Source organism: Micromonospora sp. NPDC049204, assembly GCF_040647935.1.
Classification (GTDB): Bacteria; Actinomycetota; Actinomycetes; order Mycobacteriales; family Micromonosporaceae; genus Micromonospora.
On the sequence record NZ_JBEZDC010000009.1, the window covers coordinates 1 to 55700 of the forward strand.

51 protein-coding genes, 2 pseudogenes and 1 riboswitch (1 of these 54 running past the window's edge) are annotated in these 55700 nt (G+C 72.2%); of the genes and pseudogenes, 28 read left to right on the forward strand and 25 right to left on the reverse strand.

What is annotated here, in order from left to right:
* Positions 1-152 precede the first annotated feature (152 nt).
* Both AB0A90_RS18285 and AB0A90_RS18290 read right to left on the reverse strand, forming a co-directional pair.
* The gene (locus tag AB0A90_RS18285) at positions 153-1112 is read right to left on the reverse strand and encodes a TIGR03557 family F420-dependent LLM class oxidoreductase (protein WP_357248822.1); all 960 of its coding nucleotides are present in this window, start codon (positions 1110-1112) and stop codon (positions 153-155) included.
* A 90-nt stretch (positions 1113-1202) separates the two neighbouring features.
* Positions 1203-2105: an NAD(P)-binding domain-containing protein gene (locus AB0A90_RS18290; RefSeq protein ID WP_357248825.1), complete on the reverse strand. Its 903-nt coding sequence runs from the start codon at positions 2103-2105 to the stop codon at positions 1203-1205.
* A gap of 96 nt (positions 2106-2201) precedes the next feature.
* Here AB0A90_RS18290 and AB0A90_RS18295 point away from each other — a divergent pair, with 96 nt between their 5' ends.
* On the forward strand, positions 2202-2567 hold the full coding sequence (locus AB0A90_RS18295; RefSeq protein WP_357248828.1) for a helix-turn-helix domain-containing protein: 366 nt from the start codon (positions 2202-2204) through the stop codon (positions 2565-2567).
* Between the two features lie 69 nt (positions 2568-2636).
* Here the strand turns inward: AB0A90_RS18295 and AB0A90_RS18300 are convergent, their stop codons facing one another.
* A complete protein-coding gene (locus AB0A90_RS18300; RefSeq protein ID WP_306271566.1) occupies positions 2637-2843 on the reverse strand; it encodes a hypothetical protein in 207 nt (68 codons plus the stop codon).
* A 253-nt stretch (positions 2844-3096) separates the two neighbouring features.
* Between AB0A90_RS18300 and AB0A90_RS18305 the strand changes: the two genes are divergently transcribed.
* Positions 3097-3924: a hypothetical protein gene (locus AB0A90_RS18305; RefSeq protein ID WP_357248831.1), complete on the forward strand. Its 828-nt coding sequence runs from the start codon at positions 3097-3099 to the stop codon at positions 3922-3924.
* Positions 3921-4670, forward strand: a complete 750-nt coding sequence (locus tag AB0A90_RS18310; protein WP_357248833.1) for an Asp/Glu racemase — start codon at positions 3921-3923, stop codon at positions 4668-4670. Before AB0A90_RS18305 ends, AB0A90_RS18310 begins: the two co-directional genes overlap by 4 nt.
* A gap of 19 nt (positions 4671-4689) precedes the next feature.
* On the opposite strand, the gene AB0A90_RS18315 is transcribed toward AB0A90_RS18310, so the two are convergent.
* From AB0A90_RS18315 to AB0A90_RS18335, 5 genes and pseudogenes are all read right to left on the reverse strand, one after another.
* A complete protein-coding gene (locus AB0A90_RS18315) occupies positions 4690-5847 on the reverse strand; it encodes a low temperature requirement protein A (protein ID WP_357248836.1) in 1158 nt (385 codons plus the stop codon).
* A gap of 334 nt (positions 5848-6181) precedes the next feature.
* A pseudogene (locus tag AB0A90_RS18320) lies at positions 6182-6463 on the reverse strand (hypothetical protein); the annotation flags it as partial.
* Positions 6464-7686: 1223 nt separating this feature from the next.
* Positions 7687-9036, reverse strand: a complete 1350-nt coding sequence (locus AB0A90_RS18325; RefSeq protein WP_357248839.1) for an NAD(P)/FAD-dependent oxidoreductase — start codon at positions 9034-9036, stop codon at positions 7687-7689.
* Between the two features lie 151 nt (positions 9037-9187).
* Positions 9188-9505, reverse strand: a pseudogene (locus AB0A90_RS18330) (TcmI family type II polyketide cyclase); the annotation flags it as partial.
* Between the two features lie 90 nt (positions 9506-9595).
* Positions 9596-10393: a BTAD domain-containing putative transcriptional regulator gene (locus AB0A90_RS18335; RefSeq protein WP_357248842.1), complete on the reverse strand. Its 798-nt coding sequence runs from the start codon at positions 10391-10393 to the stop codon at positions 9596-9598.
* A 444-nt stretch (positions 10394-10837) separates the two neighbouring features.
* On the opposite strand from AB0A90_RS18335, the gene AB0A90_RS18340 reads away from it, so the two are divergent.
* From AB0A90_RS18340 to AB0A90_RS18385, 10 genes are all read left to right on the forward strand, one after another.
* Positions 10838-11176 (forward strand): TcmI family type II polyketide cyclase, encoded by a 339-nt coding sequence (locus tag AB0A90_RS18340; RefSeq protein WP_357248845.1) that lies wholly within the window; start codon positions 10838-10840, stop codon positions 11174-11176.
* Entirely contained in the window at positions 11173-12891 is a 1719-nt protein-coding gene (locus tag AB0A90_RS18345; protein ID WP_357248848.1) for an acetyl-CoA carboxylase carboxyltransferase subunit alpha, read from the forward strand. Before AB0A90_RS18340 ends, AB0A90_RS18345 begins: the two co-directional genes overlap by 4 nt.
* Entirely contained in the window at positions 12888-13400 is a 513-nt protein-coding gene (gene accB, locus AB0A90_RS18350; RefSeq protein WP_357248851.1) for an acetyl-CoA carboxylase biotin carboxyl carrier protein, read from the forward strand. The genes AB0A90_RS18345 and accB overlap by 4 nt, the downstream gene beginning before the upstream one ends.
* Before the next feature lie 19 nt (positions 13401-13419).
* Complete coding sequence (locus AB0A90_RS18355) at positions 13420-14862, forward strand: acetyl-CoA carboxylase biotin carboxylase subunit (protein WP_357248854.1); 1443 nt, start codon at positions 13420-13422, stop codon at positions 14860-14862.
* Positions 14859-15614, forward strand: a complete 756-nt coding sequence (locus tag AB0A90_RS18360) for an SRPBCC family protein (protein ID WP_357248857.1) — start codon at positions 14859-14861, stop codon at positions 15612-15614. Before AB0A90_RS18355 ends, AB0A90_RS18360 begins: the two co-directional genes overlap by 4 nt.
* Complete coding sequence (locus tag AB0A90_RS18365) at positions 15607-16011, forward strand: cupin domain-containing protein (RefSeq protein ID WP_272611493.1); 405 nt, start codon at positions 15607-15609, stop codon at positions 16009-16011. Before AB0A90_RS18360 ends, AB0A90_RS18365 begins: the two co-directional genes overlap by 8 nt.
* 55 nt (positions 16012-16066) lie before the next feature.
* Positions 16067-17341 (forward strand): beta-ketoacyl-[acyl-carrier-protein] synthase family protein, encoded by a 1275-nt coding sequence (locus AB0A90_RS18370; protein WP_357248860.1) that lies wholly within the window; start codon positions 16067-16069, stop codon positions 17339-17341.
* A gap of 23 nt (positions 17342-17364) precedes the next feature.
* Positions 17365-18615 carry a beta-ketoacyl synthase N-terminal-like domain-containing protein gene (locus AB0A90_RS18375; protein WP_357249636.1) on the forward strand — a complete coding sequence of 417 codons (1251 nt, stop codon included), beginning with the start codon at positions 17365-17367 and terminating at the stop codon, positions 18613-18615.
* On the forward strand, positions 18612-18929 hold the full coding sequence (locus AB0A90_RS18380; RefSeq protein ID WP_357248863.1) for an antibiotic biosynthesis monooxygenase family protein: 318 nt from the start codon (positions 18612-18614) through the stop codon (positions 18927-18929). The genes AB0A90_RS18375 and AB0A90_RS18380 overlap by 4 nt, the downstream gene beginning before the upstream one ends.
* 169 nt (positions 18930-19098) lie before the next feature.
* Positions 19099-19350: a hypothetical protein gene (locus AB0A90_RS18385; RefSeq protein ID WP_357248866.1), complete on the forward strand. Its 252-nt coding sequence runs from the start codon at positions 19099-19101 to the stop codon at positions 19348-19350.
* A gap of 120 nt (positions 19351-19470) precedes the next feature.
* On the opposite strand, the gene AB0A90_RS18390 is transcribed toward AB0A90_RS18385, so the two are convergent.
* Positions 19471-20907 (reverse strand): glycine hydroxymethyltransferase, encoded by a 1437-nt coding sequence (locus tag AB0A90_RS18390; protein ID WP_357248869.1) that lies wholly within the window; start codon positions 20905-20907, stop codon positions 19471-19473.
* Between the two features lie 19 nt (positions 20908-20926).
* A riboswitch (ZMP/ZTP riboswitch) is annotated at positions 20927-21016 on the reverse strand.
* Positions 21017-21162: 146 nt separating this feature from the next.
* On the opposite strand from AB0A90_RS18390, the gene AB0A90_RS18395 reads away from it, so the two are divergent.
* Positions 21163-21969 (forward strand): SDR family NAD(P)-dependent oxidoreductase, encoded by an 807-nt coding sequence (locus AB0A90_RS18395; RefSeq protein ID WP_357248872.1) that lies wholly within the window; start codon positions 21163-21165, stop codon positions 21967-21969.
* 65 nt (positions 21970-22034) lie between these two features.
* Here the strand turns inward: AB0A90_RS18395 and AB0A90_RS18400 are convergent, their stop codons facing one another.
* Genes AB0A90_RS18400 through AB0A90_RS18410 form a run of 3 tightly spaced genes read right to left on the reverse strand, consistent with a single transcriptional unit; the run spans position 22035 to position 25222 of the window.
* Positions 22035-22904, reverse strand: coding sequence for an NAD(P)H-hydrate dehydratase (locus AB0A90_RS18400; RefSeq protein WP_357248875.1), 870 nt, complete (start codon positions 22902-22904; stop codon positions 22035-22037).
* Positions 22888-23619, reverse strand: a complete 732-nt coding sequence (locus AB0A90_RS18405) for a histidine phosphatase family protein (RefSeq protein WP_357248878.1) — start codon at positions 23617-23619, stop codon at positions 22888-22890. The genes AB0A90_RS18400 and AB0A90_RS18405 overlap by 17 nt, the downstream gene beginning before the upstream one ends.
* A 43-nt stretch (positions 23620-23662) precedes the next feature.
* Complete coding sequence (locus AB0A90_RS18410; protein WP_357248881.1) at positions 23663-25222, reverse strand: glycosyltransferase family 39 protein; 1560 nt, start codon at positions 25220-25222, stop codon at positions 23663-23665.
* 194 nt (positions 25223-25416) lie between these two features.
* On the opposite strand from AB0A90_RS18410, the gene AB0A90_RS18415 reads away from it, so the two are divergent.
* Genes AB0A90_RS18415 through AB0A90_RS18430 form a run of 4 tightly spaced genes read left to right on the forward strand, consistent with a single transcriptional unit; the run spans position 25417 to position 29627 of the window.
* Entirely contained in the window at positions 25417-26307 is an 891-nt protein-coding gene (locus AB0A90_RS18415) for a glycosyltransferase (RefSeq protein ID WP_357248884.1), read from the forward strand.
* A gap of 23 nt (positions 26308-26330) precedes the next feature.
* A complete protein-coding gene (locus AB0A90_RS18420) occupies positions 26331-27305 on the forward strand; it encodes an NAD(P)-dependent oxidoreductase (protein WP_357248887.1) in 975 nt (324 codons plus the stop codon).
* 21 nt (positions 27306-27326) lie between these two features.
* Positions 27327-28619, forward strand: a complete 1293-nt coding sequence (locus AB0A90_RS18425) for an acyltransferase (RefSeq protein WP_357248890.1) — start codon at positions 27327-27329, stop codon at positions 28617-28619.
* Positions 28620-28655: 36 nt separating this feature from the next.
* Positions 28656-29627 carry a DNA primase small subunit domain-containing protein gene (locus AB0A90_RS18430; protein ID WP_357248892.1) on the forward strand — a complete coding sequence of 324 codons (972 nt, stop codon included), beginning with the start codon at positions 28656-28658 and terminating at the stop codon, positions 29625-29627.
* A gap of 19 nt (positions 29628-29646) precedes the next feature.
* On the opposite strand, the gene AB0A90_RS18435 is transcribed toward AB0A90_RS18430, so the two are convergent.
* Positions 29647-31815, reverse strand: a complete 2169-nt coding sequence (locus tag AB0A90_RS18435; protein WP_357248895.1) for an acyltransferase family protein — start codon at positions 31813-31815, stop codon at positions 29647-29649.
* 74 nt (positions 31816-31889) lie between these two features.
* Positions 31890-32363 carry an Lrp/AsnC family transcriptional regulator gene (locus tag AB0A90_RS18440; protein WP_357249639.1) on the reverse strand — a complete coding sequence of 158 codons (474 nt, stop codon included), beginning with the start codon at positions 32361-32363 and terminating at the stop codon, positions 31890-31892.
* A 106-nt stretch (positions 32364-32469) separates the two neighbouring features.
* On the opposite strand from AB0A90_RS18440, the gene pdhA reads away from it, so the two are divergent.
* From pdhA to AB0A90_RS18460, 4 genes are all read left to right on the forward strand, one after another.
* Positions 32470-33669 (forward strand): pyruvate dehydrogenase (acetyl-transferring) E1 component subunit alpha, encoded by a 1200-nt coding sequence (gene pdhA, locus AB0A90_RS18445; RefSeq protein WP_357249642.1) that lies wholly within the window; start codon positions 32470-32472, stop codon positions 33667-33669.
* The gene (locus AB0A90_RS18450; protein ID WP_357249645.1) at positions 33666-34670 is read left to right on the forward strand and encodes an alpha-ketoacid dehydrogenase subunit beta; all 1005 of its coding nucleotides are present in this window, start codon (positions 33666-33668) and stop codon (positions 34668-34670) included. The genes pdhA and AB0A90_RS18450 overlap by 4 nt, the downstream gene beginning before the upstream one ends.
* On the forward strand, positions 34655-36094 hold the full coding sequence (locus AB0A90_RS18455; protein WP_357249648.1) for a dihydrolipoamide acetyltransferase family protein: 1440 nt from the start codon (positions 34655-34657) through the stop codon (positions 36092-36094). The genes AB0A90_RS18450 and AB0A90_RS18455 overlap by 16 nt, the downstream gene beginning before the upstream one ends.
* Positions 36095-36230: 136 nt before the next feature.
* Positions 36231-37910, forward strand: a complete 1680-nt coding sequence (locus AB0A90_RS18460; protein WP_357249651.1) for a right-handed parallel beta-helix repeat-containing protein — start codon at positions 36231-36233, stop codon at positions 37908-37910.
* A gap of 96 nt (positions 37911-38006) precedes the next feature.
* Here AB0A90_RS18460 and AB0A90_RS18465 read toward each other — a convergent pair whose 3' ends face one another.
* Together AB0A90_RS18465 and AB0A90_RS18470 are read right to left on the reverse strand one after the other, a co-directional pair.
* Positions 38007-40094, reverse strand: a complete 2088-nt coding sequence (locus AB0A90_RS18465; RefSeq protein ID WP_357248898.1) for a PQQ-dependent sugar dehydrogenase — start codon at positions 40092-40094, stop codon at positions 38007-38009.
* A gap of 20 nt (positions 40095-40114) precedes the next feature.
* Positions 40115-41068: a sugar phosphate isomerase/epimerase gene (locus AB0A90_RS18470; protein WP_357248901.1), complete on the reverse strand. Its 954-nt coding sequence runs from the start codon at positions 41066-41068 to the stop codon at positions 40115-40117.
* Positions 41069-41737: 669 nt separating this feature from the next.
* On the opposite strand from AB0A90_RS18470, the gene AB0A90_RS18475 reads away from it, so the two are divergent.
* Complete coding sequence (locus tag AB0A90_RS18475) at positions 41738-43006, forward strand: Ig-like domain-containing protein (protein ID WP_357248904.1); 1269 nt, start codon at positions 41738-41740, stop codon at positions 43004-43006.
* Between the two features lie 57 nt (positions 43007-43063).
* Here the strand turns inward: AB0A90_RS18475 and AB0A90_RS18480 are convergent, their stop codons facing one another.
* Positions 43064-44080 (reverse strand): SMP-30/gluconolactonase/LRE family protein, encoded by a 1017-nt coding sequence (locus AB0A90_RS18480; RefSeq protein WP_357248907.1) that lies wholly within the window; start codon positions 44078-44080, stop codon positions 43064-43066.
* A 155-nt stretch (positions 44081-44235) separates the two neighbouring features.
* Between AB0A90_RS18480 and AB0A90_RS18485 the strand changes: the two genes are divergently transcribed.
* Positions 44236-44622: an STAS domain-containing protein gene (locus AB0A90_RS18485; protein ID WP_357248910.1), complete on the forward strand. Its 387-nt coding sequence runs from the start codon at positions 44236-44238 to the stop codon at positions 44620-44622.
* A 124-nt stretch (positions 44623-44746) separates the two neighbouring features.
* Here AB0A90_RS18485 and AB0A90_RS18490 read toward each other — a convergent pair whose 3' ends face one another.
* A complete protein-coding gene (locus AB0A90_RS18490; protein ID WP_357248913.1) occupies positions 44747-45139 on the reverse strand; it encodes an FKBP-type peptidyl-prolyl cis-trans isomerase in 393 nt (130 codons plus the stop codon).
* A gap of 317 nt (positions 45140-45456) precedes the next feature.
* Here AB0A90_RS18490 and AB0A90_RS18495 point away from each other — a divergent pair, with 317 nt between their 5' ends.
* Positions 45457-46380: a TerC/Alx family metal homeostasis membrane protein gene (locus AB0A90_RS18495; RefSeq protein WP_357249654.1), complete on the forward strand. Its 924-nt coding sequence runs from the start codon at positions 45457-45459 to the stop codon at positions 46378-46380.
* A gap of 106 nt (positions 46381-46486) precedes the next feature.
* Here the strand turns inward: AB0A90_RS18495 and AB0A90_RS18500 are convergent, their stop codons facing one another.
* The 5 genes from AB0A90_RS18500 to AB0A90_RS18520 all read right to left on the reverse strand — a co-directional run bounded on the left by AB0A90_RS18500 (position 46487) and on the right by AB0A90_RS18520 (position 49419).
* Entirely contained in the window at positions 46487-47590 is a 1104-nt protein-coding gene (locus AB0A90_RS18500) for a DUF4037 domain-containing protein (protein ID WP_357248916.1), read from the reverse strand.
* 246 nt (positions 47591-47836) lie between these two features.
* Complete coding sequence (locus tag AB0A90_RS18505) at positions 47837-48397, reverse strand: hypothetical protein (protein ID WP_357248919.1); 561 nt, start codon at positions 48395-48397, stop codon at positions 47837-47839.
* Positions 48394-48915: a DUF6286 domain-containing protein gene (locus AB0A90_RS18510; protein WP_357248922.1), complete on the reverse strand. Its 522-nt coding sequence runs from the start codon at positions 48913-48915 to the stop codon at positions 48394-48396. The genes AB0A90_RS18505 and AB0A90_RS18510 overlap by 4 nt, the downstream gene beginning before the upstream one ends.
* 1 nt (position 48916) lies before the next feature.
* Positions 48917-49231 carry an Asp23/Gls24 family envelope stress response protein gene (locus tag AB0A90_RS18515; RefSeq protein ID WP_357248925.1) on the reverse strand — a complete coding sequence of 105 codons (315 nt, stop codon included), beginning with the start codon at positions 49229-49231 and terminating at the stop codon, positions 48917-48919.
* A complete protein-coding gene (locus tag AB0A90_RS18520; RefSeq protein ID WP_357248928.1) occupies positions 49228-49419 on the reverse strand; it encodes a hypothetical protein in 192 nt (63 codons plus the stop codon). The genes AB0A90_RS18515 and AB0A90_RS18520 overlap by 4 nt, the downstream gene beginning before the upstream one ends.
* A gap of 162 nt (positions 49420-49581) precedes the next feature.
* Here AB0A90_RS18520 and AB0A90_RS18525 point away from each other — a divergent pair, with 162 nt between their 5' ends.
* Together AB0A90_RS18525 and AB0A90_RS18530 are read left to right on the forward strand one after the other, a co-directional pair.
* Positions 49582-50463, forward strand: a complete 882-nt coding sequence (locus AB0A90_RS18525; RefSeq protein ID WP_357248931.1) for a hypothetical protein — start codon at positions 49582-49584, stop codon at positions 50461-50463.
* A 284-nt stretch (positions 50464-50747) separates the two neighbouring features.
* A complete protein-coding gene (locus AB0A90_RS18530; RefSeq protein WP_357248934.1) occupies positions 50748-52007 on the forward strand; it encodes a hypothetical protein in 1260 nt (419 codons plus the stop codon).
* Positions 52008-52134: 127 nt separating this feature from the next.
* Here AB0A90_RS18530 and AB0A90_RS18535 read toward each other — a convergent pair whose 3' ends face one another.
* Positions 52135-52482, reverse strand: a complete 348-nt coding sequence (locus tag AB0A90_RS18535) for an Lsr2 family protein (protein WP_357248937.1) — start codon at positions 52480-52482, stop codon at positions 52135-52137.
* 141 nt (positions 52483-52623) lie between these two features.
* Positions 52624-53229 carry a response regulator transcription factor gene (locus AB0A90_RS18540; RefSeq protein ID WP_357248940.1) on the reverse strand — a complete coding sequence of 202 codons (606 nt, stop codon included), beginning with the start codon at positions 53227-53229 and terminating at the stop codon, positions 52624-52626.
* A 196-nt stretch (positions 53230-53425) separates the two neighbouring features.
* On the opposite strand from AB0A90_RS18540, the gene lon reads away from it, so the two are divergent.
* On the forward strand, positions 53426-55700 hold the 5' portion of the coding sequence (gene lon / locus AB0A90_RS18545; RefSeq protein WP_357248943.1) for an endopeptidase La. It continues 56 nt past the right edge of the window; only the first 2275 of its 2331 coding nucleotides appear in the window; its start codon is at positions 53426-53428; its stop codon lies beyond the right edge, outside the window.

Genomic DNA, 55700 nt, shown 5'->3' on the forward strand with positions numbered 1-55700 from the left:
TACCTGTCGCGCGCTGCTCCCGCGGCGCCCACCCGCGCACCCTCCCGGCGCCCCCCCCCGCCCGCCCGTACTACGGTGGTTAACGTCCGGGCGGCCGTCCGCTGTTTCGCCGTACCGCTGCGATCGTGCGGGCGGTGGCCGTGCCGGCGGCGTCAGGACATGGCACGCAGCCGGTCGGAGAGGGTGCCGGCGAAGAAGTCGAGGAAACCGTCCGGGTCGGGGCCGGCGTTCTGCAGGACGACGTGGTCGAAGCCGGCCTGAACGTACGACCGGACCTTCGCCACGTGCGGTTCCGGGTCGGGGCCGATGGCGAAGAGCTGGCGGATGTGTTTCTCCTCCACGTGCGCGCTGGCCGCGTCGAAGTTGACCGGGTTCGGCAGTTCGCTCATCACCTTCCAGCCGGTGACCATCCATCTGCTGGTCTGCAACACCGCCTGCACCGCCTGGTCCTCATCACTGGCCCAGGCCAGCGGAACCTCGGCGTAGCGCGGGCCGGAGCCGCGGGCCCGACGGTAGTGATCGACGATCGAGGCGTCCGGCTCGGTGGCGAACAACCCGTCGCCCAACTCGGCGGCGAGCCGGGCCGACGCCTCGCCGCTGGCCGCCACCGCGATCACCGGCGGGGTGTCCGGCAGGTCGAAGATCCGGGCGTCCTCCAGGTGCAGGTGCCGGCCCTCGTAGGACTGGTAGCCGCCCTGCCAGAGCAGCCGGATGATCTCCAGCGCCTCGCGGAGCCGCTCGTGCCGGCCCCGGACGCTGGGGAAGCCCTGCCCGACCACGTGCTCGTTGAGTCGTTCGCCGGCCCCCACTCCGAGGGTGAACCGTCCGTCGGAGACCAGCGCCATGGTCGCCGCGGCCTGCGCGATGATCGCCGGGTGGTAGCGGACGGTCGGGCAGGTGACGCCGGTGGCCAGACGCAGGGTGCTGGTCTTGGCGGCGATGGCGCCGAGCACGCTCCAGGTGAACGACGAGTGGCCCTGCGCGTCCAGCCAGGGGTGGAAGTGGTCGCTCATCTCGACGAAGTCGAATCCAGCCTGTTCGGCCAGGACGGCCTGCCGGATGATCTCCTGGGGGCCGTAGCCCTCCGCGGCCAGCTTGTAGCCGATCTGCATGCCACGCTCCCGGTCTCGTCCGCCGACTGACGCGGGTCGGTTCCCGACCTCCGGGTCGGCAAACACCGACGACACCCACAGGCCAGCCTCCTAGGACGCCCTAGAGGGTGTGCGGCGCGTCAGCAGATCGACCAGGCCGGCCAGATCCTCCTCCCCGGCGCCCTCGGCCAGGCGACGGCGCATCAGCGCGAAGTAGGGACTGAGCAGTTCCGCGCTGACACCCTGCTGCTCGGCGGTGCGCAGGAAGGTCGGTGCGCCGGCCACCTGCATGCCGAGAGTGGAGACGACATCCGTGGTGTAGTCGCCGCTGCGCAGGCGGTCGGCGGTCCGGTGCGCGGTCGGGGCCATGGCGACGAGCCAGTCCGCGAGCAGTGCGGCGAACGCCGCGGGATCGATGTCCTCCTCGCGGATCAGGGCGAAGGCGTGGGTGATCCCGGCGAACATGCCGTACATGGCGCTGAGCAGGGCCACGTCGTGCAGGGCGGCGAAACCCGGGTCCTCGCCCACGAAGGTGGTGCCGGCCGGGACGCCGAGCGTCTCCCGGTGCCGGTCGAACAGTTCCCGCGAGCCGCTGTAGAAGACAAAGCCGCCCGCATCCGGTACGCCGATCATCGGCGGGACAGCCATGATCCCGCCGTCGAGGTAGCGGGCACCCCGCTCGTGTGCCCACGCGGCGCGGGCGCGGGCCTGGGCGGGGGTGCCGGTGGTCAGGTTGACCAGGTCCCGGCCGGTCAGATCCACGCCGGCCATCGCCTCGTCGACCGAGGTGTCGTGCAACAGGCAGACGACGACAAGGGTGTTCGCCGCGACCGCCTCGGCGGCGCTGGCCGCGACCCGAGCGCCCTCGCCGGCGAGGACGGTGGCGCGGGTCGGGGTGCGGTTCCAGACGGTGACCCGGTGACCGGCGACGAGCCAGGCGCGGGCCAGCGCGGAGCCCATCGCGCCGAGCCCCAGCATCGTGACGGAGGTCTGCTCAACAGCGTTCGGTGTCATGCCGACTAGGCTGGCCAGAAGTCCTCCGGTGCTCAAGTACGCACTTCGGAGTGGGCGCTTACCCCCAAGTGAGCGAGGACGTCGGAAGGGGTGGTCATGACGACGCTGAACCGGCCGGGCGCACCAGACGGACACGTCTGCGGGATCGACGCCGCGATGGAGGTGATCGGCGGCAGGTGGAAGGTGCTGATCCTCTGGGCGCTGCACGAACACCCGTACCGCCGCTTCGGCGAACTGCGCCGACTGCTCCCGGGGATCTCCGAGAAGGTGCTGGCCTCGCACCTACGGGAGATGGAAGGGGACGGTGTCGTGCACCGCGTCTCCTACGACGAGGTGCCGCCCCGCGTCGAGTACTCGCTGACCGTGGACGGCACGCGACTCAACGAGGCGCTCGAGCCGCTGGCCGCCTGGGGGAGCGAGAGGCGCGTCGGCGCGTCAGCGAGCACCGTCTCCGACGGCTGAGCTGCCCCCGCGCGGACACCGGCCCCGCGCCCCGGGGGTCGGGGGGCGCGGGGCCGGTGCAGATCTGTCCTACTTGGAGGGCTCGGGCAGCTTGCAGTCGACCTTGGGGTTGGCGCCGATGTAGTTCAACGGCCCGGCCACGATGGTGACCAGGATGGTGCCGGCTTCGGCGCAGTTGGTGTCGTCGCCGCTGTAGTAGCCACGCTGGCCGGCGGCGACCGCGCCGATCACCAGCCAGATCACGACGATGACTCCGAGTATCGAGGTGCCGCGCATCGCTGCCTCCTGAAGGAAATGTGGTGGATCTGAGGTGCAGTCGTTGTACCCAATCGGGTCGTGCCGCTAACGGAGACCGGGACGAGGCCGCGCCGGATCCCCCATCCGGCCGAGGCCGATCGCCGTTGCGTACCGCCCGGGATCGGCCGCTCGCACGGGGTAACGCGAGTCGGCTATCGGATCGACGACCGATCCGGCACCCGTGCCGCTCGGCGGACGTAGAACTGCCTCACGGCCCCGCCGAGGAGGACTCATGGACGCCCCGACACCACCCCTGTACATCGACCGTCCCGAGGACGTCGCGGTCGCGGCCCGCGCGCTGGCTCGCGGCGCGGTCGTCGCGGCGGCGTTCGCCAACTTCTACGTCATCGTCACGCGTCCCGACGCGGCCACCGTCCGCCGGGTCAACCTGGCCAAGGGCCGACCCGCCGAGCAGGTCGGCAGCATCACCACCGCGATCGGCCGGATCCCCGGGATGTTCGACTGGACGCGGATCTCGCCGCGGCTGCCGGTCGGCCGGGTGCGGGCACTGATGGACAGCCTGTACGGCGCCGGGCCGTTCGGCTTCCGGGGGCCGGCGGCGGAGCGGCTGCCCGAGCACCTCACCCAGGTCGACCAGGGGCTGCGCACCACCCAGGTGATCGCGCCGGGCCTGACCTGCCCGTCCAACGTCTTCTTCGAGCGGGCGCTCGCCGAGACCGGATCGGACCACCTCTACATCACCTCGGCGAACCGCTCCCGGCATCTCACCGGCGCGGCCGAGGAACCGGCGCACTGGAAGGCCGCGGCTCTCGCCGCCGACTTCGCCCACCTCGACGACCTGGTGGTGCTCGCCCACCGGGACGAGTCGGCGGCCCGCGCCGCGTACCCGGGCTACCTCACCACCTCCGTCACCCTGCTCTCCTTCCACGCGTCGGACGGCGAACTCGAGGAGCCGCCGGTGCTCACCGTGGACCGGCACGGATCGCTGCACCTGGATGACGTCCGCCGCGCCGCCGCGCCGCTCGGGTTGCAGGTGCGCCTGGGTGGCACCGCCGCGCGGCGACTGCAGGTCCGCGCGTACGCCGGGGCGCTGGTGTGAGCGGTTACCGCGTCGGCCTGGTGGTGCCCAGTTCGAACACCACCATGGAGACCGAGATCCCCGCCATGCTGCGCCGCCGCGAGACCGTCGACCCGACGGTCCGATTCACCACGCACGCCAGCCGGGTACGCCTGCGTCAGGTGACCCCCGACGAGTTGGCCCGGATGAACCGCTCCGCTCTCCGCTGCGCCGCCGAGCTGGCCGACGCCCGCTGCGACGTCCTCGCGTACGCCTGCCTGGTGGCGGTGATGTGCGAGGGGCCCGGCGCGCACGAACGGGCCGAGCGGCGGCTGGGCCGGGCGGCCGGTCGCGCCGGGCACGACATGCCGGTGGTGAGCAGCGCGGGGGCGCTGGTCGCCGGGCTGCACGCGTTGGGTGCCCGTCGGGTGGCCCTGATCGCGCCGTACCTGCCGCCGTTGACCGCGACCGTCGTCGCCTACCTGGCCTCGCACGGCGTGCAGGTGACCGAGGCGGTGAGCCTGAGCGAGCCGGACAACGTCGCGGTGGGGCGCGTCCCCACCGCTCACCTGGTCGAGCTGGCGGAGCGGCTGGATGTGACCGACGTGGACGCGGTGGTCCTGTCCGCCTGCGTACAGCTGCCGTCGTTGGCGGCGGTGCCGCGGGTGGAGGCCCGACTCGGCCGTCCGGTGCTCACCGCGGCCACCGCCACCGTGCACCAACTGCTCACCAGGCTGGGTGTCGAACCGTACGTGCCGGACGCCGGACGGCTGCTCGCCGGGGCCTGAGTGGGGGGCGGCGGCCGGTTCAGTGCGGTGGAGAGGGGGCCTCGGGTGGTTTGCCGTAGCTACGCCGGAAGTCCGCGTAGGCCACTCCGATCAGCACCAGCAGGGCACCGAGAGAGGCGAACACCGGCGGCAGGTACAACACGGCGGGCGCGATGGTCAGCAGCGCCAGCACACCACCGGGGCGGGACAGCGACACCCGGCTGAACACCTCGTACTCGAAGGAGGCCCGGCCGGCCAGGAAGAGGGCCGGGCCACCGAGGATCACCGCCGCCCAGGCCGGCGGCGTCCGTCCGGTCGACTCGTGCAGCACGAGGTCGAACCCGGTCGCCGTGGTCACCACCCCGGCCACCATCAGCAGATGGGTGTACGGGGCGGTGAACAGGAACTTGCTGGGTGACCCGGACCCCTTGATGGCCATCGGCAGCAGCTGACCGGACTTGTGCACGTAGATCCGCCAGAGCAGCAGGGTGGTCAGGAACGCCACCGCGAACACCCCGATGTTCTGCGCCTCGGTGTGCGCCGCGCTGAACATGGTGCCGATGGTCAGGATGGCGTCGCCGAGCGCGATGATGAAGAACTGCTGGTAGCGCTCGGAGAGATGCTCCGCGGTGACGTTGCGCTGGGGCTCGGGCACCACCCCGAGCCCCGGCACCGGGTACGCGAGCCGGAAGCCGACGTAGTCGATGGCGAGCGCGAGCGCCCAGCACGCCAGGCGGGCGTCGTCGCTGACGAACGCGCCGATGAGCCACGGGATCGCGGACACCGCGAACCAGATGAAGATGCGTGCCGCGCGGCGCTGGGTCTGCGGTTCGCGGCGGACGGCCGGCATCAGGAACAGCCCGCGCCCGAGGTGGATCGCCACGTAGGTGCCGGCGAACGCGAGCCCACGGTCGCCGAACGCCTCCGGGATCGCCGCGGTCATCAGCAGCGCGCCGAACATCACGGCGCTGATCAGCAGCTTGATCTCGGTGCGTTCCGGGTTGTACAGGTCGGTGACCAGGGTGGTGATCACCCACGTCCACCACACGGCGGCCAGCAGGATCAGCGCCTGTCCGGCCCGGTGCCAGTCGAGTTGGTCGACCATGCCCCGGGAGATGAGCGCCAGGGCGACCACGTACACCAGGTCGAAGAAGAGTTCGAGGAGGGTCACCCGGCGCGGGGCCTCCGGATCACGCACCGGAGGACGACGGGACCGCGGGGACCCGGGCTCCGGCGCGGCGTGGTGCACGGGCTACTCCTGCGGAACCGGTCGGCTCGACGGACCCGTCCGGCCCACCTGAACGGACGGTAACGAGCGGTCGGCAGCCCGGCCGCGAATTCGCCGTGCGTCCCCCAACCGGGGGTGATCCACTCGGCTTCCGGGAAGCCGGGGTGTCCGGGTCGGTTGGCCCGGTCTTCTGAATCCCGAGTCGATCACGCCGGCGGCTGGGTCCGTGGTGAACTGACCTCGACGGCCGAACCCCCGGCCTACCGTCGCGTCGGACGGTGGACCGGGGGCTCGATGTCGCGCGTCAGGACGGGTTGCCGCCCGGGAGTACGGCGGCCATCTCGTCGCCGGCACCGGCGAGTACGCGCGCCTGCTGCGGCCAGGTGGCCAGCGCGGGTGCGGCGCGCAGGCCGGCGGCCCGGATCAGGTCACGCAGCGCCGCCTCGTCCAGCGCACCGAGTTGGACGTACGTGCGCACACCGGCGTCCTGCAACGCCGCCGCCATCTTCGGCCCGATCCCCTGGATCCGGCGGAAGTCGTCGGCCGGTCCGGAGTCCGTGTCGCTGGCAGCGGCCGGGACGACCGGAGGAGTCTCGGCCACGGGCGGTACGACCGCAGGCACGGCCGCCGCCGCCGCCGGCACCGACTCCGGCTCGGCGTCCGCGTCCGTCGGAGCTGCTTCCACGCCGCCGGCGTCCGACGGGTCGGTGTGCGGCGCGTCGGCGTTCACCGGCGTCGGCACCGCGGCCTCGGCCGCCACACCGTCGGCCGGCCTGGTCGCGATCGGCTCGTCGAGCGGGCTGACGGCGGTCGGTTCGTCGGCCGGGCTCGCCGCATCGTCGGTCGCGGTCGGCTCGTCCGCCAGGCTGGCCTTGGTCGCCGCATCGTCGGCCGGGTCATCCGCGTCGGACGGTGCCGACGGCGGGGCCTCGGTCAGCGCCATGTCGGCGGGGTCGGCCACGACCGGCTCGTTGGCCGGGCTGGCCTTGGTCGCCGCATCGTCGGCCGGGTCGGTCGCGGTCGGCTCGTCGGCGGGGGTGGTGTCGAGCGGGAGGTCGTCCGCGGGCTGGCGGGGGGCGATCACGGCCGCCGGGGCGGGCTGCTCGTCGACCGCGACCGGCTCGGGGGTCGACTCCACAACGGGCTCCGACGGAAGGTCATCCGCGTCGGACGGTACGGGCGGCGGGGCCTCGGTCAGTGCCATGTCGGCCGGGTCGACGGCGCTCGGGGCCTCCGCCGGCACTTCCACCGGCGTGGGCCCACTGTCCGGTCCGGTGACGGCGGCCGGCGCGCTGACCGTGTCCACCGGCACTGGTTCGTCGGCGACCGCGACGGGGGCCGGGTCGACGGCGGCCGCGGGCCGGGCCTCGTCGGTGGTGGCCGCCGGCGTCGGCGCTTCGATCACGGCCAGGCCGGCGACGGGATCTCCGTCCACTATCGACTTACCCTGCACGCCCCGCCGGCCGCGCAGCAGCCACCCGGCGGCCAGGCCCAGCAACAGTGCCAGTACCACTATCAGCGAGTGTCCGATAGACCACGCCACGGCGAACCTCCCTCTCAGCTCGTTGGAAAAGGTACGAGAAAAACTCGCCGCAGCTTCGCACACGCGTGTTGCTGGCAAGTGAGAGGATCGGCCGCAGGCGACCCGGGTGTGGCGACCACGTCATGCGGTGCCCGCCGAGTGACGCAGCGTCGCAGCGAACAACCAGCACCGCACCGAACAAGCAGCGTCGCACCGAAGCGCGGAAAGGCCCGGCACGACGAGACCCGGGCCCGGCGGGGGACGCCGAGCCCGGGTCGATGTCCAGCTCAGTCCTGGTCGCCCTCGTAGGTGTGGAAGTCGTCGACGAACCGGCGACGCAGCCGCGGCACCCGGCTCGTCACTCCGAAGTAGCCGCGCGCGCCGAGCAGCGCGAGTCGACCCACCACCGGCCGGTACATCCGGTCGTCGCCGCTGGTGCCGCTGCGGTTCAGCGATTCGGCGACCCGCGCGACGCCGTACGGCACCATCGCTGCCTCGTAGTCGGCGACCGCCTGCACCAACGTCTTGTCGCCGGTCACGGCGTGCCCGAGCTGGTCGCAGAGCAGGCGGGCGTCTCGCAGCGCGGTGTTCGCGCCCACCCCGCGGCCGGGGGTCATGGTGTGGATGGCGTCGCCGAGCATGGTGACGGTGCTGCTCTTCCAGGGCGGCGTCGGTTCGGACGTGGACACCCTGATCGGTAGGGCACTTGCCGGGTCCGCGCGGGTCAGCAGCTCCCGCAGGTTCGGGTGCCAGTTGGAGGTGAGGTCCAGGGCGACGTTCACCAAATTCTCGCCGCGACGCTCCAGGACGTCGGCGGGGAATCGGCGGCCGGTGCTCCAGATGATGAGGTTGATGTTGTCGGTGGTGGTGTCGTGGGCCAGGCCGGGCCAATTTCGCAGCACCGCGGCGTCGGCGTCGCTGACGTCGGGTTTGACGGCCCGCCGGGCGTCCCACTTGAACTCCATGACGTGCAGGACGCCCATCATCCCGCCGACGCCGAAGATCAGCGAGATGCCCTGACGGACCCGCTCCGGGACGAGGCCGCGGGTGTAGGCGGTGAGCGGGATCCGGGTGGCGATGTTGATCGTGCCGGCGTCGCGCGTGACGGCGTGCGGCAGGTACTGCCGGCGTACCGCCGAGTGGGTGCCGTCCGCGCCGACCAACAGGTTGCCGGTGGCACTGGTGCCGTCGGCGAAGTACGCGGTGACCGTGCCGTCGTCGCGTTGCTCGTAGCGGGTGAAGGTCTTGTCGAAGTGCACCACGTCGTCCAGGCCGGTCAGCAGCACCTGCCGCAGCACCATCCGGGCCACCGAGTGTTCGGTGTGCACCGGGTCGGCGTTCGGTCGTAGGGCGAACGACGCGGTCTGGCGGAGCCCCTGGGTGACCACGTTGAAGTAGTGCGGCGGCCGCGCGCAGGTGGCCAGGAAGATGGCGAACAACTCCGGGGACAGGCACTGCCGCAGCGCTCGGCTACCGGTGGGGCCGATGCCGACCCGGTAGCCGAGCAGCCCTTCGGCGCGGTCGCGGTGCCGTTCGTAGACCGCGACGCTGATCCCGGCACGGCGCAGGCCGTGCGCCAGGCACAACCCGCCCGTGCCGGCGCCGATGATCAGGACGTGCGGTGGAGGGGTGGGCATGTCAGCCCGCCGGCTGTGCCGCGGCGTCGGTACTGGCCGGGCGCACCGCGGGCGCGTCGGTGCTGGCCGGACGCGCCGCAGGTACGTCGGTGCTGGCCGGACGCGCCGCGGGCGCGTCGGTGCTGGCTGGACGTGCCGCGGGCGCGTCGGGGGCATCCCACCGGTAGAAGCAGCCGGCGATGGCGTCCCGGGGGGAGCGCCAGGTCGGCAGGTACGGCGACGTGTGCGCGGAGAGCCGCTCGTTGACCTGCTGGAAGAGCGGGTGGTTGCGGGCCGCGGCGAGGGCGTCCGGGTCGATGTCGTCCGAGGTCTCCAGCAGGTGTACGCACAGGTCGTGCAGGCAGTACAGGGATCGGTGCGTGACGCCGGTCAGACCGGGCAGGTCGGTGGCGTCGGACTCGGCGAAGATCTGTGCGACCCGCCCCTCCGCGCCCGGGATGATCCGGCTGACGATCAGTAGACGACTCATGGAACCCCTTCCGCCGGTGGCCTCCCGATCCTCGGATCGGCGCCACGTGCTCTGTGCGCCTACCGTGCCGCAGCGTCTGTCACATCACCGTCACGTACGCCGGCCCGCCGGTGACGGGCCGTCGGTGACGGCCTCGCGGGTGGCCTGGCGGATCGGGGCGAGCGTGTCGTCGAGCAGGGCGTTCATCGCGGGGCTCGGCTCCAGACTCAACTCCCTGCGCAGCAGGTCCCGGTAGACGTAGAAGGCGTGCACGGCCTCGAAGGCGTTGCCCTCGGCAAGGTGGATGCGGACCACCAGGCGGTGCGGCGTCTCCCGGAGCGGCTCGGCGGCCATCGCCTCCAACGCGGCGTCGAGGGCCTCACCGTGCCGCCCCGCGGTCAGGTGCTGCCCGGCCACCTGTTCCAGCATGTGCAGGCGCAGTTGGCGCAGTCTCTCCCGGTCCAGCAGCACCCAGTCGTCGTACCAGCCGGGCAGGAGGTCGTGCCGGCCGGCGGCGAGCGCTCCCGCCGCGATGCGCGGGTCGTCGCCGTCCCGCACGCGGGCCGCGGTGCCGACCAGGTCGTCGACGTCGAGCCGGACCGTCGGGCCGAGCCGTACGGTGTCGCTGGCCACGGTCATCGGGCAACACGGGTCCTGCCGCAGCCGCCACAGCGCGGTGCGCAGTGAGGACAGTGCCCGTTCCTCCGACGCGTCCGGCCAGAGCAGGCCCGCGAGTTGGCTGCGGGTGGCGCCGGGGCGCAGCCCGATCAGGGCGATCACCCGTTGCAGCCCGCGGGGCACCACGACCGGCACCGCCTCGCACAACAGGCGGAAGCCACCGAGCAGGTGAAGGGAGACGCCCTCCCCGGGCGGCGCCCCGGCGGTCGGCACGGACGGGTCAGCGGTCACGGCGGCACCCCCTGCGGAACGCTCGTCCCGACTGTCTGCTGTGTCCCGGATCGGTTGCCCGTGACGCCACTGTCGGCCCCAGCGGTGGGGGCGCGGCCCACGGCTGCCGGGGGCGGCCCCGCCCGCCGGGGCGGCCGGGCTGACCACCGTGAAGATTATCAATAGCAGTAACGGTGAGTCAACGCCGCGGTGAATGTTCTATTGGCCGACAGTCAACCTGAGATCGGTTCTGAACTGCGGAAACGTCCGTCGGTCCGCCCGTGTGGGATGCAGCGTACGCATAGCTGGTACACAGGCTGCGTCAACGCAGCGTCACCGTCCTACGTCGCTGACCGGTGCGCCACGGTGACGCCGCCGTGACGAGGACTGCCGCATCGTGTCCGCAGTCGTCCAGCGCGTCCGGGCACACCCGTCGCCGCCCGGACGCCGTGGGGGAGGAGCAGTATGGACCGATCACTGATCGTCGCGAAGGTGGATCCGACCGCCGAGGAGCGGGTCGCCGAGATCTTCGCCGAGTCGGACGCGACGGAGCTGCCGCGCCTGGTCGGCGTCCGGCACCGTTCGCTGTACCGGCTCCACGATCTCTATGTGCACCTGCTCGAGACCGAGCATCCGGCAGCGGACGCGGTGGAGGGCGCCCGGGGTCACCCGGAGTTCATCCGGGTCAGTGACCGCCTGCGCCCGTACGTGTCGCCGTACCTGCCCACCTGGCGCTCACCGCGGGACGCGATGGCGCGGTGCTTCTACCGGTTCGACGCCCCGGACCCCCGGCGGCGGTCGTGACCGCCACCGCGCCACGGGAGGAGCAGCTCTGGTCCCGCTGCCCCGGCTGCGCCAGCCTGCTCTACCGCAAACGGTTGCGTCGCAACCTGGATGTCTGCCCGGAGTGTGGGGAGCACGCCCGGCTCGGCGCCCCGGAACGCCTGCGTCAGCTTGTCGACCCGGGGTCGCTGCGGCTGTTGCCCGACCAGCTTCCCGAGACGGACCCGATCGACTTCGTCGACGTGCTGCCGTACCCGCACCGGCTCAGCGCCGCCCGCGCCAGCACCGGACTGGCCGAGGCGGTCGTCTGCGCCACCGCCACCATCGGCGCTCACCCGGCCGTGCTGGCGGTGATGGATTTCCGTTTCCTGGGCGGCAGCCTGGGTTGCGCGGTGGGGGAGCTGATCACCCGGGCCGCCGAACGGGCGCTGGACGACCGCGTCCCACTCATCCTGGTCACCGCCTCCGGCGGGGCGCGGATGCAGGAGGGCGTGCTGTCGTTGATGCAGATGGCCACCGTCAGCCAGGCCATCGCCGCGCTGCGCGAGGCGGGACTGCTCACCGTGAGCGTCCTCACCGACCCGACCTACGGCGGGGTGGCCGCGTCGTTCGCCACCAACACCGATCTGGTCCTCGCGGAGAGCGGCGCGCGGATGGGTTTCGCCGGTCCCCGGGTGATCCGCCAGGTCACCGGCCGGGCGCTGCCGGAGGGCTTTCAGAGCGCCGACGTCCTGCTCCGCCACGGTCAGGTCGACATGGTGGTGCAGCGCCGGTCACTGCGGGCACGGCTGGGGGCGCTGCTCGCCGCCACCCGCGCCGCCCGCCCGGCCCGTCCGCCCGTACCCCGGCAGGACCCGGCGGCGTGTCGCGAGCGCCTCGCCGACGCGGCCCCGGCGGGCGGAGGTGACACCCCGGCGGTACGCGACGCGTGGGACACGGTCCGACTGGCGCGACACCCCGGTCGGCCGACCACACTGGACTACCTCGACTCGGTCTTCGACGGGTTCCTGGAGCTGCACGGCGACCGGATCGGCGGAGACTGCCCGGCCGTCGTGGGCGGCGTGGCGCGGCTGGCCGACCGGCACGTGATGGTCATCGGCCACCAGAAGGGGCACACCACCGCCGAGTTGGTGGCCCGCAACTTCGGCATGGCCAGCCCGGCCGGGCACCGCAAGGCGCTGCGGTTGATGCGCCTCGCCGCCCGGCTCGGCCTGCCCGTGATCACGCTGGTGGACACCCCCGGCGCGGACCCCGGGGTGAGCGCCGAGGAGCAGGGCCAGGCGGCGGCCATCGCGGAGAACATCCTCACCCTCACCGTGCTGCCCACCCCCGTGCTGGCAGTGATCACCGGAGAGGGGGGCAGCGGCGGCGCACTGGCCCTGGCCGTCGCCGACCGGGTGTTGATGCTGGACAACGCCGTCTACTCGGTGATCAGCCCAGAGGGATGCGCCGCCATCCTCTGGCCGGACCGCTCGGCGGCGCCGCAGGCCGCCCGCGCGCTCAAGCTGACCGCGCCCGACCTGCGCCGACTCGGGGTGGTCGACGAGGTCGTGCCGGAGCCGACCACCGCCGCGCACGGCGACCCGGCGGAGACCGCCCGCCGGTTGCGCGCGGCCCTGCTGAGCAACCTGCTGCCGCTGCTGGACGTGCCGCCCGCCATGCTGGTCCGCCTGCGTCGACAGCGCTTCCGCCGGTTCGGGATGGCACGCGCCGGCACTCGGGCGGGTGCCCGGTGAGCGCCGGGGACACGACGGTGTCGACCGTCGAGGTGCCCCACGAGGCCGGGGTGGAGGGCGAGGAGGCGCTCGCCGGCCTGCGCCGGCAGGCACAACACCTGATCGCCGAACTGGCCGGGCCGGTGCGCCGGATCCGGCTACGCAGCGGGCCGGCGGTGCTGGAGGTCGAGTGGCACCCGGAGGAGCCGGCCCGTGCGGACGTACCTCCCGGGTCTGCCGAGGCCGCGCGGCCCGCCGGCCCGCCACCGGCCCCGCCACCGGCGCCCGGCCGGGCCGCGGTGCGGGCACCCGTCGTCGGCACCTTCTACCGCGCGTCGGAGCCCGGCGCGAGGCCGTTCGTCGCGGTGGGCGACCTGGTCCGTCCGGGCCAACCGGTCGCCATCGTCGAGGCGATGAAACTGATGAACGAGGTGACCGCCGATCGCGCCGGTCGGGTGGTCGCGATCCTCGTCGAGGACGGCCACCCGGTGGAGTACGACCAGCCGCTCGTCGAGCTGGACCCGGCATGACGGCGCAGGGTGGTTGACCATGTTCGAGACAGTGCTGATCGCCAATCGGGGCGAGATCGCCCTGCGGGTGCTGCGCGCCTGCAAGGAGCTGGGTGTGCGAACCGCAGTCGTCTACTCCGCGGCGGACGCCGACTCGCCGGTGGTCCGCCTCGCCGACCAGGCGGTCCGGATCGGGCCCGCGTCGAGTCGGCGCAGCTACCTGAACGCGGCCGCGATCGTGGAGGCCGCCCGGCAGGTGGGCGCGCAGGCCGTGCACCCCGGTTACGGCTTCCTCTCCGAGGATGCCGACTTCGCCGAGATCTGCGTGGACAACGGGTTGACCTTCATCGGCCCACCACCGGCGGTGATGGCCGCGCTGGCCGACAAGTCCTCGGCGCGGGCACTGCTGAGCCGTGCCGGCCTGCCACTGTCGCCGGGCAGCGTCGCACCGGTGCCCACCGCCGCCGCGGCGGCGGAGGTCGCCGCGGCCGTCGGCTACCCGGTGATCGTGAAGGCCGCCGCCGGCGGAGGCGGTCGCGGCATGACCGTCGTACGGACGCCGGGCGAGCTGCGCCGGGCGTACGCCCGCACCCGGGCCGCCGCCCAGGCCGCCTTCGGCGACGACCGGGTGTACGTCGAGCGCTACCTCACCGAGGCGCGACACGTCGAGGTGCAGGTGCTCTGCGACTCCCACGGCAACGGGGTGCACCTGGGCACCCGGGACTGCTCGGTGCAGCGCCGGCACCAGAAGCTGGTCGAGGAGGCGCCCGCCCCGGCGCTGTCCGCCGCCGTTCTCGACACCATCGCCGAGGCCGCCCTTCGGGGCGCGTTGGCTGTCGGCTTCGTCGGTGCCGGAACCCTGGAGTTCCTTGTCGACGCCGAGGAGAAGTTCCACTTCCTGGAGATCAACTGCCGGATCCAGGTGGAGCATCCGGTCACCGAGATGGTCACCGGGATCGACCTGGTGCACGAGCAACTGCACATCGCCGCCGGGGTGCCGCTGCGCTGGCGACAGGAGGAGATCCGCCTGCACGGCGTCGCGGTGGAGTGCCGGGTCAACACCGAGGACCCCGACCGGGACTTCGCACCAACCCCCGGCCGGCTGGAACGGTTCACCCCACCCGGCGGCCCGTTCACCCGGGTGGACACCCACGCCAGCGCCGGCTACCTCGTCGGCCCCTGGTACGACTCGCTCCTGGCCAAGGTGATCGTCTGGGCGCCGGACCGGGAGCTGGCCCTCAACCGGCTGGAACGGGCCCTGGACGAGTTCGACATCGCCGGGCCGGGCGTCCACACCACCATCCCGTTCGTCCGGCGCGTGCTCGACGACGCCGCATTCCGCAAGGGCCGCTACACGACCGGCCTGGTCGACCGTCTGCTCGCCGCGCCCGACGCGGCGGCCGCGCGGCGGTCGACGGCCACCCCCGCTCCGCGCCCCGCGCCCGCCGCGGAACCCGACACGACCCTCAGGAGGACCCGATGACCGTCACCCATGGTCGCCCGATGACCGCCGAGATCACCGACATCCTGGTGGCGCACTGCGGGCTGGACCCCGACGCGGCGGCCCGGGCGCCCGCCGCGTCGCTGGAAGAGCTGGGGATGGACTCCCTCGCACTGCTGGAACTCTCCGCGGTCGTCGCCGACCGGTGGCAGGTGAGCATCCCCGAGCAGGCCGGGGAGCTGAGCATCCCGGCGGTGGCCGACCTGGTCGCCCGCCGCGTCGACCCACCCGGGCACACCGAGAACAGCGTGGTCATCGACGCGCCGCTGGCGCTGGTCTGGGAGGTCACCAACGACGTGGCGAACTGGACCGAACTGTTCACCGAGTACGCCGTGGTGGACATCCTGCACCGCGAGGGCCACACCGTGCGGTTTCGGCTCACCATGTACCCCGACGAGAACGGGGTGTCCTGGAGCTGGGTCAGCGAGCGCACCTCCGACCCGGTGAGCAGGCAGGTGCGGGCGTACCGGGTGGAGACCGGGCCGTTCGAGTACATGCGGATCCACTGGCGCTACACCGAGGAGGCCGGCGGCGCCCGGATGACCTGGACGCAGGACTTCGCGATGAAGCCGACCGCACCGCTGGACAACGCCGCGATGACCGAGCGGATCAACACCAACAGCGTCATCCAACTCACGGTGATCAAGGATCGGGTGGAACGGATCGCCCGGCAGCGCGCCGACCAGGACGTCCCCCTGACCAGCACCGAGCCGACGGAGGCCGACGATGAGTGACCTGAGTACCCGACCGATCGCCGCCGGGGACGTACCCGCCGACCGGCGACGCGGCGGTGAGCTGCGCGTGTTGCTCGGCCCCCGCACGGTCGGCAGCACCTCGGGCTTCCTCGGGGTCGCCGCCCTCGCGCCGGGGGAGCGGATCGCCGAGCACTACCACCCGTACAGCGAGGAGTTCCTGTACGTGGTGCGCGGCGCGATCACCGTCGACCTGGACGACCAGCCGACGCTGCTGGCCGCCGGTGAGGCCCTGTTCGTGCCCGTGAACGTGCGGCACCGACTCCGCAACACCGGCGTCGAACCGGCCGAGGTGGTCTTCCACCTGGGTCCGCTCGCCCCCCGCCCGGAGTTGGGTCACGTCGACACCGAGTTGGCCGAACAGCGCGGTGGGTCGTGAGCGCGAGGAGCGCGCCGGGCTTGCGAGCCCCGCAGTCGCGAACCGAGGTGACGTCGTGAGCGGACGCCGCACGGTGGTGACCGGGATCGGGGTGGTCGCGCCCGGCGGCGCCAGCCGGGACCGGTTCTGGAAGACCATCACCGAGGGGCGGACCGCCACCCGGCGGATCAGCTTCTTCGACCCGTCGGCGTTCCGGTCGCAGATCGCCGCGGAATGCGACTTCGACGCGACCGCCGCGGGGCTCACCGAGGCCGAACAACGCCGGGCCGACAGGTACGTGCAGTTCGCGCTGGCCTGCTCCGTCGAGGCCGTCGCCGACGCCGGACTGGTGCTCACCGACGCCGAGCGGGACCGGGCCGGGGTGGTGCTCGGCACCGCCGTGGGCGGCACGATGGCGCTGGAACAGGAGTACGTCACCGTCAGCGAGCACGGTCAGCGCTGGCTGGTCGATGCCACGCGCGGTGGCCCGTACCTCTACCAGGCGCTTGTGCCCAGCAGCCTCGCCGCCGACGTGGCCTGCCGGCACGGGCTGCACGGCCCGGCGCAGGTGGTGTCCACCGGCTGCACCTCCGGCATCGACGCCATCGGCTACGCCCACCAGCTCATCGTGGACGGTGAGGCGGACGTGATGCTGGCCGGTGCGGCGGACTCGCCGATCTCGCCGGTCACCGTCGCCTCGTTCGACGCGATCAAGGCGACCAGCCCGGACAACGACGACCCGGCGCACGCCTCCCGCCCGTTCGACGCCGACCGGCACGGGTTCGTGCTGGCCGAGGGCGGGGCGGTGCTGGTGTTGGAGGAGCTCGGGCACGCCCGCCGGCGGGGCGCGCACATCTACTGCGAGGTGGCCGGCTACGCCAGCCGCAGCAACGGTTACCACATGACCGGGCTGCGTCCGGACGGCCTGGAGATGAGCCTCGCCGTGACCGACGCGTTGAAACAGGGGCGGATCCTGCCCGAGCAGGTGTCCTACATCAGCGCCCACGGCTCGGGTACCAAGCAGAACGACAGGCACGAGACGGCCGCGTTCAAACGGGCGTTGGGCCAGGCCGCGTACCGGGTGCCGATCAGTTCGATCAAGTCCATGGTCGGGCACTCGCTCGGCGCGATCGGGTCGATCGAGATGGCGGCGTGCGCCCTCGCGATCGAGTTCGGCGTGGTGCCACCGACGGCCAACTGGAGCACCCGGGACCCGGAGTGCGACCTGGACTACGTACCGAACGAGGCGCGGGAGGTCCCGGTGGACGTGGCCCTGTCGGTGGGCAGTGGATTCGGCGGCTTCCAGTCGGCCATGGTGTTCCGCCGGTCGGCCGGCCCGGTGGCGGCGTGAGCGCCGTTCGGCCCGGTGGCGGCGTGAGCGCCGCGCGGGCGGTGGTGACCGGCATCGGCGTGGTCGCACCGAGTGGCATCGGCGTGGACGCGCACTGGCGAACGGTGCTGACCGGCACCCGCCGGACCGGACCGATCACCCTGTTCGACCCGGCCGGCTATCCGACGCGATTCGGCGGGGAGGTGCCCGGCTTCACCGCCGACTCGTACGCGGACAGCCGGCAGGTGGTGCAGACCGACAGGTGGACGCACCTCGGCTTCGCCGCGACCCGGTTGGCGTTGGCCGACGCCGGCCTGCCCGAGCGGGCCCCCGACCCGTACGGCTACGCGGTGACCCTGGCCAGCTCGTCCGGGGGCAACCTGTTCGGCCAGCGGGAGTTGCAACGGCTGTGGGGCGGATCGTCGCGCACGGTCGGGGCGTACCAGTCGATCGCCTGGTTCTACGCGGCGAGCGTCGGGCAACTGTCCATCCACCACCAGTTCAAGGGTCCGAGCGGGGTGCTGGTCGCGGAGGCCGCCGGCGGGCTGGACAGCCTCGCGCACGCCGCCCGCGCGGTACGCCGGGGCACCCCGGTGGTGATCGCCGGGGCCACCGAGTGCCCGCTGAGCCCGTACGCGTTGGCGTGCCAACTGCGTTCCGGGCTGCTCAGTGACGTCTCCGATCCGCAGCGGGCGTACCGGCCGTTCGACGCCTCGGCCAGCGGCTACCTGCCGGCCGAGGGAGGCGCGGTGTTCGTGGTGGAGGAGTTGGGGCACGCCCTCGCCCGGGGCGCCCGCGTCTACGGTGAGGTGAGCGGCTGGGGCTCCACCCACGACGCCGCGCACACCACCGCGGACAGCGCCGGCGACCCGACCCAGTACGCGCGGGCGATGCGGCTGGCCCTGGACCGGGCCGGCGTCGCCGCGGCCGGTATCGACGTCGTGCTGCCCGACGCCCTCGGCGTGCCCCGCTACGACCGCAGCGAGGCCGAGGCGTTGCGCGCCGTGTTCGCCGAGCGGCCGGTCCCGGTGACGACGCAGAAGCCGCTGACCGGGCGGGCGTACCAGGGTGGCTCGGCGTTGGACGTGGCCACCGCGCTGCTCGCCTTCGCGCACGACACGCTGCCCGCGTCGGCCGGCCCGGAGGAGGTCGCCGAGGGGTGCGAACTGGACTTCCTGCGCGAGCACCGCCAGCCGCGCAGCCGACTCGCGCTGGTCTGCGCGCGGGGCTTCGACGGGTTCAACAGTGCGCTGGTCCTGCGCGGGGCCGTGCCGATGAGGGGAGAGACGCCATGAGTGGACAGCGGGCGCGGGTCGTGTTCCTGGTGCGGGTTCCGGTGCCACGCACCGACGAGTTCCTCGCCGCCTACGAGGAGGTGCGGCACCTGGTCGCCGACGGGGTGCCGGGACACCTGGTCGACCAGGTGTGCCGCTCGTCGACCGACCCGGAACAGTGGTTGATCACCAGTGAGTGGGTGACCCTGGCCGACTTCGAGGCCTGGGAGCGCAGCCCCGAGCACCGGGACCTGGTACGCCCGATGCGGGAGTGCTTCACGGACGCCCGTTCGCTGCGTTTCCACATCCACGCGCAGACACCCGCGCTGGTCTGACGCTCCCGCACGATCTCCCGGGTGGGGGCCGCGACGGTCGTCGGAGGTGATCGCCGGGGCCGGGCCGATCGCGGGGCGACCACCCGCGGGTTGACGCACCGCGTTCACCGGATGGCAATGCGCGACGGCCGGCGTGGGCCGGTCCTGGGTGGACGGTCATAATGTCCGCATGATTGCCTGGGAGTACGCCCTGCTCGTTCGCCGTTATCAGGGACAGGGCCGCAATTTCCACGTCTCGTTCGTCTGGTACGCCCCGGACGGGTCCCGCAAGGACATCACCGCCTTCGGTGACACCGCCATCGCGCACCTCAACCGTGCCGGTCGGGAGGGGTGGGAGCTGGTTTCCGCGGCCGAGGACGTGAACAACGTCCAGGGCAGCACCGAGGTCCACCGCTACCACCTGAAGCGCCCCCTGGAGTGACGCCGCAAGCCGGTTCTCGTCGATCATGGAGTTGTGGTGGGGGACGAAAGCCGCCTACCGTCCCGTTCCGGGCACCACAACTCCATGATCGACGTGGCCTAAGCCGACGTGGTCTGACCCTTAGGCCAGGTTGATGCCCGGGTAGAGGGGGTGGGGGGCCAGCAGGTCGGTCGCCTGCCGGGCGATCTTGTCGGCCAGGTCGGCGTCGAGCACGTACTTCGCCTTGGACGGGGTGCCGTCGGCGTTGGCGCCGGCCGTGGTCTGGGTCAGCACGGTGTGGATCAGATCCGCGGTCTGGTCCATCTCGGCGGTGCCCAGGCCCCGGGTGGTCAGCGCCGGGGTGCCGATCCGGATGCCGGACGTGTACCAGGCCCCGTTCGGGTCCTGCGGGACCGAGTTGCGGTTGGTGACGATGCCCGAGTCGAGCAGCGCCTGCTCGGCCTGCCGACCGGTGAGCCCGTAGCCGGACACGTCGATCAGCACCAGGTGGTTGTCGGTGCCACCGGTGACCAGCTTCGCGCCCCGGCGCAGCAGCCCCTCGGCGAGCGCCTGCGCGTTGTCCACGATGCGCTGGGCGTAGTCGGCGAAGTCGGGGCGGCGAGCCTCCGCGAGGGCGACGGCCTTGGCGGCCATCACGTGCGGCAGGGGACCACCGAGCACCATCGGGCAGCCGCGGTCCACCTGGTCGGCCAGCTCCGGCTGGCAGAGCACCATGCCGCCGCGCGGACCGCGCAGCGACTTGTGCGTGGTGGTCGTGACGATGTGCGCGTGCGGCACCGGGTCGAAGTCGCCGGTGAACACCTTGCCGGCCACCAGGCCGGCGAAGTGCGCCATGTCGACCATGAAGGTGGCGCCGACCGAATCGGCGATCTCCCGCAGGATCCGGAAGTTCACCTTCCGGGGGTACGCCGAGTAGCCGCCGACCAGGATCAGCGGCTTGAACTCGCGGGCCGCCTCGGCCACCCGGTCGTAGTCGATCAGCCCGGTCGTCGGGTCGGTGCCGTAGCTGCGCTGGTCGAACATCTTGCCGGAGATGTTCGGCCGGAACCCGTGGGTGAGGTGGCCGCCGGCGTCCAGCGACATGCCGAGCATCCGCTGGTTGCCCAGCTCGCGGCGCAGCGTGAACCAGTCGGCCTCGGTGAGGTCGTTGACGTGGCGGACCTGCGCCTTCTTCAGCGCGGGGGACTCCACCCGGTCGGCCAGCACCGCCCAGAAGGCGACCAGGTTGGCGTCGATGCCCGAGTGCGGCTGCACGTACGCGTGCGCGGCGCCGAACAGCTCCCGGGCGTGCTCGGCGGCGAGCGCCTCGACGGTGTCGACGTTCTGGCAGCCGGCGTAGAAGCGGCGGCCGACGGTGCCCTCGGCGTACTTGTCGCTGAACCAGTTGCCCATGGCCAGCAGCGTCGCCGGGGAGGCGTAGTTCTCGCTGGCGATGAGCTTGAGCGACTCCCGCTGGTCGGTCAGCTCGGCGCCGATGGCGTCGGCCACCCGCGGCTCGACAGCCCGGATCACCTCAAGGGCGCTCCGGAATGCGGTGGACTCGGCGTTGTGCGACATGCGACCTCCAACAGACGTGCGGGAAGGCCCAGGCGCTCGGCAAACGTCCTCGTGACGGGGCCGCTCCCCGATGGTTGTCCATCCCCACGCGCCAGTAACGGCCCGCGCCGATCCTACCGGGCCGGCCGGGGCCGTCCCGGGCGACCTCCGTACGCCACGCGTCGGCAGGGTTGAGCGGCCGACGTCGGGGCACACGGAAGGGAGCGGTTACCACTGCCGGTACGACCGCCACCCGCCCGAGAGTAGTCACCCATCATGACCACACCGTCCACCGACCGACCGCTCGCCGTGGTGACCGGAGCGTCCAGCGGAATCGGGTACGAGCTGGCCGTGCAGTTCGCCGAGCACGGGTTCGACCTGGTCGTGGCCGCCGAGGACGACGGCATCTCCTCGGCGGCCGAGAAGCTGCGCCGCGACGGCGGCCCCCAGGTCCAGCCCGTCCGCGTCGACCTCGCCCGGGAGCAGGGCGTGGAGGAGTTGGCCTCGGCGATCGCCGCCACCGGGCGTCCGGTGGCCGCCCTGGCGCTCAACGCCGGCCGGGGCGCCGGCGGCGCCTTCGTCGGCGGTACCGACCTGCGCGACGAGTTGGAGATCGTCGACCTCAACGTGCGCTCGACCGTGCACCTGGCCAAGCGGCTGTTGCCCGGCATGGTGGAGCGGGGCGCGGGTCGGGTGCTGTTCACCTCGTCGATCGCCTCCACCATGCCGGGGCCGTTCCAGGCGGTCTACAACGCGTCGAAGTCGTTCGTGCAGTCCTTCGCCGAGGCGCTGCGCAACGAGCTGAAGGACACCGGCGTCACGGTGACCGCGCTGATGCCCGGGCCGACCGACACGGAGTTCTTCGACCGGGCCGACATGGAGGACACCCGGGTCGGCTCCGGCTCCAAGGACGACCCGGCGAAGGTCGCCGCGCAGGGCTTCGAGGCGCTGATGAAGGGCGATCAGACGATCACCGCGGGGTCGCTGATGAACAAGGTGCAGACCGCCGCGGGCAAGATCATCCCCGACAAGCTCAAGTCCGAGCAGCATCGGCACATGGCCGAGCCGGGTTCCGGTAGCTGACCCCGGTCCTCGTGAGGTGACGCACGACGAGGGGCCCGGCAGCACGCCGGGCCCCTCGCGGCTGATCAGACCATCGACAGCGTTCCGGGGATCTCGTCGAGCAACTCCCGGGCGAGGAAGCCGATGCGGCCGTACCGGGGGATCAGCCGCTGCCCGCTCACCGCGTGCGCGAACGAGCCCCAGCAGGCGGCCTGCGCCGGGTCGGCGCCCCGGGACAACAACCCCGCCAGCAACCCGGCGAGCACGTCCCCGCTGCCGGAGGTGCCCAGCCCGGCGTCGCCGCTCTCCTCCCGCCAACCCCGCCCGTCCGGGGCGGCCACGTGCCCGTAGAGCGAGACGACCGCCTCGTAACGGGCGGCCAGCTCGGCCGCCTCGGCGTCCAGGTCGTCGCCCGGTTCCCGGCCGAGCAGGTGCCCGGCCTCGGTGACGTTCGGGGTGAGCACCACGGGCCGGCCCGAGCCGACCAGCAGGTCCGGCGCATGGCTGAGCGCGCCGAGGGCGTACGCGTCGAGCACCAGTGACGTGCGCGGTCGGGCCGCGTCCAGGACCAGGCTCAGCAGGCGGTTGGTTTCGTCGATCGCCTTCAGTCCGGGACCGAGGGCCACCACGTCGGCCTGCGCGACCAGCTCGCCGAGCTGGCCGTCCCGGTCCGCGGCGACCGCGCCGTCGGAGGTCTCCGGCAGCCCGACCACGAGCGCCTCGGGCACCTGGATGCTCAGCGTGGCCGCGGTGGACTCGGCGGCGGCCAGTTGGAGCACCCCGGCGCCGGCGCGCAGCGCGGCCACCCCGGCGAGCAGCACCGCACCGGGGGTGAAACGGGAGCCGCCGACCACCAGCACGGTGCCCCGGCTCTCCTTGCCGCCGACCGGCACCGGCAGCGCCCATTCCCGCAGCAGCCCCGGTGTGATCACCTGAACGTCAGACCGGTTCGGCATGGATCTCGTCCTCCCTGGTTGGCTCGGCGCCCTGCCGGTGCAGGTGACCGACCTCGTTGAACCCGCCAAGCGTCAGCCGGCCCTGGGCGTCGGCGGACCAGTCGGTGATCGAGCAGTTCGCGATCACGTGTTGGCGGGTCAGCGCCATCAGTTCCTCCTCGGTCAGCCCCTCCACCAGATAACGCAGCAGGAAGACAAGCGCGTCGTGGCCGAAGAGCAGGACCCGTTGGCCCTCGTGGTCCCGGCGCAGGTCGCCGAGGAGCGTGCGCAGTCGCAGCGCCACGTCGGTCCAGGACTCCCCGCCGGGCGGCCGGTAGTAGAACTTGCCGAGCCGCTCCCGGCGCTCGGCCTCGTCCGGGTGACGCCGACGCACCCCGCGCCCGGTCAGGCCGTCGAGAATGCCCAGCTCCCGGTCGCGCAGCCGCTCGTCGCGGCTCACCGGCACGCCGGTGCCGCGCAGCGCCAGCTCCGCGGTGGACACCGCCCGCAGGTACGGCGAGACCACCGCCACGTCCGGCCGGCGCTCCGGCGGCAGCTCGGCCAACCAGCGGCCGGTGGCACGGGCCTGCTCCGCACCGGTGGGGGAGAGCGGCACGTCGGCGTCGCGGTGACTGAGCCCGATCAGCTCCTCGCCGGACGCCTCGGCGTGGGTCGCCGCCACGTTCGCGGTGCTCTCACCGTGTCGGATGATCCAGAGGGTCGCCAGTTCCGCCATGCCGACCCCCTACCCGGGTGCCGGCGGCGGTAATCGCGGCGGGTCAGCCGCGCCGCTGCAGGAGGGAGACGGTCAGCCCGGTCACGTGGGTCATCCGGGCCAGTTGGTAGCGCTTGCCGAGCAGGTCGGCCCGCTCCCTCGACAGTCCGTTGAACGGTGCGTCGGTGACCGTCGGCGACACCAACCAGAGCCGTGGCTCGTCACGCAGACAGCCCGCCGGTTCGGCGCAGTCCGTGCCGTACAGCTCGTTGCGCTGGGCCGCCGTCCGTTGCCGGAACACGTTGCGCGGGGAGATGTCCTCCGGGAGGTAGTACCGCACCCCGGGTTCGGTCATCCACCACCAGACACCGCCCACGACGAGGCCGTCCCCGGGCTCGTAGCCGGCCTCGATGACCTTGGCCGCCTGGGAGTAGGACAGGGGGTCGAAGGCGCGTGTCCGCGGGTAGGTGTACCAGCCGTGCGAGTACTCGCCGCGCAGCGCGAGCTGACCGGGCATGGACAGCGCGGCGACGACCACGAGCCCCGCCGCCATCAGCGGGGTCCAGCGCAGCGCGGTGATGCCGGCGCCGGCCAGCACCGCCCAGGCCGGCAGCAGGAACAGCAGATACTTGGAGAAGAAGTAGTTGATCTCGCCGGTCGAGGCCAGCAGGATCACCGGCACCGGCAGCACGGCCACAAGCGTCACGCTCACCGCCCGATGCAGGGCGTCGCCGCGCAGGTGGGTCAGCAGACCCACCGTGGCCAGCGCGGTCACCGCGGCGGCGAGCAGCGTCGAGCCGTACGCCTGCTCCCAGACCGTCCAGGGTGAGAGGTCCGGGATCCAGCTGATCTGCCGGCCCGCCTGTGTCATGCCCCGCAGGATCGCCGGCGCGGCGATCGCCACCCCGGCGACGGCGGCGAGGGGGAACCAGACCAGCGGCCACCGGTGGCGCTGCCGCCAGGTGTGGATCAGCACGACCGTGCCGTGCCCGAGCAGGAGGGTCAGCGCCACCACGTTGACCAGGCCGATGCCGGCCACCGCGAGCGCGTACGCCACCCAGCGCTGCCACCGGGGCCGCTCCAGCGCGCGGAGCAGGAACAGGGTGGCCGCCGCCGAGGCCAGGACGACGAAGGCGTACGAACGGGTCTCCTGCCCGAACCGGGTGACCGTGGGCACCAGGGCGAAGACGAAGCCGGCCGCGACACCGGTCGCGTGATCGAAGAGCCGGCGCCCCACCAACGCCACACAGGCGGTGGCCAGGGTCATGGCCAGCGCCGACGGCAGACGTACCGCGACGGGACTCGTGCCGAACAGCGTCGTCCAGGCGTGCATGAACAGGTAGTAGGCCCCGTGCACGGCGTCGACGTTCGCCAGCATGGCCCGGATCTGTCCGGTGGAGCGCGTCGCCACGTCGATGGTGACCAACTCGTCGTGCCACATCTCCGGGCTGCCGATCCGCCACCCGACGACGAGCGCGGCGAACGCGGTCGGCCAGAACCAGACGCTGAGTGCCAGCCGGCGGGCGAGGGGGACCGGCTGGCGGTCCGGCTCGGCGGGCCGGGGCGGATTCTTCCCGTCGGTCTGCGCGGGCTGCGCGTCCATGGCGACGGCGCGGTTCGACATCGGCGTCCGATCGGGGGCGGGTTACGGGGCGCGACGATGATAGCGCCCGCGAAGTCGGGCGTCGGGCGGTGACTCGGTGCGCTCGGGGTGGGCGCGCCGCCCGGTTCGGCGCTGGCCGATCGTGGGGGTGGGCCTGATAATGTGGCCGCGCCCGTCGCGCATTTCCACCACGCACAGTGAGGCCTACCGACCCAATGATTGTCGACATTATGCTGCCGTACTACGGAAGCGTGCCCCTCATGCAGGCGGCGGTGCGCAGCGTGATGGCGCAGAGTGACCCTGGTTGGCGCCTCACCGTGGTCGACGACGGCACCGAGCCGGGTGTGCCCGAGTGGTTCGCGGGCATCGACGACGAGCGGGTCCGTTACCAGCGCAACGAGCACAATCTCGGGATCACCGCCAACTACCGCAAGTGCGTCGGCCTCGCCGAGCACGAGTACCTGGTGATGATGGGCACGGACGACATCATGCACCCCAACTACGTGGCCACCGTGCGATCGGTGACCGAGCAGTACCCGGGCGTCGGCATGATCCAGCCGGGGGTCGAGATCATCGACGCCAACGGCACGGTGGTCAACACCATCGTCGACGAGGCGAAGCGGCGGATCTACGCCCCGCGGATCGACTCCCGCGAGCTGATGGGCGGCGAGGACCTGGCAGCCAGCCTGCTACGGGGCTGCTGGTTCTACTTTCCGTCGATGTGCTGGCGCACGGACGCGATCAAGGCCGTCGGCTTCCGCGAGGAGTTCCAGGTCATCCAGGACCTGGCCCTGGTGATCGACCTGATCCAGCGTGGTGAGCAGATGGCGATCGACAACACCCTCTGCTTCCAGTACCGGCGGCACGCGGTCAGCAAGTCCGCCGCCGACGCGGTCAACGGCTCCCGGTTCACCGAGGCGCGGGCGTTCTTCCTCGACGTCGCCCGGCGGATGGACGAGCAGGGCTGGCCGCGGGCGGCTCGGGCGGCCCGCAGCTACACCTCGTCCCGACTGCACGCCATCACCCTGCTGCCGACGGCGGTCCTCTCCGGCAAGATGTCCGGCGTACGCAGTCTGTCCCGGCACGCGTTCGGGCCGGGCCGATGACCGACGAGAGCCAGAGGAGCGCCATGACCGTCCGACCACGACGTCCGGCGGAGCACGCCGAACCGCCCGTCCGGGTGGTGGTGCTCGGCGGCACCGGATTCCTCGGCCGCCCGATCTGCCGCGCCCTGGCCGACCAGGGGCACACCGTGGTCGCCGTGGCGCGTACCCCGAAGACGATCGGCCCGGGTGTCCAGGTCCGCGCACTGGACCTGGCCGCCGCCGACGTCGACGAGATCACCGCGGTGCTGCGTGACCTCGCCCCGGACGTGGTGATCAACGCGGCGGGTGGGATGTGGGGCCTGAGCGAGGCGCAGATGCTCGCGGTGAACGTCACCCTGGTCGAGCGGCTCCTGGCGGCCGCGGGCCGACTGCCGGGGCGGGTTCGGGTGCTCCAGATGGGCAGCGTGCACGAGTACGGGCTGGTCCCGGTCGACACGTCGATGCCCGAGCGGCTGACCCCCGCGCCCGTGATGCCGTACGGCGAGTTCAAGGTGCGCTGCACCGAGGCGGTCACCGCGGCGGACCGGCAGGGCCTGATCGAGGGCGTCACGCTGCGGGTCGGCAACGTCATCGGCCCCGGCCAGCCCGGCCACAGCCTGCTCGGGGTGGTCGCGGGCCGGCTCCGCGACGCCCAGCGGGCCGGTGAGCGAGCCCGGTTGGAGCTGGCTCCGCTCGGCTCCCGGCGTGACTTCATCGGTCTCGGTGACGTGGTCGCCGCCGTGCAGTTGGCCGCGACCCGTCCCGACGCGGCCGGTCGTGTGATCAACATTGGTCGGGGTGTGGCGGCCAGCGCGCGTGATATGGTCCGGCTCCTCATCGAGGTCAGTGAGGTGCCGACCGACCTCGTCGAGGCCGAGCAGACCGGTCCCGCCGAGACCAGTTGGCAGCGGCTGGACATCGGGTTGGCCGCCGAGGTGCTCGGCTGGTCGCCGAGCGACGACCTGCACACCGAGATGAAGCAGCTGTGGGAGCACGCCGGCGCCGATGTGCCCGCCTGATGCCGAGAGGTTCCTGAGCGCATGACCACCCCCGCTCTCATCCGGTCCCGGGGCACCCTCGCCGACCTGCTCTCCGGCCGGAGCAACGGCATCGGGCTGATCCGGCTCTGCCTCGCCGTCGGCGTCGTGTTGTCACACTCCAAGCCGCTCGGCTTCGGCGCCAACGACCTGGGCTACTACCTGACCGGTCGGCAGACGAACGTCGGCACCATGGCCGTGTACGGCTTCTTCGTGCTGTCCGGCCTGCTGATCACCCGCAGCGCCCGGCGTACCGGCATCTTCCGTTACGCCTGGCACCGGGCCCTGCGGATCTTCCCCGGTCTCTGGGTCTGCCTGCTGGTCAGCGCGCTGGTGATCGCCCCGCTCGTCGCGTTGCGCGAGCACGGCACCATCGCCGGGTTCTTCGACAACCCCTGGGACCGGGGCGGCCCGCTGGCCTACCTGCAGGCCAACTGGTGGACCGGCGTCCGTCAGTACGGCGTCCGGGACCTGTTCACGGACACCACCCCGTGGGGCGAGAAGGTCAACTACAGCGTCTTCAACGGCGCGCTGTGGTCGCTGAAGTACGAGATGTTCTGCTACGTCATGGTGGGCGTGCTGGCGGTGACGGCGGTGCTGCGGAACGCCCGGCGGTTCGTGCTGTTCCTGACCGTCGCGCTCTACCTGAGCATCCTGCAGGACTGGGTCAGCTCCGGACGGATCAGCGGCCCGGTGTCGACGGCGAGCTGGAGCTTCGTGTCGCCGCTGGTCGGCACCATGACCTTCCACTACATCGTCTACCTGGGCTTCCTCTTCGCCGCCGGGGCGACCCTGGACCTCTACCGCGAGCGGGTGCCGATCAACGACGCGCTGGGCATCGGTTCGGCGGTGGCGCTCGGATTGTCCCTGCTCTTCGGTGGCTTCTTCGTCATCGGGCTGCCCGCGTTCGCGTACCTGCTGGTCTGGCTGTCGGTGCGGATGCCCCGCCAACTGCACTGGGTGGGCCGCAAGAACGACTACTCGTACGGCATCTACATCTACGGGTTCGTCCTCCAACAGGTGATGACGAGCCTCGGCTGGAGCCGCTGGGGTTACGTGCCGTTCGCGGCGATGTCGGTGGCGGTCGCGTTCGCCGCCGCGTTCCTGTCCTGGAAGTTGGTCGAGCGTCCCGCGCTGCGGTTGAAGGACTGGACGCCGGGCTTCGTGGCCCGCCGGTCGTCGCAGCGGGTGCCGGTCGAGCAGCAGACCGCGGTGGCCGAGGAGCCGCCGGCGCAGGTCGGCGGCCCGACCCAGGAGTTGCCACAGCAACCCGCCACACTGGTTCCCGGCCGCTAACCCGCCGGCCCGCCCCCGAGCCGTACGCTCGGGGGCGTGGCCACGGTGGCGGAGGAGATTCAGGTGGGGGAGCGGCTGGTCCGCGTCTCCAGCCCCGACAAGCCGTACTTCCCGGAGCGTGGGCTGACCAAGCTGGACGTGGTCCGCTACTTCCTGTCGGTGGGTGAGGGGATCCTGCGCGCCCTGCGGGACCGGCCGACGATGCTGGAGCGCTGGCCGCGTGGCGTCTTCGAGGGCGCGACGATCGCCACCCGGCAGACCAACCGGGGCGACGCGTTCTACCAGAAGCGGCTGCCGGCGGGCGCGCCCGACTGGGTGCGTACCGCGCACATCACCTTCCCCAGTGGCCGGACCGCCGACGAGGTCGCGCCCAGCGAGTTGGCCGTGGTGATCTGGGCGGCCAACCTGGGCACCCTGCGGTTTCACCCCTGGCCGGTCACCGCCGCCGACGTGGAGCGACCCGACCAGCTGCGCATCGACCTCGACCCGATGCCCGGCGTCGGTTTCGACCAGGTGGTGCCGGTGGCCCGCGAGGTCAACGCGTTCCTCGCCGAGCTGGGGATGACCGGCTACCCGAAGACCACCGGCGGGCGGGGCCTGCACGTCTACCTGTCGATCGAGCCGCGGTGGAGCTTCGGTGAGTGTCGCCGGGCGGTGCTCGCCCTGGGCCGGGAGATGCAGCGCCGGCTCCCGGAGCTGGTCACCACCACCTGGTGGCGCGACCAACGCGACCGGCCGGTCTTCATCGACTACAACCAGATGGCCCGCGACCACACGGTGACGTCGGCGTACTCGATCCGGCCGACCCCGCAGGCGCTGGTGTCGGCGCCGCTGGAGTGGGCGGAGCTGGACGACGCCCGTCCGGAGGACTTCGACGTGCTCAGCATGCCGGCCCGCTTCGCCGAGCGCGGCGACCCGCACGCCGGGCTGGACGGCGACCGGCACTCGTTGGAGCCGCTGTTGGCGTTGGCCGACCGGGACGGGCTGGAGGCCCCACCCGAACGGTGAGGTCCGCCAGCCCGGCGGGTCACAGCTCGGCGAGCACGGGTTTGAGCGCGGCGCCCACCTGGGGTGCGAGCGTGGTCGAGTACGTGGCGCTCAGGTGGTGCGCGTCGCGCCAGACGAGCACCCCTCCGATGACGGGGGCGCACCGGTCCGCGGGGCAGATCCAGTCGTTCAGGTCGATCAGGTGGGCGCCGGACAACCCGTCGGCCGCTTCTTCCTGGGCCGGACCGCCCCCGCGGCCCAGGACCTCGTCGCGGCTGTCGGCGCACTTCGTCAGGCGGTTCGGGTTCTTCGACACGCACTCGGCGACGTCCTTCAGGTGCAGCGGCGTGTCCCGCAGGACCACCACCGGCACCTTCTCCGCGATCATGCCGCTCCACGTCTTGCGCAGCTCCCGGACCAGCGCCGACCGCCACTTCGTGGCCGGCTCGCCGTGGACCGGGTACTCGGCGTGGGTCACGACCAGCAGGTCGGGGCGGCCCGCGCCGACCAATGTCTCCCGCACCTTCCTGTTCCACTCCGTGCAGGCCGAGTAGGGCCTGTCGTTCAGGGAGATCTCCGCCGTCAGGAACGGGCAGCCGCCCTTGGTGTAGGTGGCGAGGCGCCAGCCGTTGGTCTCCGCCGCCAGCCGCATGGCAGGGACCCACTGGTCGGCGTGGGAGTCGCCGGCGAGCGCGATCGTGGTCGCCGAGTTCATCTTCCCGTAGACACAGACTTCCGGCGTGGCGGACTCCAGCGACACGTGGCAACTCTTCGTCGCCTGCAACAGCGGTGCGTCCCGGGCCGCGCGCGCCGGCTCGGGGGTGATCGACGCGACCTTGTCGACGGGCACCCCGGCCCGGCTGGTGCGGGGGGATGTGCCGAGCGCGGCGGCGCCGGGCGCGGCCGGTGGCGTCGCCTGTGGGGAGCCTCCGGGCACCTGGCCCATGATGACCGACGGGGGTGTCGTACCCGTCGTTGTCGGAATGGCCAGTTGGAAGGTCAGGCCGGCGAGCGCGGCCGCGCCGGTGCAGACGGCGCCGATGCGCAGGGCGGCGGCGGGCCGGTCGGCGAGGGTGGGCGACCGGCGGACCGGGTTCTCGACGAAGTGGTACGTGAGCGCGGCGGGGACCGCCGAGGCGGCCACGACGGCGAGCGCGGGGCCGACACCGAGGTCACCGAAGTGCGCCTGCGCGGCGATCAGCACCGGCCAGTGCCACAGGTACAGCGAGTAGGAGATCCCGCCGACATAGCGCAGCGGCTGCCGGCCCAGCAGGAGAGCGGGCCCGGCGCGACCGGCGGCCGGCCCGAACGCGATCACCGTGGCCGTGCCGAGGGTGGGGCCGAGCGCGACGTAGCCGGGGAAGCCGGCCTCCGTGGTGATCAGCGCGGCCGAGGCGCCGACGGCGATCAGCCCGGCCCACGCCAGCGGGACGGCGACCAGGCGCGGTGACCGGCTCCACCAGATCGCCGTGACGGCGACGGCGCCGCCGAGGGCCAACTCCCACATCCGGGTGGTGGTGACGTAGTACGCCGAGGGGTCGGTCGGCGAGACGTACAGCGCCCAGGCGAACGAGGGGAGGGCGATCAGCGCCAACCCGAGCAGGTAGAGACCGCGGCCACCGTGGCCCCGGCGGCGGGCGAACCACCCGAGGGCGATCAGCAGCAGGGGCCACACCAGGTAGAACTGCTCCTCGACGGCGAGGGACCAGAAGTGCTGGGCGATGCTCGCGGCGTCGTTGGCGGCCACGTAGTCGGCGGACTGCGCGGCCATCCGCCAGTTCATGGCGTAGCAGGCGCTGGCGATGACGTCCCAGGCGGTGGACGACCAGCGGCCGCGAGGCAGGAAGAAGTAGGTGAGCACCAGGGTCGCGAGCAGGACGGTGGCGGCGGCCGGCAGCAGGCGCTTCGCTCGGCGGGCGTAGAAGTCGGTGAGCGACAGCCGTCCACGATGGTCGAGTTCCTCCAGCAGCAGGCCGGTGATGAGGAAGCCGGAGATCACGAAGAACACGTCGACACCGACGAAACCGCCGGGCAGGTACGGCACGCCGGCGTGACCGAGGAGCACCAGCAGCACGGCCACCGCCCGCAGGCCCTCGATGTCCCCGCGGAAGGACCGCGCACCGGGTGCCGTCGGCCTGGTCGACGTCGGCCTGGTCGGTGGCGGGGCGGCGACCCGGGCCTGCTCCCACAACTCATTCGATATAGCCACGTCGCGGATAGTAGCGGCGCTCTACGGTAATTCGCCTATTTCATCATCGTGCTAATGAATTCGTGTTATGGCCTCTATTGCCACGGGCTCTGCGTTCCGCCGAACTCCTCGAAGACGAGCCAGGACCGTGTCGACAACACCCCGGCGATGCGCTGCACCCGGTCCAACACCACATCCCGCAGGGCGGCGTTGTCCGGCGCCCGGACCAGGGCAAGCACGTCGTGCTCGCCGCTGAGCAACGCCACGTGCTCGACGTAGCGCACCCGGGCCAGCTCGGCCGACACCTCCCGCCAGGTGTTCTGCTCGATCGTCAACGCCATGTACGCCGAGGTGCCCAACCCGGCCGCCTCGGGCGCCACCTGGGCGTGGAACCCGGTGATCACCCCGTCGCGCAGCAACCGCTCCACCCGCGCGTACGCGTTGGTACGGGAGATGTGGATCCGTTCGGCCAGGGTGCGCACCGACGTGCGCCCGTCCCGGACCAGCTCGTCGAGGATCCGCCGGTCCACCTCGTCGAGGGCTCGAACCGATCGTCCCGATCCCGCCACCCGGTCCGCGTCGTCGCCGCTCTCCTGGCTCACTGTGACCCCCTCCGCGTGCCAACCGTCCCGCGTTCTGCGTGGATCTTGAGTCAATCATCCGACACGCGGAAGCATAGGCTCACCACACGTCCCAGGAGGTTCCGCCGTGACGACCACTCCCCAGGCGGTCCGCAGGGCATCCCCGCGTACGCGTCGAGCGGCCACCCCGCCCGACCCGGCGCGCCCGCTGCTGCCGAACACCGAACCCGTCCGCCTGCTCGACCCCACCGGCACGCCACTGCCCGCCCGCGGCGACTATCCGGAACCACCCGTCGAGGTGCTGCGCGAGCTGTACCGCCGGATGGTGCTCGGCCGCCGGTTCGACACCCAGGCGACCGCCCTGACCAAGCAGGGCCGGCTGGCCGTCTACCCGTCCTCGCGGGGCCAGGAGGCGTGCCAGGTCGGCGCGACGCTCGCGGTCCGCGACACCGACTGGGTCTTCCCCACCTACCGTGAGTCGATGGCGCTGGTTGCCCGGGGCATCGACCCGGTCGAGGTGCTCACCCTGCTGCGCGGCGACTGGCACTGCGGCTACGACCCGACCGAGGTGCACACCGCGCCGCAGTGCACCCCGCTTGCCACCCAGTGCGTGCACGCCGCCGGCCTCGCGCACGGTGAGGCGTACCAGGGTCGGGACACCGTGGCGCTGGCCTTCATCGGCGACGGCGCGACGAGCGAGGGCGACTTCCACGAGGGGATCAACTTCGCCGCCGTGTTCAAGGCGCCGGTGGTCTTCTTCGTGCAGAACAACCGCTACGCCATCAGCGTCCCGCTGTCGCGGCAGACCGCCGCGCCGTCGCTGGCCTACAAGGGCGTCGGCTACGGCGTACCCAGCGAGCAGGTCGACGGCAACGACCCGGTGGCCGTGCTCGCCGTGCTCACCCGCGCGGTCGCCCACGCCCGCGCCGGCAACGGGCCGTTCCTCGTCGAGGCGCACACCTACCGGATGGAACCGCACACCAACGCCGACGACGCCAGCCGCTACCGCGACGGCGCCGAGGTCGACGCCTGGCGCGACCGCGACCCGGTCGCCCGGCTGGAGACCTACCTGCGGGCCCGCGGGGTGCTCGACGACGCGGCGGTCGCCGAGGTCGCCGAGCAGGCCGAGGCGTACGCGGCGGACCTGCGGACCCGGATGAACGAGCAGCCCAACGTGGACCCGCTGAGCCTCTTCGACCACGTCTACGCCCAGCCCACCCCGCAGCTGATCGAACAGCGCGAGCAGGTCCGCGCCGAGCTGGCCGCCGCCCGCGACGAGGAGAGGGACGCCTGATGGCCACCACCATGGCGAAGGCCCTCAACGCGGCGCTCGCCGACGCCCTCGCCGCCGACGAGCGGGTCGTCGTCTTCGGTGAGGACGTCGGCGCGCTCGGTGGCGTCTTCCGGATCACCGACGGCCTCCAGGCCCGCTTCGGCGAGGACCGCTGCTTCGACACCCCGCTCGCCGAGGCCGGCATCGTCGGCTTCGCCGTCGGCCTGGCCATGTCCGGTCTGCGGCCCGTGGTCGAGATGCAGTTCGACGCGTTCGCGTACCCGGCGTTCGAGCAGATCGCCTCGCACGTGGCGAAGCTGCGCAACCGGACCCGGGGCAAGCTCAGCGTGCCCATCGTCATCCGCGTGCCGTACGCCGGTGGGATCGGCGGGGTCGAGCACCACTGCGACTCGTCCGAGGCGTACTACGCGCACACCCCGGGCCTGAAGGTGGTCACCCCGGCGACCGTCGAGGACGCGTACTCGCTGCTGCGCGAGGCGATCGACGACCCCGACCCGGTGGTCTTCATGGAGCCCAAGAAGCTCTACTTCGGCAGCGCCGACGCGGTCCTGCCGACGCGGACCGAGCCGTTCGGCCGGGCCGTCGTGCGCCGCCCCGGCCGCGACGCGACCCTGGTGGCGTACGGGCCGGCGGTGCCGGTCGCGCTGGAGGCCGCCGAGGCCGCCCGCGAGGAGGGCTGGGACCTGGAGGTGGTGGACGTCCGCACCATCGTGCCGTTCGACGACGAGACCATCGCCGCCTCGGTCCGCCGTACCGGCCGGTGCGTGGTGATCCAGGAGGCGCAGGGCTTCGCGGGGGTCGGCGCGGAGATCACCGCCCGGGTGCAGGAGCGCTGCTTCCACGCGCTGCACGCCCCGGTGCTGCGGGTCGCCGGGCTGGACATCCCGTACCCGGCGCCGATGCTGGAGCACACCCACCTGCCCGGTGTGGACCGGGTGCTCGACGCGGTGGCCCGACTCCAGTGGGACGACCAGCCGGACGCGCGTTGGGCGGCGGCATGACCACCGTCGCGCGCACGCAGGTCTTCCTCCTGCCCGACCTGGGCGAGGGGCTGAGTGAAGCCGAGATCGTCGAGTGGCGGGTCGCGGTGGGCGACGTGGTCACCGTCGACCAGAGCGTGGTCGAGGTGGAGACCGCCAAGGCGGTCGTGGACGTGCCCTGCCCGTACGCCGGCCGGGTCGTCACCCTGCACGGCGCGGCCGGTGAGGTACGCCCGGTCGGCCAACCGTTGATCACCATCGCGCCGCTGGACGGCGGTGACGAGCCCGCCGGGCACGCCACCTACCGCGAGGAGGAGCAGGCCGGCTCCGGAAACGTGCTGATCGGCTACGGCACGGGCCACGGCGGCGCCACCCGCCGCCGGCGCCGGCCCCGGCTGACGCTCGCTCCCGAACCGACCGACCCCGCGCGGACCGACCCCGCGCGGACCGACCCCGCGCGGACCGACATCGCCTCGCCCGGTGGTGCTGCCCCGACCGGTGGGATCCGCGCGGCTGCCGGCGGTGCCTCGGGTACGGGCGACGCGTCCGGCCACCCGGCGCCGGCCGCCCTGGTCATCTCGCCGATCGTGCGGCGACTGGCCCGGGAGCGCGGCGTCGACCTGAACGCGGTGCGGGGCACCGGTCCCGGTGGAGTGATCCGCCGGGCCGACGTGGAATCGGCGCTGGCCGTGCCCGCCGCCCGGCTCGCCGCCGTGCCGGACGCCCCCGTCGCGCCGGTGCCGTCCGGGGGCGACGACGTGATCATCCCGCTCACCGGTGTTCGCAAGGCCATCGCCGACAAGCTCTCCCGCAGCCGACGGGAGATCCCGGAGGTGACCATCTGGGTCGACGTGGACGCCACCGGGCTGCTGGAGACCCGGGCCGCGATCAACGCGGCGACGCCGGACGCCCCGGTGAGCATCCTGGCCCTGCTGGCCCGGATCTGCCTCAGCGGGCTGCGCCGGTTCCCGCAGCTCAACGCCCGGGTGGACACCGAGGCGCAGCGGATCGTCCAGTCCGCCGGGGTACACCTCGGCATCGCCGCGCAGACCGACCGGGGTCTGCTGGTGCCGGTGCTGCGCGACGCCCAGCGGCTCACCACCGCCGAGTTGGCCGCCGAACTGGCGGCGACCACCGCCGCCGCGCGGGCGGGTAGCCTCCCGCCGGCCCGACTGACCGGTGGCACGTTCACGCTCAACAACTACGGGGTGTTCGGCGTCGACGGCTCCACGCCGATCATCAACCACCCGGAGGCGGCGCTGCTCGGCGTCGGCCGGATCGTGGACAAGCCGTGGGTGGTCGACGGGCAACTCGCCGTCCGGAAGGTGACCCAGCTCAGCCTCACCTTCGACCACCGGGTCTGCGACGGTGGGGTGGCCGGTGGCTTCCTGCGGCACGTCGCCGACTGCGTGGAGCGCCCGGCGCTGCTGATCGCCGCCGTCTGACGGCGTACCCCCTCGGTCCCGGCGCTGCCCCCTCGGCGCCGGGACCGACGCACGCCCGGGGTTTCCCGGCGGCGTCATCGGGAAGGCGGCCCCGCCGGAGCGCACCGAACGTGTCGAAGGGAGCCGGCCTGTGGCCGTGGCGAACGAGCTGCTACTGAACTCGGTCCGGGTACGACGGCCCGCCTCGGCCGGCGCGCCGCTCTACTGCGACGCGCTGGAGTACGGGCTGACCGGCGACGGCGCGACGAACGACCAGCCGGCGCTGGCTGCCCTCGTGGACCGCCTGGGCGCCGGGTACGCGTCGGACGGGCGGGCCCGGGTCATCTACTGCCCACCGGGCATCTACTCGATCCGGGACGCGGGCACGGTGTGGCGCAGCGGTGTGTCGCTGATCGGGGCCGGCCCGGCGGCGACGCGGTTCATGCTCAGCAACGAGGGCAACCGGGCCGACCCGACCCCGTTGGCCTTCTGGACCACCGTGCAGCACGGCGCCGACCGGGACCGGCACATCGCCGACTGCACCTTCGCCGACTTCCAGATCGACGGGTCCGGGGTGGCCATGGCCGAGTACAACTACCTGGCCAAGGGCCTCGGCCTTCAGTACGTGGTGCGCGGCGTCTTCCGCAACCTCTACATCCACCACACCGCAGCCACCGGGCTGGGCTGCGACTTCCTCCAGGACTCCCTGATCGACGGGGTGGTGGTGGTCGGCTGCGGCCGACTGGACAACGGCGAGCAGATGGGCGGCGCCGGCATCGGCGTCGGCGTCGGCGGGTGGGGCACGGTGGAGCGGCTGACCATCGCCAACTGCACCACCCTGGCCAACGGCACCAACGGCATCTTCCTGGAGTTGCAGAAGGACTACTGGCCGCCGCCGCGCGGCTACCGGATCATCGGCTGTCACAGCCAGGGCAACCGGTTCGGCATCTCCGACTGGGGCGCGGACGGTCTGATCGTCTCCGCCTGCACGATGACCGGCAACCTGGAGACCGGCTTCGACGTGTCGGCGCAGGGCACCTCGTCGGTGGCCGGCCGGGGTGGGCTGCTCACCGACTGCGTCATCGACGGCAACATGCGCGACGGGGTCAGCATCGGCAACAGCCCCGGCCCGTACACCGTGCGGGGCAACCGGATCAGCGGCAACGGGCGGCACGGCTATCACGCGCACGACCTCGGACGCGGTTACCAGGGCTCGATCCGGGACGTGGTCATCGAGAGCAACGAGTTCTGGGGCAACGGCCTGGACGCGGTCCGCATCGACCACCAGATGACCGACGCGGTGCTGCTCAACAACCGGATCCGCAACAACGGGCGGCAGTGTGCCGAGGGGGCCGGCGGTACCGGCGACGCCGTCCGCTACAGCGAACGGTGTCTGGTGGACCGGTCGGCCAACTGGCCGCACGACGGGCACCGGGGCAAGGTCCTACGGGTCGGACGAGCCGTCGCCATGGTCGCCTCCAACACCGGCGACGAACTCACCCTCGCCCCGGTACGCCCCGACGGGTTCACCGCGTGGAGCGGGGACGTGCCGCCGCCCGGCATCGGATACGAACTGTCGCCCGCACCCGAGCGGCGGGCCGGGATCACGATCGACGCGCCGTTCGACTCGGCCACGGTTCGGGGCAACCGGATCTGGGACAACCACGACTACCAGACCCAGACGCACGGGCTGTGGATCACCGAGCGCGGCAGTTGCGTGGACTGCCGGGTCGAGGACAACGACCTGGCCGGCAACGCCGGCGACGGGATGCTCCTGGACACCCCGCCGGTGGGCGGGCGCTGGCGGGACAACCACGTCGACAGTGACTGGACCTGAGCGGCGACCCGTCGGTGGTCCCGGCGAGACCGGAGCTGAACGACGAGCGGCGGCGACCGGAGTGATCCGGCCGCCGCCGCTGTCATCGTGGGTTGGTCAGCCGGCCAGACCGGCCACCGGGGTCGGGTCCAGCACGACCTCGGCCGAGCCCGACTGCGCGGGCGAGCCCGCGTCGGTGTACTCCGCGACGAACACGGCGGTCAGGTTGTCCGCACCGCTGTGCCCACTGTCGAGGAAGGTGGGAATGCTTCCGGAGCAACCCGTCGAGGTGGAGAGCGGGTGCCCGTGCTCGTCGTGCCCGAGCACGTAGGTGACCTTCACCTTGGAGCAGTCCACCGGCAGGTCGTCGGTGACCTTCACCTCGTACGCGACCGTCTGCCCGAACTGGAACGGCTGCCCAGCCTCCGGGGTGACGAACTCGACCACCGGCGCGGTCGGCCCGACCACCAGCGGCAGTGATGCCGAGGCGGACCGTCCGGTGCGGTCGGTCACCTTCAGCGTCGGCGTGTACGAGCCGTTCTTCGAGAACGTCCAGGTCGCGTTCGGGTTGGTGCTGTCCACCGAACCGTCCGCGTTGAAGTCCCACGCGTAGCTGAGCGTGTCACCGTCCGGGTCGGTGGTGCCGGCGCTGGAGAACGCGACGGTCAGCGGGGCCTGCCCAACGGTCGGCGTGCCGCTGATCTTCGGGATCGGCGTCCGGTTGCCCCGGACGAAGTCGATCCGGGACAGCTGGGCGTCCGGGTTCTCGGCGAAGTAGCCGTCACCGTACTCCAGCACGTAGAGCGCGCCGTCCGGGCCGAACTCCATGTCCATCGGGTTGTCCACCACCAGCGACGGCGCCACCGGAAGGATGTCCGCGACGTCGCCATCCTCGTCGAGGCGGAACTCCTTGATGTAGTCCCGGCTCCACTCGTAGAACAGCGGCACCCCGTCGTAGTAGGCCGGCCAGCGGGTACGCGACGTGCTGGTCCCGTCGTAGTTGTACGCCGGGCCGCCCATCGGAGAGATGCCGCCGGTGCCCAGCTGCGGGAACTCGGCCGAGGGGGCTGCCGCGTACCAGACCTGCGGCTGCTCGACCGGCGGCAGCACGCGCTTGCCGGTGTTGTGCGGTGAGTCGTTGACCGGGCGCGCGCAGTTGAACTTGGCGCCGGACTGGCCGGTGGCGAAGTCGTAGTCGCGGTAGGCGATCGTCGGCGTCACGCAGTACGGCCAGCCGTAGTTCGCCGGCTTGTCGACGAGCATCCAGCGGCCGTGCCCGGCCGGTCCGCGCGCCGGGTTCGGGTTGGAGGCGTCCGGGGAGTAGTCGCCCACGTACACGTTGTCGGTACGCCTGTCGACGGAGAAGCGGAACGCGTTGCGCAGCCCCATCGCGTAGATCTCCGGGCGGGTCTGCGCCGTGCCCGGCTTGAACAGGTTGCCGGCGGGCACCGTGTAACCGCCACCGTTCTTCACCTTGATGCGCAGTAGCTTGCCGCGCAGGTCGTTGGTGTTGGCCGAGGTGCGCTGGGCGTCGAACGCCGGGTGGCGGTTGGCCCGCTCGTCGATCGGGACGTAGCCGTCGGAGGCGAACGGGTTGCTGTCGTCACCCGTCGACAGGTACAGGTTGCCCTTGCTGTCGAAGTCGATCTGGCCGCCGACGTGGCAGCAGATGCCCCGGTCGGTCGGCACGTCGATGATCTGCTGCTCGCTGGCGAGGTTGAGCTTCGTCCCCTCCAGCTTGAACCGGGACAGTCGCAGCGCGCCCTTGAAGGGCTCCCAGTCCGCCGCGGTGCCGGTCTCCGGCGCGTCGCCCTCGTTGACGCCCGGGGTGGCCGGGTCGTCCACCGGCGTGTCCATGGGCGGCGAGTAGTAGAGGTAGACCCACTTGTTCTGGGCGAAGTTCGGGTCGATGGCGACCCCCTGCAAGCCCTCCTCGTCGTGCTCGTACACCGGGATGTCGGCGGCGAGGGTGTTCAGCCCGGTGCGCGGGTCGTGGATGCGGACCTCGCCGGTGCGGGAGGTGTGCAGCACCCGCAGGTCGGGCAGGACGGCGAGGCTCATCGGCTCGCCCGGGAAGTCGTTGAGTGTCACCTTCTGGAAGCTGCTGTCCGGCGGCGGGGCCGGTGCGGCGGCCGCGGCCGCCGGCGGTACGGCGAGACCGGCCGTCACCAGCAGCAGGGCAGACACGAATGCGGTTCTGTTCATCAATTGTCCCCCGAGGTGTTTCAGTACCGGAGTGAGGCGAGAAAGTCGAAGCCGACCCGTGCGGTGTCCAGGGCGTCGGCGGGGGAGCGTGGCGCGGTGCCCGCGTCGTCGCGCTCCACGATGTACTCCTCGATGCCGGCCTCCCGCTCGTGGGCGAAGATGCGGCCGAAGTCGATGAGGCCGTCGCCGAGGTCGGCGAAGCCACCCTCGACGTCGAGGTCCTTGACGTGCACCTGGCGGATCCGGCCGCGGTTGGCCCGGATCACGTCGACCGGGTCGTGCGCCCCCCGCCAGGTCCAGTAGAGGTCGAGCTCAAAGTGGACCAGGCGCGGGTCGGTCTGCCCGGTGAGGATGTCGAAGCCGGTCGAGCCGTCGGTCAGCGGCGTGAACTCCAGCTGGTGGTTGTGGTAACCGAAGTCGAGCCCGGCGCGTTCGGCCAGCCGGCCGGCCTTGTTCAGGTCGCGCGCCAGGGCCCGGTAGACGTTGGGGTCCCGGATCGCCTGACCGTTGGCGTCCCGACCGAAGTAGGGGTGGACGATCTTCTTGCAGCCCACGACGTTGGCGTCCTCGAGGGCCTGCTCCCAGGTGGCGGCGTCGAAGGGCTGCGGGATGCCGGTGTGCCCGGAGGTGGATCGCAGCCCGGCCTCGTCGAGCGCGGCCCGGAACTGCGCGGCGGTGCGTCCGACGAATCCGGCGTGCTCCACCCGCCGGTAGCCGATCCGGCGCAACGCGTCCAGGGTGCCGGGCAGGTCGGCGGTGAGCTGATCGCGCAGGGTGTAGAGCTGGATGCTGATCCGGTCGACCGGCACCCGACGCCGAGCCTGCGCGGCGGGGGCGGCGGGGGCGGCGGTGGCCGGGCCGGCGAGCAGGCCGGCGGTGCCGACGGCGGCGGCGGAGACGGTCGCGGCGCGCAGCACTCCGCGCCGGCTGATCGGCTCGGACGTCGGTGTCGGTGGGTTGAGCTGTTGATCCATGGTGGTGGTCCCTTCCTGACGGCAGGTACGCCGTCGGCGGCGGTCGACCTGGCTGTCGCCACCCGGGCGCGCCGAACCGGCCGAAGGCGGGCTTCGGCTGGACGGTGAGGACGGCGCTCCGGTGCGGCCCGGCCCCCCGTCGGGGGCGGAACACGGCAACCCGGCAGGGGTGGCGGCAGGCTGATCGACTAATGGGCAACCCTCTATCTGGAAAGTGACCTTACCCTTGCCCCCGGACGAAGGCAAAGCTTCGTCGCGTTCGGCAGAAGTTTCGCTCCAGTCGACAAAAGTCCGGCCCCGAGGTGCGCGGACCCGATCACACCGGACCCGACCCGGCCGCGAACCGAGCGTGATCCACCCGGGACCCGAGCGGCATCGCCGCGCTTCCCGGCATGATCCACTCGCGCTCAGGCAACTCGCGGCATCGGGACGTACCGACGCGCCGGCTGCACCGACGCCGAGTCGATCACGAACGGGACGACCGCACCCGCCCGGCTCAAGCGGAGCAGAGGGCCAGAGACCTGTCGGTTGAACGCCTGATCCGCCAACTGGAACATCACCGGAAAATGCGTCGGTAAATGCGCCGCCGATTATTTCGGAATGCGACGGATATGCCTGCTGAGCAGGTGAGAATGTGGCGGAGGGAAGTCGAAACGGGGGGGACTGAACATGACGTCTAGGCGGCGATTGACGCTGTTGGCGGTAACCATCGCAGCCGCACCACTCGTCCTGGGTGGGTGCACCGCCGACCGGGATCCGGCCAATGGTTCGGCCAAGGACCACGTCGCCGGCCCGGAACTCGCCGTGACGCCGGCGGACAAGGCCCGCGACGTCCCGGTCAGCGCCGAGGTGGGCACCGTGGTCACGGGTGGACGGGTCACCGGGGTACGCCTCACCGACGACAAGGGCAAGCAGGTCGGCGCCGAGCCGCGCGAGGACGGCTCGGGTTGGGTGCCGACGGCGCCCCTGCAACCGCGGCGGACGTACACCGCCGAGGTGACCGCGACCGGGGACTCCGGTGCGACCACCACCCGCACCACGTCGTTCACCACCATGGCCAGATCGACCAAACCGCAGATCACCAGCACTCTCTATTTCTTGGGCAATCGGACGTACGGCACCGCGATGCCGGTAACCGTCGCGTTCGACCCGGCAATTCCGAAAGAGGCCAGAGCAGATGTCCAGCGGCGGTTGTTCGTGAAGACGAATCCGCCGCAGCCGGGCACCTGGTCGTGGATCGAGGACGGTAGTCAGGTCTATTACCGGGCGCCCGATTTCTGGAAGCCGGGGACCACGATCAGTGTCCGGGCCGGCCTCGAGGGCCTGCCGATCGGCAAGGACCGGGTCGGCGACGCCGAGCGGAGGGCCACCTCCAAGATCGGACGCCAGACCGCGCTGGAGATCGACAACGCCACCAAGCAGATGACGGTGCTGCGGGACGGCAAGCAGATCAAGCGGATCCCGGTCAGCCTGGGCAAGCCGAGCACGCCAAGCTCCAGCGGCAAGATGGTGATCATGGAGAAGCATGAGCGGACCACCTTCGACACCCGGGGTGAGCCGAACGGTGGCTACGTGGTCGACGTCGACGACGCCCAGCGCTACACCTGGGGTGGTGAGTTCATCCACTCCGCGCCCTGGTCGGAGGGCGACCAGGGCAACACCAACGTCTCGCATGGCTGCGCGAACGTCTCCGCCACCGCCGCCGACTGGTTGATGGGGATGACGCAGGTCGGTGACCTGATCACCGTCAAGGGCACCGAGGTGGAGTTGCAGCCGGGCAACGGCTGGACCGCGTGGAACGTGAGCTGGGACGAGTTCGTCCGGGGCAGCGCCCTGCCGGTGCCGCCCGGTCTCAAGCCCGCACCTGTCGCTCCGGCGCACCCGGGCGCGGTGGCCGGCGGTTCACCCGCCCCGGCGCCCTCGGTCAGCGGTCGCTGAGACACCGGCGCCGACACCCGGGCCGGCCCGCCGCCACGACGGGCCGGCCCGGACCTGTCAGCCCAGCGGTACGCGGGCCACCCCTGGCCCGACCAGGCTGCCCAGCCAGAGGCGCCCGCCGTGCTGGCGTACCCCGGTGATCATCCGGTACCGCCCGGCCGGGCCGTGCAGCGTCCGGCGGACCGCGCCCGCGCCGTCGACGAGCGCGACCAGCCCGTAGCGGCGCGGCTGCGGCTGCAACGCGTCGGGCAGCAACGCGGCGATCTGACGCAGTCGCGGGTGCGGCAGGAGCCGCTCGGCGATCGGCACCCGTGGGCTGGGCAACGCGATCCAGTACGTTCCGTCGCCGACGGCGGAGAGATTGTCCGGGTACGCGGGCAGGTCGGCGAGCACCCGGACGCCGCCGCCCAGGTCGACGCGGAGCAGGCGGTGGGTGCTGGTCTCCACGAGCATCAGCGCCGACTCGTCCGGGGTCAGTGCGATCCCGTTGGGGAAGTACAGCCCGTCGGCCACCACGTCGGTGCGGCCGCTGCCCGGATGATGGGCCAGCACCCGACCGTTGGGGCGATGCTCCAGCAGGTCCCGCTTCCAGTGCGAGACCGGGAACCGGTCGGAGGAGTCGGTGAAGTAGATGGTGCCGTCGCGCGCCACCGTCGCGTTGTTGGCCAGGTGCACCAGGGGTGCCGTCCCGGTCAGTTCGCGGACCGCGCCGTCGGGCGTCACCCGCAGCAACCCCCGGTACGCGTCGCAGACGACGAGAGCCTCGCCGGACGTGTCCAGCTCGATGCCGAGCGGTCGGCCACCGGTCTCGGCCAGCAGTCGGGGGCGGGTGCCGACCGGCGCGTCGACCGGCCAGCACCAGAGCCGGCCGTCCTCGTCGCCACTGATCACCCGGCCGGCGTCGTCGACGAGCACGTCCTCCGGGCCGACGGCGCCCTCGGGCAGAGGCAGCAACTCGGCCCGGTCGAGCCTCTGGTCCGTCGGAGCCCATTCCCCGGCCAACGGCGGGGGAGTGGTGGCCGGCTCACGGACGGGACGGATCAACCGGGGCGGCCGGGGACGAGGGACCAGCATCGGCCCATCCTCCACCGCCGGCGGCCGCCGACCGATGATCGACACGACCTCCACCCCGAGGGGATGGGGAGAGCCTCGGGGTAAGACCCTGGGCGTACCCGGAATCACTCCGGCAGAGGCCGAAACTGTCGGTGGGTGCGGCTAGATTTCTCGGCATGGGAGAGCGGAACGACCGGCTGGACGTGCAGGTCAGCGTGAGTGACCAGATGGTCCTCGTGCGGGTGGCCGGCGAGGTCGACATCGCCACGGTGGCCGCCTTCCGGTCCGCGCTGTGGTCGGTGCCGGCCCGTCCGGTGCTCCAGGTGGACCTGTCCGGGCTGCGGCTGCTCTCCGCCGCCGGCGTCCGCACGCTGCTCGCCGCGCACCTGCGGGTGCGGGCGTGTGGTGGCGCACTGGTCCTGGTCGACCCGAGCCCGGTCGTGGCCCGGGTGCTGCGCGCCACCGGCCTGCACCGGGTGATGCCGATCGTGGAGCCGGCCCGGGTCGTCGAGGCCGCCCGTCGCCCGACAGTCGAGCCGGAACACCTGCAACTGGCCGCCTGACCTGACCCGGAGCGGCCCCCGCGATCCGAGGAGACCGCCCCGGGGCCGTCGGCGCGCCGACGACCCCCGAGCGATCCGACCTGCGGGGCCGTCGGCACGCGCCGACGACCCCCCCGAGCGTCGGTCAGCGCACGCCGAGCAGGTCGACGACGAACACGAGCGTCTCGCCCGGCTTGATGACGCCGCCCGCGCCGCGGTCGCCGTACCCCAGGTGGGGCGGGATGGTCAGACGACGGCGGCCGCCGACGCGCATGCCGACGACGCCCTGGTCCCAGCCGGCGATGACCTGACCGCCGCCGAGCGGAAACTCGAACGCCTCGCCCCGGTTCCAGGACGAGTCGAACTCGCCGCCGGTGGAGTGCGACACGCCGACGTAGTGCACACTGGCGAGCTGGCCCGGTTCGGCCTGCGGTCCCTCACCCACGGTGATGTCCTCGATCACGAGGTCGGCCGGCGGCGCACCCTCGATCGGACCCACCTCGGGCTTGCCGGATGAGGCGCCTGCTGCCTGGTTCATGCGGGGATCTCCTGCCGTGTCGGTTGATGTGTCCGGTCACCTCGATCCTGCCGGATCACCCCCCACCGATGTGCGGCAGACCCGCCCACCCCGACCCCAGCCCCACCCCAACCATGCGTCGATCTTGCACTTTCGGTCGCCGGTATGCCCGTATTCACGCCCTTCGTCGGGGCAGTAAGTGCAAGATCGGCGGGCGGGACCGACTTCCTCGGAGCCCCGGTGGGGGCGGGGGCGCACCCTTAGGCTCGAAAGCGGTCCGCGGGTTGGGTGGGCCGTGGTCGAGGCGGAGGGCACCGGTGGCTGAGGCGACGGTCACGGTGCCGCTGTGGGCCTGGGCGGCGACCAGCGCGCTGATCGCCGCGCTGCTCGCCGTGGACGTGCTCCTGCACCGGGACAACCACGTCATCGAGCTACCCGAGGCGGTGCTCTGGAGCGCCGTCTGGATCGGCGCGGGTCTGCTGTTCGGGCTGGCCCTCTGGTGGGGCCTCGGCGGCGACCCGGCCATCGCGTACTTCTCCGGCTACCTGTTGGAGAAGGCGCTCTCGGTGGACAACGTGTTCGTCTTCGCCCTGCTCTTCGGCTACTTCCGTGTGCCACCGGGTTTTCAGCACAAGGTGCTGTTCTGGGGTGTCGTCGGGGCGCTCGTCTTCCGCCTGCTGTTCATCTTCGCCGGCGCCGAACTGTTGGACCGGCTCACCTGGGCCGGGTTCGTGCTGGGCGCCTTCCTGATCTGGACCGGCTGGCGGCTGGCCGTCCGCGGTAAACCGGACGTCGACCCGGACCGCAACGTCGTGGTCCGACTCTTCCGACGGCTGGTGCCCACCGACGCCCGCTACCACGACGACAGGTTCACCGCTCGGGTCGCCGGCCGGCGGGTCGCGACGTTGCTTCTGGTGGCGCTCGTCGCCATCGAGGCCACCGACGTGGTCTTCGCCATCGACTCGGTGGCGGCGATCCTCGCCATCACCACGAACACGTTCCTGGTGTGGACGGCGACCGCCTTCGCCGTACTGGGACTGCGCAGCCTCTACTTCTGCCTCGCCGGCCTGCTACGCCAGTTCGGCTACCTGCGGTACGGGCTCGCGCTGCTGCTCGCTTTCGCGGGGCTGAAGCTCATCCTCGCCGAGACGCCGGTGGGCAAGCTGCCGGTCTGGTCGACACTCGCGGTGGTGGTGGCGACCCTGGCGATCTCCATCGGGGCCAGCGTCGTGGCCGCGCGCCGACCCGGCGTCGACCGCTGATCCGCTGACCCGCCGGACCGCCCGCCTCAGCCGACCACTACCGGTCGAGAGCTCTCGGATTCGGAATTACTGAAGCTCCTGCTTGTCGGCAAACGGTGCGTGTTCGCTACTGGTCGAGCGGGTAGAGGGCGGCGGTAAGCGCACGGCTGCGGGTGTGGTGGCCGAGTGCGTCGGTGTTGTCGACGAACTGGTCGATGGCTCCGGTCACCGGCAGTGCTCGCAGGGCGGGGTCGGTTATGGCGCGGATCAGCGCCTTGGTGAAGCGTTCCGCGTGCAGGACGCGGAAGGGCCGGTCGTGATAGAGCCGGGCGCGCGGGTCGACTGGCGCGGTCAGGTCGAGGTCGTTGTGCTGGGCCGCGGTGGCCTCGTAGGCGGTCACGAGATGGTGCTCGCGGTCACGCCAGTTGTCGGCGGCCAGCGCGGCGGCCAGTGTGGCGGCGAGTTGGTCGGTGTCGGGCAGGCGGGTCAAGGCGGTGCCGAGCCATTTGCTGTAGGGCGGGTAGGTCTTGCCGATCAGCAGGCGCAGCCGCATGAGGTCGCGGACCAGGCGGGCGGCCACGACCGCCGAGCCGAGTTCGTCACCGACCTCGCCGCAGCGGCCGACGAATGCTTCCTCCTGGCTGATGCGCTGCCATTGACAGGCGAGCACGTAGCGCCACACGTCGTCGGGATACCAGGCCAGCGCTCGCCGCGCCGTGTGCAGGACACCGATTCCGTCGTGGTACACGGCGCCGGTGGTGGCCTCTGCCAGGGTCTGGGTCGGGGTGGCCAGCCAGTCTCGGGTTGTGATGCCGTTCAGCGGATTGAATCCGAGGTGACCGGTCAGCCAGTCGCCGAGTTCGGCGATCACGACGCCGTGCTGGGCGCGTCCGGTCGTGTGCCGCAGGTGGCGGGTGCCGTGGTCGGTGGGGACCAGGCTGGTGGGATAGCCGGCGATCGTGGCGGGCAGCCGTTCGCTGAGCAGGTTGTCGATTCCGGTGCCGTGGCGGGCAAGATTCTCGGCGGTGAGGAACAGGTGCAGCCGCGGACCCCAGTCGTGGTCGGTCGAGCGCTGTGTGTCGAACCCGAGGACCTCGGATCCGGCGCCGATCAACGCCGCGCTGTGGGTGACGTCGGGGAGGTGCCGAGACAGCAAGGGCTGGACCGCGTCGGCGTAGAGCCGCCGGGACAGCTCGACGCCGGAGATGAAGTTCACGGACACGCTCGGCATCCTCGCAGCGCGGACCGATCGTCGGCGACGGATTTCCGCTGTTTCGGGGCAAGCCCGATCGTCGGTGAGGGCCGGGTGGCCACGACGCCGGTGTAGCGGGTGCCAACTTGGATGCTCAGGCCGAACAGGTCGGCCAGGCGGCGAACATCGCCGCCGGTGGCGTGGGCCCCGTCGAGGATGCGGTCTTCGCGGATCGCGGCGATCGACAGGTCGGCCCGGTTCGGCGCCGGGCCGGCTGGGCGTCGGTCAGGGCCGGCCCGGTTCGATGTGGGCGGTCACGTCGAGGTGCGCCGGCTGGCAGTCGGTCGTCGCCGCGAACCGGCGGACGGCGGCGCGGACGTGCTCGCGGACACCCGCGGTCGTCGCGTCGGCGGTCAGGTCCACCCGGATCCACACGTCGGGGTGCGGCGGCTCGCCGGTGAGCACCACGCGGGCCCGGCGTACCCCGGGGTTGCCGGTCAGGTCGCGGACCAGCGCGTCGGTGAGGACGTCGGCGGCCAGCCGGGTCCGGCCCGGTCGTCGCCCGGGGTGGCTCAGGGTGCCGCGCAGCGTACCGGCGGGTCGTCGCACCTCCCGGGCCAGCAGGCGTTGCCCGGCCAGGGCGACCAGCGCCCCGCCGACCGCCGCCGCCAGGGTGCTCCACGGTGTGGCCATCCGCCACCGTTCCAGCAGCCCGACGCTGAGCACCACCGCCTGTGGATCGGCGCCGGGCAGGCTGCCGTGGCCGGCCGCCAGCGTCACCGCGCCGCCTCCCACCAACAGCAGCGCGACGACTGTCCACAGCAGGCGGTGTCCGGCGTTGGTCATGCCGGGCGCCGGCGGGGTTGGAGCCGGACGTCGATGTGGCCGGAGCGGGGCGCCGTGAGCCGGTGCAACTCCTGGTGCACCGCGTACTCGATCTCCGCCCGGGCGGCCGGGTCGCCTGTCGCGCGCACCCGGGGGCGCCACTGGCCGCCGCGCCGTCGGACCCGGACCCGGGCGCGGCGTACGCCCGGCACCGCGCTGGCGGCGTCGGCCAGCCGCCGCTCCACGCTGCGCCGGTGCAGGTGCCAGCCGTCGCGGTCGTCGGTGCGCAACCGCACGGGCGTCCAGGGGCGCAGTTGGGCGACCAGGATGGCCAGGCCCAGCAGTACGGCGCCGCCGGCCACCGCCTGGACGACCGGGTCGCGCCAGCGGGTGCCGCTCAGGGCGTCGAGCCAGCCCGTGGGGTCCAGTGGCGCCGGCCGGTGCAGGGCGAGGAGCAGTGCCTGGACGGCCACCAGCGTCCCGCCGACGAGCAGGGCGGTGGCCAGCAGCAGCGAGGCGATCCGGTTGACGCTGCGCATCTCAGCCGCCCTCGGCGGTCGCGGGGGCGGCGGAGACGTCGACGCCCGGGACGAGCAGGTCGTCCACGGTGACTGTCACCACCGCCACGCGGAGCCCGGTGCTGGCGGCCACCCGGTCGGCGACCACCGCCCGGACCGTCTCGGCGATGGCGGGCACGCTGTGCCCGTACCAGGTGATCAGGTGTAGGTCGAGGCCGACGGACCGGTCGTCGAGGCGGACCGCCGCCGGGCGGACGACGGACACGCCCGGCACGTGGCCGGCCGTCTGGACCGCGATCCGCGCGACCTCGGCCGCGTCGGCGGGGTGGGTGGTCATCGGCGGCGCCGCGGGTGCGGGTGGCGGTCGCCGAGGCCGGTCACCGTGAGGTCACCGTCGAGCACCCGGACCACCAGCCAGCCGAGCAGGCCCGCGAGCACGGCGAGGGCGGCCACGCCGATGCCGGCGAGTGCCCAGACCGCCACGGCGAGAAACCCGGCGAGGAAGCCGAACTGCTGTCGCGACATGCTCACCTCCGGCCGGTCCGGTACCGGCGGTGGCTGGATACACCCGTCGGGCGTCCCTGGAACGTCGGTCGTCTGTGATTCAGGTCACAGCCCGACTCGGAGTCCCATGATCGAGCACCTAGACTCGGCCCGGCTCGACCGACCGGCGGATGGATCAGGCAGATGACGAGCATCGGCAGCGACGACCGCGCTTGGCTGCGGGCGCTGCCCGCCGACGGCGGACGCGAGCCGCTGTTCGGTCGCGCCGGCCACCGGGTCCACCCGGCACTTCGGCTCAGCGATCTGGTCCAGGGTCGCCCGCCCGGGGTCACCGGCAGTCAGTGGAGTTCGGCCAGCCGTGCCAGCTTCGACCTCGTAATCTGCGCCGCCGACACCGGCCGGGCGATCGTCGCCGTGCAGATGGGGCCGGTCGCCTCCGCCGGCTCGGCGCAGCAGCGCGTCGAGCGACTCACCGACGCGGTGAGCGCGGCCGCCGGCCTGCCCGTGCTGCGGATCGGGTCGCCCACGTTGCGGGCCGGCGAGCACGGCCGGCGCCTCGTGGAGTACGTGATCGACGCACGCGCCTACGTGGCGGGCGGCGCCGGGGCGACCGTCGATGGGGACGACCCGGCCCCGGTGAGCTTCCGGGACATCCTCGGTCGGTTACCGGACGGCCGTACCGGGCCGGTCAACGACCTCGGCGCGCTGAGCCGCGCGGCGGTGGTCGACGCGTACGTGGCGGGACGGGTTGCCGACCCGATCGTGCGAGGACTGCACGTGCGGTGGGCCGACGGGACGGCACAGGGGTGGAGTTGGGTGCAGGTCCGCCCCGACGCGTGCCTCGTCGAGCGGGTCTCGGTGACCGAGCACCGCTTCTCCTGCGGCATCAACGCGGCCCAACTGGCCGAGGATCTCGCCACCGTCGCGGTGGGGGAGCGGCTGCGCACGAACGCCGGCACTGACCTGTTGCCCCGCGCCGAGTTGACCGCGCAGATTGTCGCGCTGAGCCGCCGCCGTGACGAACTGGTCGGCGGGTTCGCCTTCGACCACCTCTGCGCCGACTGACCGGCGCCCGTTCTTCCTGCTGACACCGGCTCCGGATCCGGCCCCGGCAATTTCCTGCGCGACGGTTGAACCTTCCCGGTCGCCGTCCCGTACTCCTGCGCGAATGAACAGGATCTCCCCATCCGCGTCCGCCGGGCGCGGGAGACGGTGCGGAAAGGGCATCGTCGGCCATCGACGCATTACCCGGGTAGGTCACGGTGCTCACCGCCGTGGCGTGCCCTCTCACATCCGTCGGTCCGCCGAGGGCAGGAATCCACTACCGGATCGAGAAGGAGAGCAATTCGATGCGCAGGTCCACACGGGCGAGCCGGCCATCCGGCAACGCGCGGAGCAAGCGTCTGCTGGCCGTTGTCGGCACGCTCGTGGTCTTCGGCGGAGTCGTCGCCGTGACCCAGATTTCGTCGGCCCAGGACCGGCGGACAAATAAGCCGCGTCCGGCTGCCGGACAGTGCGTGGAGCCGAGCCCGGGTTCGACCGCGCCGGCTGGCGGCGCCTCGACCAGCCGGACCTGGCAGAACGGCCGGTGGGTGCGTAACCACTGGGGTGACGGACAGCAGTCGGTCCCCGAGTGCGAGGACGGCAAGGACGGCACGGTGGGCACCGGCACGGCCATCGCGTGTCCGGATGTGACGGCGAAGTTGCCGCAGGTGCCGGCCCAGGCGCGGGCCGAGGTGGATCGCGGTCTCGCCCAGTTGCAGGCCCAGATCGCCGAGGCGGACCGCCGGCTGGCCGCCGAGGGCAACAAGGGTGAGGCGTTCATCCGCAACGCCATCCTCCAGCCGCTGGCCGGCAAGCGGCGCGCGGTGCTGGACCGGATCACGACCGCGATCGACCGGGTCGGACCTCGGCCGCAGGGCCTCGCGCAGCTCGCCGACTGTCAGGTGCAGCCGACCGGCAACAACGGCGGCGGCAGCACGCCCACCACCACTCCCGGTGGCGGCAACAACGGTGGCGGCAACAATGGTGGCGGCAACAACGGTGGCAACGCCCCCGGCGCCGGGCTCGGCGTGCTGGCCAACGACTGCGACGAGAGCCGGCTCCAGCCGCACGACGGTTTCCAGATCGGCAACCGCTGCGTGAGCACCGAGTTCGGTGAGGTCGGCGCCGCCGCCAACAACCCGTCCCTGCTGATCACCCAGTTCCCCCAGCAGGTCGGCCAGAACCAGGCCTTCACCCTGCGGGTCAGCACCCGCAACCTGATCCGGGACCGCTTCCTGGCCGCCGGTCAGGGTGGCTACTACGTGGAGAGCTCGCTGCTCAACGCCCAGGGCCTGGTCCGGGGTCACTTCCACACCGCCTGCCGGATGCTGGACAGTCTGACCGCCCCGCCGGAGCCGCAGGAGGTGCCCGCGTTCTTCGTCGCGACCGAGGACGGCCGCGGTGGTGCCCAGCCCGACGAGGTGACCATCCAGATTCCGGGCCTGCCGGAGTCGGGTACCGCGCAGTGCTCCGTCTGGGCCGGTGACGGCTCGCACCGCCTGCCGATGATGGAGCGGGCCAACCAGACCCCCGCCTTCGACTCGGTACGGATCACCGTCAACTGACCCAGCACGACCGGCGGTGGCCGGTCACCCGGGCGATGACCCTGGGTGACCGGCCACCGTCGTGTCGTGCCGGAACAATCCGACGGGGTCCCGCCGTCACAGCGGGACCCCGTCGGCAACGTACGTGTCAGCGCGCCTTGTACGCCTCGACGACCTCAACCGGGATCCGACCCCGCTCGGAAATTTTGTAGCCGTTCTTGACGGCCCATTCCCGGATGGCCCGGTTCTGCTCCCGATCCATTCCGGCACCGACGGGTCGTCCGGGCCTCCGGATCGATCGGGTGCTCTCCACCGGGCCGCGCCCGATCCGCCGACCCGCATTGATGTACGGATCCAGCGACTTGCGCAAGACGCCGGCATTTTCGTCCGAGACGTCGATCGTGTAGGCCACTCCGTCGAGACTGAACTCGACCGTCCGGTCGGCCTTGCCGCCGTCGAGGTCGTCGGTCAGGACCGTGATTACTTTTCTCGCCATTGCCGATTACTCCCTGTGTCCGGCGGGATGTGTCCAAAGTCTGACCTATCACCCCGGTAATCCGCAACAATATGCGTCCCATTCGGCGCGTCGTGATTCCCGTACCGAAAAAAACCGTGAATCGGTGCGATGACGGAACCCTCAATCGAGCAGGCCGGTGTGCCCGGCCACGGCGGCCGCCTCGGCCCGGTTCGACACCCGCAGCCTGCGCAGCAACGCGGCGGTCATCCGTTTCACCGTCCGTTCCGAGACGTGCAGTTCCTCGGCGATGTCGACTGTCGTACGGCCGGCGGCGATCGCGCGCAGCAGTCGCCGTTCCTCGCCGTCCAGGTCGACGGACGTGGCGTGTGCGGGGCGCAGCATGGCACGGAGCAACTCGGCGGGGAGCACCGCCCAGCCATCGAGGATGGCCAGCAGCGGGGGCAGCAGTTCCTCCGGTTCGCTGGTCTTCGGCAGGAACCCCTCGGCGCCGGCCCGCAGCGCCTCCACCGCCGGAGCGGTGTCGACGGAACCGGACATCGCGACCACCCGTACCCGTGGGGTGGTCCGCCTGATCGCGGCCACCGCCCGGATCCCGCCGGGTGCCGGCATGTGCAGGTCGACCAGGACCAGGTCGGGCCGGCAGCGGCTGGTCAGCGCTGCCGCGGCGGCGGCGTCGCCGGTCGACGCGACCACCTCGGCCCGGCCGTCGGTGGTGATCGGAAGCAGTAACTCCAGCCCGCGGACGAAGAGGGCGTGATCGTCCACGACGACGAGTCGAAGGGTGGCTGCTCCCGGCATGTCTGCGCCGTTCCCCAGCGGGTACCGATCATGCGGGTACGCACCGAACGAGGGAAGTCGGGTGGAACCCTCCCTGGAGTGGTCTGGGTCACAGTCCGGAACAAGGGGAACGCTTTGTTACTTGAGTGAGACACGCTCAACTCAACGCGATAGCAGGTGTTCGATGGCAACTCTTCCGGTACTTCCCCTGACCGACGCCGTGCTGCTGCCCGGCATGGTCATCCCGGTGACCCTCGACCCGACCACCCAGGCCGCGATCGACGCGGCCCGGGCGACCGGCGATCGCCAGCTGCTGGCCGTGCCGCGCATCGACGGCGAGTACGGCCCGGTCGGCGTCGTCGCCACCATCGAGAAGGTTGGCCGGCTGCCCGAGGGTGAGCCCGCCGCCGTCATCCGTGGCCTGTCCCGGGCCCGGATCGGCTCTGGCGTGCCCGGCCCCGGCGCCGCCCTCTGGGTCGAGGCGACCGAACTCGACGAACCCGCTCCCGCCGGCCGCGCCCGGGAACTCGCCCGCGAGTACCGCGCCCTGGTGACCTCCGTGCTCCAACAGCGAGGCGCCTGGCAGGTCATCGACGCGGTGGAGCGGATGACCGACCTGTCCGAGCTGGCCGACTCCGCCGGCTACGCACCCTGGTTGACCCTGGACCAGAAGACCGAGCTGCTCGGCGCGCCGGACGTCACCGCCCGGCTGGAGCTGCTGGTCGGCTGGGTGAAGGACTACCTGGCCGAGCAGGAGGTCACCGAGCAGATCAACAGTGACGTCCGCGAAGGGCTGGAGAAGTCCCAGCGGGAGTTCCTGCTGCGCCAGCAGCTCGCCGCGATCCGTAAGGAACTGGGTGAGGACGAGCCGGACGGCTCGGCCGACTACCGCTCCCGGGTCGAGTCCGCCGAGCTGCCGGAGAAGGTCCGCGAGGCGGCGATGCGCGAGGTCGGCAAGCTGGAGCGGGCCAGCGACGCCTCCCCGGAGGCCGGCTGGATCCGCACCTGGCTCGACACCGTGCTCGAAATGCCGTGGGGCACGCGTACCGAGGACAACACCGACCTGGCCGCGGCCCGGGCGGTGCTCGACGCCGACCACGCCGGCCTGGCGGACGTGAAGGACCGCATCCTTGAGTACCTGGCCGTGCGCAACCGGCGGGCCGAGCGCAACCTCGGTGTGGTCGGCGGTCGCGGCTCCGGCGCGGTGCTCGCCCTCGCCGGCCCTCCCGGGGTCGGCAAGACCAGCCTCGGCGAGTCCGTGGCACGCGCGCTCGGGCGCAACTTCGTCCGGGTGTCGCTCGGCGGCGTCCGCGACGAGGCGGAGATCCGCGGTCACCGGCGCACCTACGTCGGCGCGCTGCCCGGTCGGATCGTCCGCGCGCTGCGCGAGGCCGGCTCGATGAACCCGGTCGTGCTCCTCGACGAGGTGGACAAGCTGGCCGCCGGCTACGCCGGTGACCCGGCCGCCGCCCTGCTGGAGGTGCTCGACCCCGCCCAGAACCACACCTTCCGGGATCACTACCTGGAGGTCGACCTGGACCTGTCCGACGTGCTGTTCCTGGCCACCGCCAACGTGGTGGAGTCCATCCCCGGCCCGCTGCTGGACCGGATGGAGCTGGTCACCCTGGACGGCTACACCGAGGACGAGAAGGTCGCCATCGCCCGCGACCACCTGCTGCCCCGGCAGCGGGAGCGGGCCGGGCTGACCGCCGACGAGGTGGAGATCGCCGACGAGGCGTTGGCGCTGATCGCGGGGGAGTACACCCGGGAGGCCGGAGTCCGGCAGCTCGAGCGTGGCCTCGCCAAGATCCTGCGCAAGGTGGCGGTGACGCTGGCGACCGACCCGACGCCGGTACGCGTCGACACCGACAACCTCGCCACCTATCTGGGACGGCCGAAGTTCACCCCGGAGTCGGCGGAGCGTACCGCCGTGCCCGGCGTGGCGACCGGCCTCGCCGTCACCGGCGCCGGTGGCGACGTGCTCTTCATCGAGGCGACGAGCATGGAGGGCGAGCCGGGGCTGACCCTGACCGGCCAGCTCGGCGACGTGATGAAGGAGTCGGCGCACATCGCCCTGTCGTACCTGCGCTCCAACGGGCGCCGGTTCGGCATCGACCCGAACGTCCTGGCCGGACGCCGGATCCACGTCCACTTCCCGGCGGGCGCGGTGCCCAAGGACGGCCCGAGCGCCGGCATCACCATGGTCACGGCCCTGGCGTCGCTGGTCACCGGCCGGCCGGTCCGCCCCGAGTTCGGGATGACCGGCGAGGTGACGCTCTCCGGTCGGGTGCTGCCGATCGGCGGGGTGAAGCAGAAGCTGCTCGCCGCGCACCGGGCCGGTCTCACCGAGGTGATCATCCCGGCGCGTAACGAGCCCGACCTGGACGACCTGCCGGCCGAGGTGCGCGAGGCGCTGACCGTGCACACCCTGGCCGACGTGGCCGACGTGCTCGCCCTGG

Excerpts from the sequence above, each read along its gene's own strand:
- AB0A90_RS18285 (WP_357248822.1), bottom strand. The coding sequence starts at position 1,112 with ATGCAGATCGGCTACAAGCTGGCCGCGGAGGGCTACGGCCCCCAGGAG.
- AB0A90_RS18520 (WP_357248928.1), bottom strand. The coding sequence starts at position 49,419 with ATGTCGCGACAGCAGTTCGGCTTCCTCGCCGGGTTTCTCGCCGTGGCG.
- AB0A90_RS18405 (WP_357248878.1), bottom strand. The coding sequence starts at position 23,619 with ATGGCGGAACTGGCGACCCTCTGGATCATCCGACACGGTGAGAGCACC.
- AB0A90_RS18385 (WP_357248866.1), top strand. The coding sequence starts at position 19,099 with ATGATTGCCTGGGAGTACGCCCTGCTCGTTCGCCGTTATCAGGGACAG.
- AB0A90_RS18410 (WP_357248881.1), bottom strand. The coding sequence starts at position 25,222 with ATGTCGAACCGCGCCGTCGCCATGGACGCGCAGCCCGCGCAGACCGAC.
- AB0A90_RS18355 (WP_357248854.1), top strand. The coding sequence starts at position 13,420 with ATGTTCGAGACAGTGCTGATCGCCAATCGGGGCGAGATCGCCCTGCGG.
- AB0A90_RS18390 (WP_357248869.1), bottom strand. The coding sequence starts at position 20,907 with ATGTCGCACAACGCCGAGTCCACCGCATTCCGGAGCGCCCTTGAGGTG.
- AB0A90_RS18365 (WP_272611493.1), top strand. The coding sequence starts at position 15,607 with ATGAGTGACCTGAGTACCCGACCGATCGCCGCCGGGGACGTACCCGCC.
- AB0A90_RS18500 (WP_357248916.1), bottom strand. The coding sequence starts at position 47,590 with ATGCCGAGCGTGTCCGTGAACTTCATCTCCGGCGTCGAGCTGTCCCGG.
- AB0A90_RS18465 (WP_357248898.1), bottom strand. The coding sequence starts at position 40,094 with ATGAACAGAACCGCATTCGTGTCTGCCCTGCTGCTGGTGACGGCCGGT.
- AB0A90_RS18505 (WP_357248919.1), bottom strand. The coding sequence starts at position 48,397 with ATGACCAACGCCGGACACCGCCTGCTGTGGACAGTCGTCGCGCTGCTG.
- AB0A90_RS18360 (WP_357248857.1), top strand. The coding sequence starts at position 14,859 with ATGACCGTCACCCATGGTCGCCCGATGACCGCCGAGATCACCGACATC.
- AB0A90_RS18300 (WP_306271566.1), bottom strand. The coding sequence starts at position 2,843 with ATGCGCGGCACCTCGATACTCGGAGTCATCGTCGTGATCTGGCTGGTG.
- AB0A90_RS18535 (WP_357248937.1), bottom strand. The coding sequence starts at position 52,482 with ATGGCGAGAAAAGTAATCACGGTCCTGACCGACGACCTCGACGGCGGC.
- AB0A90_RS18490 (WP_357248913.1), bottom strand. The coding sequence starts at position 45,139 with ATGAACCAGGCAGCAGGCGCCTCATCCGGCAAGCCCGAGGTGGGTCCG.
- AB0A90_RS18400 (WP_357248875.1), bottom strand. The coding sequence starts at position 22,904 with ATGCCGAACCGGTCTGACGTTCAGGTGATCACACCGGGGCTGCTGCGG.
- AB0A90_RS18425 (WP_357248890.1), top strand. The coding sequence starts at position 27,327 with ATGACCACCCCCGCTCTCATCCGGTCCCGGGGCACCCTCGCCGACCTG.
- AB0A90_RS18470 (WP_357248901.1), bottom strand. The coding sequence starts at position 41,068 with ATGGATCAACAGCTCAACCCACCGACACCGACGTCCGAGCCGATCAGC.
- AB0A90_RS18395 (WP_357248872.1), top strand. The coding sequence starts at position 21,163 with ATGACCACACCGTCCACCGACCGACCGCTCGCCGTGGTGACCGGAGCG.
- AB0A90_RS18475 (WP_357248904.1), top strand. The coding sequence starts at position 41,738 with ATGACGTCTAGGCGGCGATTGACGCTGTTGGCGGTAACCATCGCAGCC.
- AB0A90_RS18295 (WP_357248828.1), top strand. The coding sequence starts at position 2,202 with ATGACGACGCTGAACCGGCCGGGCGCACCAGACGGACACGTCTGCGGG.
- AB0A90_RS18420 (WP_357248887.1), top strand. The coding sequence starts at position 26,331 with ATGACCGTCCGACCACGACGTCCGGCGGAGCACGCCGAACCGCCCGTC.
- AB0A90_RS18290 (WP_357248825.1), bottom strand. The coding sequence starts at position 2,105 with ATGACACCGAACGCTGTTGAGCAGACCTCCGTCACGATGCTGGGGCTC.
- AB0A90_RS18380 (WP_357248863.1), top strand. The coding sequence starts at position 18,612 with ATGAGTGGACAGCGGGCGCGGGTCGTGTTCCTGGTGCGGGTTCCGGTG.
- AB0A90_RS18480 (WP_357248907.1), bottom strand. The coding sequence starts at position 44,080 with ATGCTGGTCCCTCGTCCCCGGCCGCCCCGGTTGATCCGTCCCGTCCGT.
- AB0A90_RS18305 (WP_357248831.1), top strand. The coding sequence starts at position 3,097 with ATGGACGCCCCGACACCACCCCTGTACATCGACCGTCCCGAGGACGTC.
- AB0A90_RS18525 (WP_357248931.1), top strand. The coding sequence starts at position 49,582 with ATGACGAGCATCGGCAGCGACGACCGCGCTTGGCTGCGGGCGCTGCCC.
- AB0A90_RS18510 (WP_357248922.1), bottom strand. The coding sequence starts at position 48,915 with ATGCGCAGCGTCAACCGGATCGCCTCGCTGCTGCTGGCCACCGCCCTG.
- AB0A90_RS18340 (WP_357248845.1), top strand. The coding sequence starts at position 10,838 with ATGGACCGATCACTGATCGTCGCGAAGGTGGATCCGACCGCCGAGGAG.
- AB0A90_RS18530 (WP_357248934.1), top strand. The coding sequence starts at position 50,748 with ATGCGCAGGTCCACACGGGCGAGCCGGCCATCCGGCAACGCGCGGAGC.
- AB0A90_RS18325 (WP_357248839.1), bottom strand. The coding sequence starts at position 9,036 with ATGCCCACCCCTCCACCGCACGTCCTGATCATCGGCGCCGGCACGGGC.
- AB0A90_RS18415 (WP_357248884.1), top strand. The coding sequence starts at position 25,417 with ATGATTGTCGACATTATGCTGCCGTACTACGGAAGCGTGCCCCTCATG.
- AB0A90_RS18485 (WP_357248910.1), top strand. The coding sequence starts at position 44,236 with ATGGGAGAGCGGAACGACCGGCTGGACGTGCAGGTCAGCGTGAGTGAC.
- AB0A90_RS18515 (WP_357248925.1), bottom strand. The coding sequence starts at position 49,231 with ATGACCACCCACCCCGCCGACGCGGCCGAGGTCGCGCGGATCGCGGTC.